Source organism: Paracoccus sulfuroxidans (assembly GCF_007830335.1).
In the GTDB taxonomy this organism is placed as follows: Bacteria; Pseudomonadota; Alphaproteobacteria; order Rhodobacterales; family Rhodobacteraceae; genus Paracoccus; species Paracoccus sulfuroxidans.
Genome location: NZ_VLKU01000008.1, coordinates 106,962 through 161,610, shown reverse-complemented (window position 1 = coordinate 161,610; position 54,649 = coordinate 106,962). Strand labels below are relative to the sequence as shown.

Genomic DNA, 54,649 nt, shown 5'->3' with positions numbered 1-54,649 from the left:
TGCATGTGGGCCATACCCGGGGCGCGGTCTTCGGCGACGCGCTTGCAGCGCTTCTGGATTTTGCGGGCCATGACGTCACGCGCGAATACTATATCAATGACGGCGGCGCGCAGGTCGATGTGCTGGCACGCTCGGCCTATGAACGCTACCGCGAGGCGAACGGACTTGAGCCCGAGATCCGCGAAGGCCTCTATCCCGGCGACTATCTGATCCCGGTGGGTGAGGCGCTGAAGGCCAAATATGGCGGCAGCCTGCTCGACAAGCCCGAGGCCGACTGGCTCGACGAGATCCGCGAATTCGCCACCGCCGCCATGATGGACATGATCCGCGAGGATCTGGCGCTCTTGAACGTGCGCATGGATGTCTTTTCCAGCGAGAAGGCGCTTTACGGCACCGGCCGCATCGAGGCCGCCATTGACCGGCTGCGTCAGGCGGGGCTGATCTATGAAGGCGTGCTGGAACCGCCGAAGGGCAAGACGCCCGAGGATTGGGAGCCGCGCGAACAGACCCTGTTCCGCTCGACCGCGCATGGGGATGATGTGGACCGTCCGGTGATGAAATCGGACGGAAGCTGGACCTATTTCGCCCCCGACATCGCCTATCACTGGGACAAGATCGACCGTGGCTTTGATGAGCTGATCGACGTCTTCGGCGCCGACCATGGCGGCTATGTCAAGCGGATGACGGCGGCGGTGAAGGCGCTCTCGAACGGGCGTGTGGCGCTCGACGTCAAGCTGATCCAGCTGGTCAAGCTTTTCAAGAACGGCGAGCCCTTCAAGATGTCGAAGCGGGCAGGGACCTTCGTCACCCTGCGTGATGTGGTCGAGCAGGCGGGGGCGGATGTGACCCGCTTCCACATGCTGACCCGCAAGAACGATGCCGCACTCGACTTCGACTTCGACAAGGTGCTGGAACAGTCGAAGGACAACCCCGTCTGGTACGTGCAATATGCCAGCGCCCGGGTGAACTCGGTTCTGGGCAAGGCGCGCGACATGGGCGTCGATGTCACGGACGCCGCACTCGCTCGCGCGGATTTGTCCCGTCTGAACCATCCGGCCGAACTTGACTTGGCCCGGAAAGTTGCAGAATGGCCACGCATCGTGGAAATCGCGGCGCGGGCGAATGAGCCGCATCGCATCGCATTCTTCCTTTATGACATCGCATCTGACCTGCATTCGCTGTGGAACCGCGGAAATGATGAACTCAGCCTGCGTTTCCTGCAGGAGGGCGACACTGATTCGACCGCTGCGAAAATTGCGCTTGTCCGGTCCGTTGGCGTTGTCATTTCGGCCGGTCTTGGTATCTTGGGCGTGACTCCGGCTAAAGAGATGCGCTGACCAAACAGTGCCCTGCCGGGGATCGAGCAGATAAACGGTTAACGTCGGATCAACCGGCAGGCAGGCACGAATGGCAGTTGTTGATTTCCGCTCGGGCGGATTCGAAGGTAAGCAGCCCCCGCGGTTGTCGCAGGAGTTTCCCTATGACCAGCAGGTTCAGGGGCAGCAGGGCGACAGCTGGCACGAGGAGCAGTGGGACGATGCCCGCTTCGCAACCGAGGCGATGCCCGGCACGCTGGACCAATCCAACAGCCTTTTGGGGCGCGTCTCGCGCCTGACCCATTATCTGGGCGCGCTGGTCTCGGTCGGGCTGATTGTGATTCTGGCGGTCTGGGGCTTCAAGCTTGTCGTGCGCGATGTCTCGGGCGTGCCGGTGATCCGCGCGATTCAGGGCGAGGCCCGGACCGCGCCCGAAAACCCCGGCGGAGAGCTGACCAACCACACCGGCCTTTCGGTCAACGCCGTGGCGGGGGGCAATGATGTTGCCGCCGTCGACCGCGTGGCGCTGGCCCCCTCGGCCACGGGTCTGGGCGAGTCAGATGTCGCCATGGGTGAGTTCGGCGCGACCGCGCAGGACCCGACGAATGCCAGCGACCTGCCGCTGCTGCCGGAAACCGCCCGCGTGATCCCGCTGCCCGATGGCGCGGTGGCCGACACTCCGGCCCCGACCGACACCGCCGCACCTGCGGGCGAGGCACCGGTCAATGAGGCCGTGACCGATCTGGATGGCCAGACCACTCAGGATGCCGCGATCAGCAGCGCGCTGGCGGAAGCCGCCGTGCCGACGCCTGCGGTTGCCAATTCCGCCCGCCCGGCCCCGCGTCCGCGCCGTGTGGCCGCCGCTTCGGTCGTCGCGACCGATGCCGCCCCGGCTGCTGCCGCTGAGGCCCCTGCCGCACGCCCGGCTGCCGCGACGCCTGCGCCTGAAGCCGCACCTGCCTCGGCCGGTGGTGGCAGCGCGCAGGTCCAGATCGGCGCCTTCGACAGCGACGCTCTGGCGCGCGGCGAATGGGGTCGGGTCTCGGGCAAATATGGCGCGCTCTTCTCGGGCAAGTCGATGATCGTGCAAGAGGCGAAAAGCAACGGCCGCATGTTCTGGCGTCTGCGGGTTGGCGGTTTCGACAACCGCGATGAGGCCCGTCGCTTCTGCGCGGCGCTGATCTCGGGCGGCACGGACTGCATTCCGGCCCCTGCCTCGAAGTAAGATGGCGATTGCGGCCTGCATCCTCGGCGGCATCGCCGGGCCCGATCTGGACCGTGCCGAGCGGGAGTTCTTTCGCTCGGCCAACCCCTGGGGCTTCATCCTTTTCGGACGCAACATCGACACGCCGGACCGCCTGCGCCGGCTGACTTCGGAGTTGCGCGAGACGGTGGGCCGCGACGTGCCGGTGCTGATCGATCAGGAAGGCGGGCGGGTGCAGCGCATGCGCAGCCCGCATTGGACCGACTGGCCCTCGCCGCTGGAGCAATCCGACCGGGGCGAGCGTGCCGTCTGGCTGCATCACCACCTGCTGGCGCAGGAACTGGCGGCCATGGGGATCGACGCGAATTGCACCCCGGTTCTGGACATCGCGCGCGACGACACACACCCGTTCCTGCAAAACCGCTGCCTTGGGCGCGACGCCGACACCGTGACCCGCATGGGCCGGATCGCGGCGCAGGCGACGCTGGCGGCGGGTGTCCTGCCCATCGTCAAGCATATGCCGGGCCATGGCCGTGCGCGCGTTGACAGCCATCACGACACGCCGGTTGTCGATGCCTCGCTTGACGAGTTGGACCGCACCGATTTCGCTCCGTTCCGCGCGCTGGCTGATCTGCCGCTGGCGATGACCGGGCATATCACCTTCACCGCGATTGACGATCAGCGTCCCGCCACCCTGTCGCCGCAGGTTGTGGCGATGATCCGCGACCGGATCGGCTATGACGGCCTGCTGATGACCGATGACATCGGCATGCAGGCCCTGAAAGGCACCTCGGCCGAGCGTGCCGCTGGCGCGATTGCGGCGGGCTGCGATCTTGTCCTCAGCTGCAACGAAACCCTGCCGCAGATGGAGCAGATCGTCGCCTCCTGCGGGACCATGCCCGCGAAGTCCATCGCGCGCGGCGACCTTGCGCTGGCCCTGCGCCGCAAGGCGGTGGAACTGGCCTCGAGCGAGGATCTGCGGGCCGAGTTGCGCGGCCTTGGCGGTCTCGCGTAAGCGGGTGCGGTTGACTTAACCCGGCTCAGGCCCGATTCTGTGGCGATGGCCGCAGCTGCGGCGACTCGCGGATATTCCATGACCAGGGTGCCCTATCTTACGCCCGTTCCCGATGCGCCCGAGGCGCAGGGGACGCCCCATCTGCCGGGACTTGAGCCCGCGCAGACCGTCTCTGAACGTCAGGCAGAAGAGGTGCTGGTCGTCGATGTCTCGGGTTTCGAGGGGCCGCTGGACCTGCTGCTGACGCTGTCGCGGACGCAGAAGGTCGATCTGATGCAGATCTCGGTTCTGGAACTGGCCGATCAATATCTGGCCTTTGTTGAACAGGCCCGCGCGCTGCGGATCGAACTGGCGGCCGATTATCTGGTGATGGCGGCCTGGCTGGCCTTTCTGAAATCGCGCCTGCTGCTGCCGCCCGACCCCGAGGCTGAAGGCCCCTCGGCCGAGGATATGGCCGCCTATCTGGCCTTCCAGCTTGAGCGCCTGTCGGCCATGCGCGAATCCGCCGCGCGGCTGATGACGCGCCACCGGCTGGGCCAGGACCGTTTCGTGCGCGGCGCGCCCGAAAAGATCACCCGCAACCGGCGCGTGGAATGGCAGGCGGGGCTTATCGACCTGATGCGGGCCTATGCCCGGCTGCGCACCCGCGATGAATTCCGGCCCTATGCCTTTGACCGCAAGAACGTCTTCACCATGGAGCAGGCGCTGGACCGCCTGCGCGCCTTGATCGGCTTTGCGGGCGATTGGGCCAGCCTCGCCTCATTCCTGCCCGAGGGGTGGGAGGGCGATCCGAAGCGCCGCCGCTCGGCCACGGCGGCGACCTTTGCCGCGACGCTCGAGCTGGCGCGGCAGGGGGCCATCGACATCCGCCAGGACGGATCCTTCGCCCCGATCACCATTCGCAGGCGACCCGAGTGACTGGAGAGAATTTGACCAACGACGCCCAAACCACCGACGCGCCCGAGGAACAGCCTGAGGCGGCTGCGGATCTCGACCTGCAACGCTTCCCCCCGCCGCCCCTGCACGAGCAGGAGCGCATGGTTGAGGCGGTGCTCTTCGCCTCGGCACGTCCGCTGTCGCTGCGCGAGGTCGCGGCGCGCCTGCCGGTGGGTTGCGATCCCGCCGAGGCGCTGCAGGGCCTGCGCGTGCGCTATGCCGGGCGCGGGGTCGAGCTTTGCCGGGTGGGCGACGCCTGGGCCTTTCGCACGGCGGGCGATCTGGGCTTCCTTCTCCAGGATGACGCCATCGAGACCCGCCGCCTGTCGCGCGCGGCGACCGAGACCTTGGCGATCATCGCCTATCACCAGCCCGTCACCCGCGCCGAGATCGAAGAGATCAGGGGCGTTGCGGTCAATCGCGGGACGCTGGATCAGCTGATCGAGATGGAATGGGTTCGCGTCGGACGGCGGCGGATGACGCCGGGCCGTCCGGTCACCTTCGTCGTGACCGAAAGCTTTCTGGATCATTTCGGATTGGAAAGCGCCCGCGATTTGCCAGGGCTTTCCGAACTTCGGGCGGCGGGACTGCTGGAATCGCGGCCTCCGGGCGAGGGTGCGCCCGAGGGCCTGTTCCCTGCACGCGACCCCGAGGAAGACGAGGGCAGCGATCTGCCCGCCGACGATCTGTTCGAGGACGAATAGTCATGCAGCAGTTTCTGAACCAGTTGACCCGAATGATCGCGAACCGGCTGATCAATCGCGGCATCAACACATCGATCGACACCGCGACCGGCGCGAACTCGGCGCAGAAGACCCCGCAAGAGCGTCGGCAGGCGCAGCAGAACGCCAAGCGCCTGCGCCAGAGCTTGGGCATTCTACGCCGCTTCATGCGCTAGCGCGCTGCCGCCTACAGAATGAAGCTGCTGGCGTTCAGCGCCACCGGATCGTCGATGAAGATGGCGAAATCCGCCACGCGGTCGCCGTTCACATCGCCGCTGATCAGCCGCCCTCCGGCCGAGATCTCGACATGGAGCTGTCCCGCGATGCCGGTGAATGCGGCCCCTCCGATAAACGAAAACGCCTGATTCCCGGCGGCCGAGGCGTTTGCATCGATCAGGGACAGGTCCACCCGGTCGCCCTGAGCCAATGTGAAGTCGGTGATCGTGTCGCGCCCGCCTGCACGCGAATCGGCCAGCCCGGTGAAGATGAAGCGATCCGCACCGAAACCTCCGGTCAGCGCATCCGCGCCAAGCCCGCCGGTCAGCGAGTCATTGCCGCTGCCGCCGCTCAGCCGGTCGTTTCCGGCCAGCCCCAGCAACTGGTTCGCGCCCGTGCTGCCGATGATCACATTCGCCAGCGTATTGCCGCGCCCAAGGACCGCCGCGCTCTGCGTCAGCGTCAGGTTTTCCTGATAGGCGCCCAGCGTCCAGTTGATCTCGCTGTAGACGGTGTCGATGCCGCTGTCGCGATAGTCCCACAGCAGAACGTCGCCCCAGCCGACGTAATAGCTGTCATTGCCCGCGTCGCAGTAAAGCGAATCGGCCCCCGCGCCGCCGATCAGGACATCATTGCCGACGCCTCCGCTGAGCTCATCCGCGCCGGTGCCGCCGCTGAGGAGGTCGTTGCCGCCATCCCCCATCAGCGTGTCATTGCCCGCGTCGCCGTAAAGCCGGTCGCCCAGATCCGCCGCCGTCGCGTAATAGCCGCCGCCGCTCAGACGGTCGTTGCCCTCGCCGCCGAAGATCGCGTCGGCCCCATCGCCACCCTCAAGCTTGTCATTGCCGCCCCGGCCTTCGAGGGTATCTAGGCCCGCTTCTCCGTAAAGCTCATCCGCACCCACGCCGCCATAAAGGCGGTCATTGCCTGTCCCGCCCCAGGCGCGGTTCAGCAGGGCAAAGGGCCAGGTTTCGTTCTGCAGATCGACCCAGAGGATATCGTCGCCCGCGCCCCCGCGCAGATTGTCCGCGCCCGATCCGCCGACCAGAAGGTCGTTGCCGTCTCCGCCCTCCAGAATGTCGCCGCCCGACTGGCCATAAAGGCTGTCATTGCCATTGCCGCCGTAAAGCTGGTCCGAGCCGCCATTGTCGCTGCGCCACCAGAAGGGCTCATCGGTGCCGCAATCGCCGTAAAGCGCGTCATTGCCGTCGCCACCGTAAAGCTGATCGCCCTCGGTGAAATCCGAGCCGTCATTGTAGATATCGCCGAACAGCGTGTCATTGCCGCCAAGGCCATAAAGCGTGTCGATGCCATTGTCATATTCGGCACCGACGACCCGGGCGCTGCCCCATAAAAGGTCAGCCCCCGCCGTTCCGATCAGATTGCCGTTCGGATTTCGCGCCATCCTGGTCTCTCCCAAGGGCTGAAACCGGGGGGCCGCGACCCTCCCGCGTCAGGCGTGCAGCCCTCGCGCCCGGTGGGGCGATGATCTCATGAGAGGGGCAGGACGCGAAGTGGGAATCTGCGCGTCAACCGGTGGCTGCAAAGCCGGTCAGTCGCGGAATTGCTTGGCGAGCTTCAGCCCCTGGCCCTGATAGTTCGAGGCGATGCCGGTGCCATAGAGCCGGTCGGGGCGGGCGGCCATACGCTCATAGATCAGGCGTCCGACGACCTGCCCATGCTCCAGCGCGAAGGGGGCCTCGTGACAGCGGACCTCAAGCACGCCGCGCGCGCCATTGCCGCTGCCATGGCCAAAACCGGGGTCGAAGAAACCGGCGTAATGGACGCGGAATTCGCCCACCATCGCCAGATAGGGGGCCATTTCGGCGGCGTAATCGGGCGGGATCGCCACGGCCTCGCGGCTGACGAGAATATAGAAGGCGCCGGGGTCCAGAATCAGCTGGCCGTCATCGGCGTGAAGCGGGTCCCAGAAATCGCGCGCGCGATAGGCACCGATGCGGTCCAGATCGATGACGCCGGAATGCGGCCGGGCGCGATAGCCGACCAGCGTGCCCTCGGCCGGGCGCAGATCGACCGAGAAGCCCAGGCCCTCATCGATCAGGGCCTCGCCCGAAACCAGCGGCTGGGCCGCGTGCAGGGCCTGCAGATCGCCGTCCGACAGCACCGCCTGTCCCTGACGCAGGCGCAGCTGGTTCAGCCGCATGCCGGGACGGACGAGGACGGAAAAGGAACGCGGGCAGATCTCGGCATAGATCGGGCCGTCATAGCCGTCGGGCAGGCGGTCGAATTCGGTCCCGTCATCGGTGACAAGCCGCGTCAGCAGGTCCAGCCGCCCGGTCGAGGATTTGGCATTGGCGACCGCATCAAGGCCCGCTGGCAGCGACAGGCGCTCCATCAGGGGGACCAGATAGACGCAGCCTTTCTCCAGCACGGCACCACCGGTCAGGTCCATGCGGTGCATCTCGAAATCGGCCAGGCGGTCGGTGACCTTGCGGCCCTTGCCGCAAAGGAACGAGGCGCGCAGCCGCCATGCGGTCGTGCCAAGGCGCAGGTCAAGGCTCGCGGGCTGAATCTGTTCGGGCAGGATGGGGTGGCTTGCGGAAATCGCGCCGCTCTCGATCAGCGCGCGCAGGCTTACGTCAGGCAGAACGCCGTTCATCGCAGATCCCTCCCCAAGCAAAAGGAAACGCCCACCCCCGGATGGGGATGGGCGTTTTCGGAATGGTCGGGCCGGCGAGATTCGAACTCGCGGCCTTCCGCCCCCCAGACGGACGCGCTAACCAGGCTGCGCCACGGCCCGACGCTGGCCATATAGATCGAAGCTCGCGGGCAGCACAAGGGGTAGAAGACGGAAAAATAGGCAGGAAAGCGACAAATGCACTCCCGCCCTGCAAAGCCGTCACTTCGCCGCGCGCAAGCCATCGCGCAGGGCCCGCGCACCGGCAGGCAGGGGCCGTTCGGAACGGGCCCGTTCGCGCAGGGCAGAGGCGGTTTCGACCAGACGCGCCAGCCATTCGCCGGGGGGAATCAACCCGAGCTCGGGGAAAAGCGGAAGCGAATCAGCGGCCTGCGGCGCGGCCGGTCGGCTGCGCTTGGCAGGAGCCGGGCGTTCGCGGGGGGCAGGGGCTGCCACCTCGGGTTCGATGACTGCGGTTTCGGCACCGGGAACGGCCAGACGGACGGCCGGAGCGGGGGCAGGGCGCGGGGCATCGGCGTCGCCGCCCAGAACCTCACCCAGACGCGCTGCGCCAATCTCGCGCAGCCCGGCGCCGCGATCGGCGGCGATCAGGCGCTTGGCGCCCCGGATGCTCAGCCCCTCTTCGCGCAGCACCTGACAGAGGCCAGCTGCAAGGCGGACATCGTCGGGCCGGTAATAGCGTCGGCCATCGGCGCGCTTGACCGGCGAAAGCTGGCTGAATTGCGCCTCCCAATAGCGAAGGACATGAGGTGCGACGCCTACAAGGCGTGACACCTCACCAATCGACCGAAAAGCATCTGGCGACTTTTGCATCAACCCTATCGCTTGTTACCGGCAGCGACACGATCTTTCATCAGATGCGACGGGCGGAAGGACAGCACGCGGCGGGGCGTGATCGGGACCTCTTCCCCGGTTTTCGGGTTGCGGCCGATCCGCTCATTCTTGCTGCGCACCGAAAACGTGCCGAAGGACGAAATCTTGACCTGCTCGCCCCGGACAAGCGCGTCCGAGATATGGCCAAGCACGCTTTCGACAAGTTGTGCCGATTCGTGGCGGGAAAGACCTACTTCGCGGAACACAGCTTCGGCCAGGTCCATGCGGGTCAGTGTTGTTTCACTCATCTCGGAACCTCTCCAATGGACATAAGGATGGTAATTTTGATTTGCCGAGTCAACAAGCCAGCCACGATTACGTTCCATGGAAGGCAATATTTTGCCAGAGATTTTCGCGCCTTACCGGGAAGGTCTGACCCGTGAAGGACTATGGGTATAGGCCCGGGCCGCAGGATTTGCAAAGGGCGCGCACCCTTCCTATGTTGATATGTCAACCGGTGAAGAGGCAATCATGGCTGGCGGATGGGCGCGCGACGACGCGGTAAACGATCAGATCGAGATCTCGACTCAGGAAGCGCTGCAGCGTGTGCGGCTGCGCAATGGCACGATGGCAGCGGTCGAAAGTGCCGAGTTCTGCGTGGAATGCGACGAGCCGATCCCTGCGGCGCGGCGCGAGGCGATTCCCGGCGTGCAGCTGTGCATCGATTGCCAGTCCGAGCGCGACAGCGCCTGGCGTCCGCAGGCGGGGTTCAACCGGCGCGGCTCGAAGGATTCGCAGCTGCGCTGATCACCAGCGCAGAACGACCGAACCCCAGGCCAGACCGCCGCCAATCGCTTCCAGCACAAGCACCTGACCGGGCGTGAACTGCGCGCGCCGGTCAGCGACCGAGAGCGCCAGCGGGATCGACGCGGCCGAGGTATTGCCATGGTCGGCGACGGTCAGCACGACCTTCTCCATCGGCAGGTGCATGCGCTTCGCGGTCGATTCGATGATGCGCAGATTGGCCTGATGCGGGACCAGCCAGTCGACGGCCTCGGCCGCAATCCCGGCCTTGTCCAGCGCGCGATGGGCGGTATTGGCCAGCTTCTCGACCGCGTGACGGAAAACCAGGTTCCCCTGCATCCGCAGATGCCCCGAGGTGCCAGTGCTGCCCACGCCGCCATCGACATAAAGCAGGTCGCGGAAATTGCCATCGCTGTTCAGATCGGTCGCAAGAATGCCGCGGTCACTGACCTCGCCCGCACCCTCTTCGACCTCAAGCAGCACCGCCCCGGCACCATCGCCAAACAGCACGCAGGTCGAGCGGTCGGTCCAGTCCATGATCCGGCTGAAGGTCTCAGCCCCCACGACCAGCACGCGGTCGGCCTGACCCGAGCGGATCAGCGCATCAGCGGTGGACATCGCGAAGACAAAGCCCGCACAGACCGCCTGCACGTCAAAGGCAAAGCCGCGCGTCATGCCGATACCGGCCTGGATCATCGTGGCAACGGAAGGGAAGGTCAGGTCGGGCGTCGAGGTGGCGACGATCAGCGCATCCACGCGATCAGCCGCGATCCCGGCCTTTTCCAGCGCCGCATTGCAGGCTGCGATGCCCAGATCGCTGGTCTTCTGACCTTCGGCCGCGAAATGGCGACGCTCGATCCCGCTGCGCGACCGGATCCATTCATCGGTCGTGTCGAGCTTGCCTTCGAAATAGGAATTCTCGACGACCCGCTCGGGAAGATAATGCCCGGTTCCCCGGACCACCGCACGACGCATCAGGTCGCTCCCTTCGTTTCCTTCTGACCGTTCGGGGCAACGGGCTGAGTGCCGTCTCCGCCCGGTCCACCCGCGCCGTCTGCTGCCGCCACGGATTGCGCCAGACGCGCGGCGAGTCGTTCCTGAAAGCCCGATTGGGCCAGCTGAAATGCCAGTTTGATGGCCGAGGACACCCCGGTCGCATCGGCCGAGCCATGCGACTTGATGACGGTGCCGTTCAGGCCCAGAAACACACCGCCATTGACGCGGCGGGGGTCGATGCGCTTCTGCAGCCGCTTCAGCGAGGTCATCGCCAGAAGGGCCGCGAATTTCGACATGACCGAATTCTCGAACGCCTGCTTGAGGAAATCGCCGACCAGCTTGGCCGTGCCTTCACCGGTCTTGATCGCGATATTGCCGGTGAAACCGTCGGTGACGATGACGTCGACCCGGTCCGAGGGCAGGTCGCTGCCCTCGACAAAGCCGATATAGTCATAGCCGCCACGCTCGGTATTCGCGGCGATCAGGTCATTGGCCTGCTTGAGTTCGGCGCGGCCCTTATGCTCTTCGGTGCCGACATTCATCAGCCCGATGCGCGGACGGCTGAGATCCAGACCGTTGCGGGCATAGGAGGCGCCCATCAGCGCATATTGCAGAAGGTCTTCGGCATCGGCCCGGATATCGGCGCCCACATCCAGCATGACGTTGAAGCCGCCGGGATTGCGCGAGGGCCAAAGAACGGCGATCGCGGGACGATTCACGCCCGGCAGCTTGCGCAGGCGCAGCATCGACAGCGCCATCAGCGCGCCGGTATTGCCGCAGGAAACTGCGGCCGTCGCCTCACCGATGCGGACCGATTCGAGGGTCGACCACATCGAGGTGCCTTCGCCCTTGCGGACGATCTGGCTGGGCTTGTCTTCCATGGTGACCACGCCCGCCGCGTCGCGAATGACGCAGCGGTTCGCCAACTCACGCCGGCGACCGATCAGACGCTTCAGCTCGGCCTCGGGGCCGTGGACGATGAAGCGGACATCGGGGTTCTTTGCAGCGCTTTCGGCCATGCCGGCAACCACCGCCCCGGGGCCGCGATCGCCGCCCATGGCGTCAACCGATATGACGACGCTGCCCTCGGTCCGGAGGGCGCGCGCCGTGTCTGTAGGTCCGGCCGGGGCCATGATCGCCACCGAGCTCGTTAAGCTGCGTCGTCGTCCAGATCGACTTCGTTCGCCTGAGCGACGACTTCGCGATCAGCGTAATGACCGCAGGACGGGCAAACGTGATGCGGGCGCTTCAGTTCGCCGCAGTTGGTGCATTCATTCGGGTTGCCTGCAACCAGGGCATCATGCGAACGACGCATGTTGCGGCGGGAGCGGGTAACTCGGTTCTGAGGGACGGCCATGTCTCAACCTCAAGTGGTTTGGGGGGCGGTCCAAAAGGGCGGCCCCGGATTGCTGAATTCGGGTCTGGGCGGGGCATAAGACAATGGAGCGTCAGCCGCAAGTCGCGAAGTTCGATCCGCGGGAACAGGGGCATCGGTCCGGGTCAGTCCCGCCGGTCAACTGAACGCGCGAAGATAGTGTTATTCGCGCTTGTTGCAAGGGAAATCTTTGCAGCCTTTTCAGTTCTTTCCAGCCGCCGGATCAGCGGCCAAGCTTGGCATGGACCTCGTCCAGATCAACCTCGCCCTTCGGCATCTTGTTGTCGGGGTTCTCGAAGTCATAGCGGAACAGCTGGAAGTCCTTCTTGTAGATCTCCCAGATCAGATGACGCGACAGATCGTCGAAGTATTCGCTGACCTTATGGGCGCGCTTGGGGCCGTGGCCCTCGGATTCGTTGAACTTCGGGACATCCTCGACGTTCAGGTTGACGGGCGTGGGGGCGGCGTCCAGCACCTTCTGCATGCCGTCGTTGAACTTCTCGGTGAAGAAGATCTGGTCGTAACGGCCGCCGTTCACGATGAAGGTGGCGATATGGCCCGACATGGCCGACCAGTGGATGTCCGGCTCCATCGGGCGGCGCCAGCGGATGGTGTCGCGCGCGAAGAGCAGAAAGCGGCGGAAGCTTGCGATCTGGTCGAAGTCGAAATTGTTCTCGGGCGAGCCCACGTCGATGCCGTAGCGCTGGATTAGCTGCGGCACCAGATTGCCGCGATAGCGGCGGCCGTTGCGCTGGATCCCGGCGATCTTGTCGAAGAAGGACGACAGGATGCGCGAATAGGGGTTGCGCACGCAGGTGAAGGTCAGAGCCTTGTGGTTGCGGACATTCTCTTCGATCAGCGGCTGGCTGCCGTCCTGCGACCACTTGTGCAGCCCGGCGGTCGAATCATGGATGTCCCCGTCGAAGTAGCGGCCATGGTCCGAATAGAACATGACCTGTCCGATCGACGAGCAGGCGCATTTCGGCACCACCCGATAGACCATGCTTTCGCTTTCGGTCATCCAAGTTCCGGGAAAACCCATTGCAACCTACCTTCTTGAAGCTGGGGCCGACTTGCCGATCCGGCCAAAATCGTTAAGGACAATGCGGACACAAAGCAAATCGCGGGCCGATGTTCAACGGGCCAAGCTGAAAACATTACTCGAATGAGCGGTTAATATCCGGCGGGCTTGCAGGCATCATGGCACGAATTGCCTTCATACTTCTTTGTCACAAGGATCCGAAAGGCGTGATTGCGCAGGCCCGGCGGCTGACGGCCTCGGGCGATTTCGTCTCGATCCACTTCGACGCGCGGGCCGACGCCAAGGATTATGAGGCGATGCGCAGCGCGCTGGCCGACAACCCCTCGGTCGCCTTCGTCGCCAGGCGCCGCAAATGCGGCTGGGGCGAATGGTCGCTGGTCGCCGCCACGCATGAGGCGGTGAAATGCGCCGTCCACAGCTTCCCCGCCGCGACGCATTTCTACATGCTCTCGGGCGATTGCATGCCGATCAAATCGGCCGAATACGCGCATGCCTTCCTGGACGCCGAGGATTGCGATTACATCGAGAACTTCGATTTCTTCGAATCCGACTGGATCAAGACCGGCTTCAAGGAAGAGCGGCTGATCTACCGCCACTGGTTCAACGAGCGCACGCAGAAGACGCTGTTCTATGCCAGCTACAATCTGCAAAAACGCCTGCGCCTGACGCGCAAGGTGCCCGCTGACATTCAGGTCAAGATCGGCTCGCAATGGTGGTGCCTGCGGCGCCAGACGGTCGAGAAGGTGCTGGAGTTCTGCGCCAGCCGTCCCGATGTGATGCGCTTCTTCGCGACCACCTGGATCCCGGACGAGACCTTCTTCCAGACCATCGTGCCGCATGTGGTGCCGCGCAAGGAGCTGCGCTCGCGCACGCTGACCTATCTGGTCTTCACCGATTACGGCATGCCGGTCACCTTCTATAACGACCATTACGACCTGCTCTTGGGGCAGAACTATCTGTTCGCCCGCAAGATCAGCCCCGAGGCGCTGGAGCTGCGCGAACGGCTGGGCGCGGTCTGGGCGGCGACGGATCTGCACTTCCCGCTTTCGAATGAGGCGACGCGGCTTTTCCGCTTCCTGACCGGCAGGGGTCGGATCGGGCGGCGCTTCGGCATGCGGTTCTGGGAAAACGAAAGCAGCCTGGGGCGCGCGAACACCATCCTGCTGATCGTGGCCAAGAAATGGCATGTGGCCAAGCGCCTGACCGAGGCGATCCGCAAGCTGACCGACATTCCCGCCGTCGACTATCTCTTCAACGAGACCGAGGCTTTCCTGCCCGACCTTGGCGGGGCCGAGACGACGCTGGAGAAACGCCACCGCCATCGGCGCGCGTTGATTCGCCTGCTGTTCGATCAGTTCGAATCGCAGCAACTGGTCCTGTGCTTCGATCCCTCTGCCATCGACCTCATTCAGGATCTGGCCGAGGACAAGGCGGAAACCCGCGTGCTGCAGATCGAATCGCGCTTCGATGACGATTACATCCGCGGCCATATCGACCGGGTGGGTCTGGCCGGGGCGCATACCTCGTCCGATGTCGTCGAACGGCTGCTGCCGACGGTCCGTGGCGACCTCGTGCATGAGGCCGAGCGCATCCGGGATATGGATTTCAGCGGCTACTCCTCGATTGCGCCCTGGCGCAGCGATGAGGAGAATGCGGCCCAGTTGGCGCGCTTTCTGGACATCCTGCCCGAAGTCGCGCTGACTCTGGCGAAAACCGAATACCTGTTCCAAGACTGAGACAAAAGAGATGCCAATGCCGACCTATGACGACAACAACATCTTTGCCCGGATCCTGCGCAAGGAAATCCCCAATGACACCGTGCTTGAGACCGAGCATACGCTGGTCTTCCGCGACATCGCCCCGCAGGCGCCGGTGCATGTGCTGGTGATCCCGAAGGGGCCCTATGTCAGCTATGACGATTTCGTCCTTAACGCCTCGGATGCCGAGATCCTCGACTTCAACCGCTCGGTCGCGCGGGTGACGCAGGATCTGAAGGTCTCGCTCGACAGCGGCGAGGGGTTCCGCGCGATCACCAATGCGGGCGCGCATGGCGTGCAGGAGGTTCCGCATTTCCACCTGCATATTCTGGGTGGCCGCCCGATGGGCCGCATGGTCGAGCGGGTCTGATCACCCCTCGCGATGCGAGGTCAGCCGCAGGAAGACATCTTCCAGATCGGGGGCCTCGACCGCGATATCGCGAATGGAAAGTCCCGCGCCGCGCACTGCGTCGATCAGCTGGTCGACCGTGTGGCGCGAGGGTGCATAACCCAGGGCCAGCCGCCCGTCCGCACGACGCTCGACCCGGATGCCCTCGGGAAGGCCGGGCAGGGCGCTGGCCTCGCCCGTGTCAATGACCAGCGTCTTGGAATCGGTGCGACCCAGCAGGGTGTGGGTGTCTTCGCAAAGCACCAGTTCGCCCCGGTCGATGATCGCGATGCGGTCGCACATTTCCTCGGCTTCCTCGAGGTAATGCGTCGTCAGGATGATGGTCATGCCCTGTTCGTTCAGCTTGCGCACGTTCTGCCACAGCATCTCGCGCAGGGTGATATCAACGCCCGCCGTCGGCTCGTCCAGTACCAGAATCTGCGGGCGGTGGACCAAGGCCTTCGCCAGCAGCAGCCGCCGCTTCATCCCGCCCGAAAGGTTGCGGGTATAGCTTTCGGCCTGATCGGTCAGCCCCACCAGCTCCAGCAGCTCATCCGTCCAGCGCTCGGCCTTGGGGACGCCGTAAAGCCCCGCCTGCACCTCAAGGCTGGCGCGGGGGGTGAAGAACGGGTCGATGTTCAGCTCTTGCGGCATGATGCCGATGGCGGCGCGCGACTGGCGCGGATTGACGTCCTGATCAAAGCCCCAGATCCGCACCTGACCGGCGGTCTTGCGCACCAGACCCGCCAGAATGTTGATCGTTGTCGATTTCCCCGCCCCGTTCGGGCCCAGCAACCCAAAGATCGAGCCCGTGGGGATCTGCAGATCCAGCCCCTTCAGCGCATGCTTTTCGGGCGCGCGCCCGGCGGCGGCATAGGTTTTCGTCAGGCCACTGATTTCAATGGCCGAGGCGGGAGAGAAGGCTGTGTCGTCGGGGGCTGGCATCGGGCTGCTGCAGTTTGTATGATCCGCAACGGTTTAACCCCTTTTCTCGCTAAAGCTCAAGGAAGCGCCATGACTCTGCCGGCACCGGAAACCCAGACTGTCACGACATGGAAAGTCGCCTGCAGCGGCGATGAGTTCATGGGCTCGGGCCACCCAAGGGTCTGGCTGATCATCCCGCCGGAAACCGGCTGGGTCGAATGCCCCTATTGCGACAAGCGGTTCCTGATCGACGCCGAACACGCGCACGACGACCACTAAGCCGACCGGCACCCGGTCGCGCATCGAAAGGCCCGCTTCCCGGCACGGAGGCGGGCCTTCTTCGTTTCCCCGCCGGAAGGGCGATGGCCCTTTGCCCCCTGCCGCGCTTTCTGGCACAACGGGACCCTGACGACGCGAAAGGAAAGCCGCATGAGTTTTGGCAAGGGACATCACCTGCATCTGATCGACGGCTCTGCCTTCATCTTTCGCGCCTATCACGCGCTGCCGCCACTGACGCGCAAATCGGACGGGCTGCCCATCGGGGCGGTCGCGGGCTTTTGCAACATGCTGTGGAAATACATTCAGGACGCAGGCGGGGCTGATGCGCCCACCCATGCGGCGGTGATTTTCGATCACTCATCGAAGACCTTCCGCAATGAGATCTATCCCGCCTACAAGGCCAACCGCCCCGACCTGCCCGAGGATCTGAAGCCGCAGTTTCCCCTGACGCGCGAGGCGACGCGGGCCTTCAACATCGCCTGTATCGAGACCGAGGGCTATGAGGCCGATGACATCATCGCGACGCTCGCCTGCAAGGCGCGCGAGGCGGGCGGGACGGCGACGATCATCAGCTCGGACAAGGATCTGATGCAGCTGATCGGCGACGGCGTCGACATGATGGACCCGATGAAGAACAAGCCCATCGGCCCCGATGAGGTCATGGAGAAGTTCGGCGTTGGCCCCGACCGCGTGGTCGATGTGCAGGCGCTGGCCGGGGACGCGGTCGACAACGTGCCGGGCGCGCCGGGCATCGGCATCAAGACCGCCGCGTTGCTTATTCAGGAATACGGCGATCTTGAGACGCTGCTGGAGCGCGCCGCCGAGATCAAGCAGCCCAAGCGCCGCCAGACCCTGATCGACAATGCCGAGCAGATCCGCATCTCGAAACAGCTGGTGCAGCTTGATTGCGAGACGCCGCTGGATTTCACGCTGGAAACGCTGGAGGTCAAGGACCCCGATGCGACGACGCTGCTGGATTTCCTCGCGCAGATGGAGTTCCGCACCCTGACCACCCGCGTGGCCGAGCGGTTCCGCGTCGATGCCCCGGTCATTCAGGACAAACCCGCCGCCGTCGCCGTTCCGGCCGCTGAAAAGCTGCCTGCCATCGATCATGGTCATTACGTCACCATCCGCGAGATGGCGCAGCTGGACGAATGGATCGCGCAGATCCGCAGCAAGGGTGCCGTCGCCATCGACACCGAAACCACGGGTCTGGATGAGATGGTGGCCGAGCTGGTCGGCATCTCGCTGTCGACCGGACCGGCGACCGGAGCTTATATCCCCGTCGGTCACGTCGAAGGCAGCGCGGATCTCTTCAGTTCGGGGGCGCTCGCCGCAGGGCAGCTGCCGCTGGCGCAGGTGCTGGCCGCGCTGAAGCCGGTGCTTGAGGACCCGGCGATCCTCAAGATCGGCCAGAACGTCAAATATGACTGGAAGATGCTGGCCCGGCACGGCATCCGCATGACGCCCTACGACGACACCATGCTGATGTCCTATGCGCTGAACGCAGGCGAGCATAACCACGGCATGGATGAGCTGGCGGGGCTGTATCTCGACGGGCACAAGACGCTGCCGATCAAGGATCTGATCGGCTCGGGCAAATCGCAGATCAGCTTTGCGCAGGTGCCGATCGACGCGGCCAGCGCCTATGCGGCCGAGGATGCCGAGGTGACCTGGCGGCTGTGGCATGCCTTCCGCCCGCTGCTGGCGGCAAATGCGGTGACCACCGCCTATGAGGTGCTGGAGCGCCCGATGGTCCCGGTGCTGGCGGATATGGAGATGGCGGGCATCAAGGTCGACACCGACCATCTGTCCCGCATGTCGAACGCCTTCGCGCAGAAGATGGCCGGGCTTGAGGACGAGATCCACACGCTGGCAGGCAGCCCCTTCAACATCGGCAGCCCCAAGCAGCTGGGGGAGATCCTGTTTGACCGCATGGGCCTGCAGGGCGGCAAGCAGGGCAAGACCGGGGCCTATTCGACTAGCGCCGATGTGCTGGAGGATCTGGCGGCCGAGGGGCATGACCTGCCCGCGCGCGTCTTGGACTGGCGCCAGATCTCGAAGCTGAAATCGACCTATACCGATGCGCTGCAGGGGCATGTGAACCCCGATACGGGCCGCGTCCACACCAGCTATTCGATCACCGGGGCGCAGACCGGGCGTCTGGCCTCGACCGAGCCGAACCTGCAAAACATCCCCGTCCGGACCGAGGAGGGCCGCCGCATTCGCGAGGCCTTCATCGCGACGCCCGGCCACAAGATCGTCAGCCTCGACTACAGCCAGATCGAGCTGCGCATCCTGGCCCATGTCGCCGACATCCCGGCGCTGAAACAGGCCTTCCGCGACGGCATCGACATTCACGCGATGACCGCAAGCCAGATGTTCGGCGTCCCGGTCGAGGGCATGGACCCGATGATCCGTCGCCGCGCCAAGGCGATCAACTTCGGCGTCATCTACGGCATCTCGGGCTTCGGACTGGCGCGCAACCTGCGCATCCCCCGGGCCGAGGCGCAGGCCTTCATCGACACCTATTTCCAGCGCTTCCCGGAGATCCGCGCCTATATGGACAAGACCGTCGCTGATGCGAAACAGCAGGGCTTCGTGCGCACGCTGTTCGGTCGGCGCATCATGACACCGGGCATCAACCAGAACGGCCCGGCTGCAGGCGGCGCACGGCGCGCGGCCATCAACGCACCCATTCAAGGGGCGGCGGCGGATATCATCCGGCGCGCGATGATCCGCATGCCCGACGCGATCCGCGACCTTCCCGCGCGCATGCTGCTGCAGGTCCATGATGAACTGGTCTTCGAGGTCGAGGACAAGGCCGTCGACGCCCTCATTCAGGCGGCGCGCGGCATCATGGAGGGCGCACCCGAGCCTGCGGTCAAGCTGGCCGTGCCGCTGGTCGTCGACGCGGGGCAGGGGACGAACTGGGCCGCCGCGCATTAACCTGCGCGACCGCGCCTAGATCGCCGAAGAATAGCCGGTGGTCGGCATGCTGTGCCGGTCCAGTGCCTGCGCGATCATCCGTGTCAGCGGGCGGCCATGCGGCAGGATCGACAGGCGCTGGTTGCGCCACTCGACCATGCCCTTGAAACGCTGGCCGATGGCGCGCAGCTCATCGGCCAGATCTTCGGGCTGCAGGCCGAACCTGTTGCGCATCTCCTCCAGATCAAGTTGGAAATCACACATCAGCGCCTCGATGGCGCGGGCGCGCCACTTGTCCTCCTGCGTCAGGCTGATGCCGCGGCTGGTGGCCAGATGCCCCTCACCGATGGCGCTGGCATAGAGCCGCGTCTGCGCCTCATTCTGGGCATAGCCATCGGGGAAGCGAGAGATCGATGAGGCCCCAAGCCCGATCAGCACCTCGGCCCGGTCGTCGGTATAGCCCTGAAAATTGCGCCGCAACCGGCCTTCGCGTTGGGCGACGGCCAGCCCATCCTCGGGCCGGGCGAAATGGTCGATGCCGATTTCCGCATATTTGTCGGCGACGAACAGCTTCCGCGCGGTCTCGAACAGATCAAGCCTTGCGTGGGGATCGGGCAGGCTGTCGTCGGGGATCATCACCTGGCGCTTGGCCATCCAGGGCACATGCGCATAGCCGTAAAGCGCGACGCGGTCGGGCGAGAGCGCCAGCAGCTGCTGCACCGTCTCGGCAATGCGGGCGGGTGTCTGATAGGGCAGGCCGTAAAGAATATCGGCATTCACGCTGGCGATGCCACGGTCGCGAATCATCTCGACCGCGTCGCGCGTGCATTCGAAGGACTGGATGCGTCCAATCGTCTCCTGAATCTTCGGATCGAAATCCTGCACCCCGATCGAGGCCCGCGTCATTCCGCCACGCGCCAGCGCATCCAGCCGCGCGCTGTCGATCTCATTCGGGTCGATCTCGACCGAGAATTCGGCACCCTCGGACAGTGGCAGAACCCGGGCCACGGCGTCGCAAAGCGTGGTGATCGCCTCGGGCGGCAGAAGCGTCGGCGTGCCCCCGCCCCAATGCATCCGCGACAGAGTAACGCCGCGCGGCAATTTCCGCGCCAGCAATTCAATTTCACGCAAAAGGACGCCGATATAATTGCGCACCGGCTCATCGCTTTGCGTGCCCTGCGTGCGGCAGGCGCAGAACCAGCACAGCCTGCGGCAAAAGGGCACATGAATATAAAGCGATATCTGCGCGCCTTCGGAAATATCGTTAATCCATTGCGCAACAACCTGTTGCGAAACGGAATTATTGAAGTGTGCCGCTGTGGGATAACTGGTATAACGCGGTACACGCGCGTCAAACAGTCCCAGTTGCTTTAATTGTGATGTCTGGTCCATGGCATTAGCTAGACAGACGGATGCACAGAAACATTGACTCAGGTCAAACTTGCCATGCTGAACCTAGTGGACAGAACCACGACAAAACCGGGATGCAATGATTGCCCGATCCGCGAACGCGCGGTTTGCGCGCATTGCGAAAGCGATGAGCTGGCGCGGCTGGAATCGACCAAGTTCTATCGCAAGTATTCGGCCGGGCAGACGATCATCTGGGCGGGCGAGCCCATGGAGTTCGTGGCCTCGGTCATCACCGGCATGGCCAGCCTGACCCAGCAGATGGAGGACGGCCGGACCCAGATGGTGGGCATGCTGCTGCCCAGCGATTTTCTGGGCCGTCCGGGAAGACAGACCGCGACCTATACGGTCACCGCGACCAGCGACCTGCATCTGTGCTGCTTCCACCGCAAGCCGTTCGAGACCCTGATGGTGCAGACCCCGCATCTGGCCATGCGTCTTCTGGAGATGACGCTGGACGAGCTTGACGCCGCGCGCGACTGGCTGCTGCTGCTGGGCCGCAAGACGGCGCGAGAAAAGATCGCCTCGTTTCTGGTGTTTCTGGCGCGGCGCGAGGCGGCGCTTGGCAAGCGTCAGCCGCAGGGGCAGATCACCATCGGCCTGCCGCTGACGCGCGAGGCGCTGGCCGATTATCTGGGCCTGACGCTGGAAACGGTCAGCCGCCAGCTGAACGGCATGAAGCGCGAAGGCATGCTGCAGCTGGAAGGCAAGCGGCGGGTGATCCTGTCGGATTTCGACATGATGCTGGCCGAAAGCGGGGATGACGGCGACGGCGGCCTGCCGATCTGAGGCCGCCGCCTTTAGGGCCAATCAGCGCGCCATGAAGACCGGCACGCTCGCCTTTTCCAGCATGTTCCGCGTGGCCCCGCCCAGAATCGCCTGACGGAAGCGGGAATGCCCGTAAGCCCCCATCACGATCATGTCGGCCCCGATCTCGGTTGCGCGGCGGTTGATCATGTCGCTGACCTGCGGCATGGTTTTCGCCAGCACCGCAACATCGGATTTAACCCCTTGCCGGGTCAGCATCTGACACAGCGCGACACCGGGGTCCGAGCGTTCGGGCCCGTGGGGAGAGGGGTCGATCACGGTGATCTCGACGCTTTCGGCGGCCTGCAGCAGCGGCATGGCGCGGCGCACGGCCACCATCGCCTCGCTGGACTGGTTCCAGGCGACAAGGATGCGCTTGCCGAAAGGCTCGGTCAGCTCGCCCGGGACGATCAGCACCGGGCAGGAGCCCTCGAAAAGCGCCGCCTCGGTCACCGTTTCCCCCTCACGCGTGGCGGTGTCGCCATAGGGACGGCCCAGCACCACCAGATCGGCATAGCGCGAGCGAATCCCGATCAGCGTCGTCAGCCCGCCCAGCTGCGTGACCGCCGATGAGACCGACCAGCGCACATGTTCCCGCGACATTCGGTCGCGCACGGCGTTTTCGACATCGGCGGCGCTGGCCATCGCCTTGTCGATCGATTCCTGAAACACATAGGCCGAGGCGCCGGGATAATAGTAACCGCTTTGCGTGTGATCGACGCCGACACAGAAGATATCCAGATGGGCGTCTTCGCGCAGCGCCATGGCAATGGCCGAATCCAGCTGCTGTCCCTGATCAAGTTCGCTGACGACTGTCAGGATCGTCTTGTAACCCATCATGTTTCCTTTCTTGAAAGGCGGACCAACGGCAAGAGGTCAACGCCTAAGGGGTATGCGCGGTTCCCGTGATGCGGGTGTCACCCGCACCGCGCGAGGTGCGACAATTGGACCGCATTTCAACTCGGGACGATTTGACCCAGATCAAGGTTCCGTCGCTCAGCCGCGACTAACTGGCTGTGCCGGCGGGCGGATTCCATTCCGACCTTGGCTGATCCGTCCGCTCCGGCACAGGACGAAGGGAAACGTAGAACATGTGGGATACCACCAAGCTGATCGTACTCGGTCTGATTGCCCTTTTGGCGGCAATCGGGGCGAATTACGCGCGCCCGGACGATCCGGCCTATCTGGCCAGCGCATTGATCGTCATGCTGACCTCGACCGTGATGTTCATCTGGACGCTGCGCCAGACCGGAAACGCGCAGCCTGCGCTGGATCCGCATCCCGAGACCGAATACATGGACGGCGTCGTCCGCGCCGGGGTGATCGCCACCTCGTTCTGGGGGGTCGTGGGCTTCCTGGTGGGCGTGGTGATCGCGTTCCAGCTTGCCTTTCCTTCGCTGAACTTCAGCGAATTGACGCAGGGCTACACGAACTTCGGCAAGCTGCGGCAGCTGCACACCTCGGCGGTGATCTTCGCCTTCGGGGGCAATGCGCTGATCGCGACCTCGTTCTATGTGGTTCAGCGGACCTCGGCGGCGCGGCTTTGGGGCGGCAATGCCGCCTGGTTCGTGTTCTGGGGCTATAACCTTTTCATCGTCCTAGCGGCGGTGGGCTATATCCTTGGCGCCACCCAGTCGAAAGAATATGCCGAGCCCGAATGGTATGCCGACTGGTGGCTGACCGTGGTCTGGGTCGTCTATCTGGGCGTGTTCCTGGGTACGATCCTGAAGCGGAAAGAGCCCCATATCTACGTCGCGAACTGGTTCTATCTGGCCTTCATCGTGACCATCGCGATGCTGCATATCGTCAACAACCTGTCGGTTCCGGTCAGCCTGCTCGGCTCGAAATCGGTGCAGCTGTTTGGCGGCGTGCAGGATGCGATGACGCAATGGTGGTACGGCCATAACGCCGTGGGCTTTTTCCTGACGGCGGGCTTCCTTGGGATGATGTATTACTTCATCCCCAAACAGGCCGAGCGTCCGGTCTACAGCTACAAACTGTCGATCATCCACTTCTGGGCCCTGATCTTCATGTATATCTGGGCGGGCCCGCACCACTTGCATTACACCGCGCTTCCCGAATGGGCGGCGACGCTGGGCATGGTCTTCTCGATCATGCTGTGGATGCCCTCCTGGGGTGGCATGATCAACGGTCTGATGACGCTTTCGGGCGCCTGGGACAAGCTGCGCACCGACCCCGTCCTGCGGATGATGGTGGTGGCCGTCGGCTTCTACGGCATGGCGACCTTCGAAGGCCCGATGATGTCGATCAAGGCGGTGAACTCGCTCTCGCATTACACCGACTGGACCATCGGTCACGTCCACTCCGGCGCGCTTGGCTGGAACGGCATGATCACCTTCGGCGCGCTTTACTATCTGACCCCGCGCCTCTGGGGCCGCGAGCGGCTCTACTCGCTCTCGCTGGTCAGCTGGCACTTCTGGCTCGCGACGATCGGGCTGGTTCTCTACGCCGCCTCGATGTGGATCACCGGCATCATGGAAGGGCTGATGTGGCGCGAAGTCGACAGCCAGGGCTTCCTGGTCAACGCCTTCGCCGACACCGTGCAGGCCAAGTTCGCGATGAACGTCACCCGCGCCTTCGGCGGCGTGCTGTACCTGCTGGGCGGCGTCATCATGGTCTGGAACCTCTGGGCGACCGTCCGGTACCAGCCGCGCACGCAATCCACCATCATCGCAGTTCCGGCAGAGTAAGGGCGACAGATCATGGCCATTCTTGAAAAGCACAAGATCCTTGAAAAGAACGCGACACTGCTGCTGGTCTTTTCCTTCCTTGTCGTCACCATCGGCGGCATCATCCAGATCGCACCGCTGTTCTATCTGGAAAACACCATCGAGAAGGTGGAAGGGGTTCGCCCCTACACCCCGCTCGAACTGAAGGGCCGCGACATCTATGTCCGCGAGGGCTGCTATGTCTGCCACAGCCAGATGATCCGCCCGATGCGGGACGAGGTTGCGCGCTACGGCCACTACAGCCTCGCGGCCGAGTCGATGTACGACCACCCTTTCCAATGGGGTTCGAAGCGGACCGGCCCGGATCTGGCCCGCGTGGGCGGACGCTATTCGGATGAATGGCACATCGACCACCTGGTCGACCCGCAATCGGTGGTGCCGGAATCGATCATGCCGAAATACGGCTTCCTGCTGAACCGCCAGATCGATCCCTCGAACATGAGCGACCGCCTTCTAGCCGACAGCCGCGTGGGCGTCCCCTACGACGAGGAGATGATCAAGAACGCGCGCGCCGATTTTGCCGCTCAGGCCAACCCCGACGCCGATGCCTCGGGTCTCGAGGCGCGCTATCCGGGGGCGCAGCAGCGCAACTTCGACCGTAGGCCCGGCATCTCGGAAATGGACGCGCTGATCGCCTATCTGCAGGTGATGGGCACGATGGTCGACTTCTCGACCTTCCAGCCTGATCCGACGCGCTAGGAAGGGGCAAGCCATGGAAACCTATACCTTCCTTCGCCAGCTTGCCGACAGCTGGGTCCTGCTGCTGCTGACGCTGTTCTTTCTGGGGGTGCTGCTGTTTGCCTGGCGTCCCGGATCGCGCGCCATGCATCAGGACGCCGCGGAAAGCATCTTCCGCAATGAAAAACACCCCGCATCCCAGCGGAAGATGGAGGCCGAGTGATGGCTGGCAAAGAAGACGAATTCGACAGTCCCCAGAACCCGGACAACCGGATCGAGCTTGAGCGTCAGGCCGCCGACGCGGAGCATAAGGCCGAGATTCTGGCCCATCCTCCGACCGGGCCGGATGGCCAGCCGCTGCCTCAGCCGCCCAAAGAGACGCGCGTCGTGCGCGACCGCAAGGGACGGCGCGAGGTGGTCGAGGTCCCCTCGACCGGGCACAGCTGGGACGGGATCATGGAGTATGACAACCCGTTGCCGCGCTGGTGGCTCTGGACCTTCTACGCGACCGTGGTCTTTGCCATCGGCTACGTGATCGCCTATCCCGCCATTCCGCTTTGGAACAGCGTGACGCAGGGCGTTCTGGGCTATTCGGCCCGGACCGAGGTCGCGGCCGAGATCGAGCGGGTCGACACCCAGAACACCGAGATCCGCGACCGCCTGCTGGCGACCCCGCTGGAGGAGGTGGCTGCCGACCCCGAGCTTGCCAGCTACGCAGCCAATGCGGGTGGCGCGATCTTCCGCACCTGGTGTGCGCAATGTCACGGGGCAGGGGCCGCAGGCACGCGCGGCTATCCGAACCTCTTGGACAACGACTGGCTGTGGGGGGGCTCGATCGAGGACATCCACCAGACCATCGCCCATGGCATCCGCGACCCGCAGGATGGTGAGACCCGCTATTCCGAAATGCCGCGCTTTGGCACCGACGAGATGCTGGACAAGACCCAGATCGATCAGGTCGTGCAGCAGGTGCTGGCTCTGGGCGGGCTGCCCCATGACGCAGGCCTCGCGGCCGAAGGGGCCACGGTCTTCGCCGACAACTGCGCCGCCTGCCACGCCGAAGACGGCAAGGGCGACCGCGAGCAAGGCGCGCCGGATCTGACCGACGCCGTCTGGCTTTACGGTAGCAGCGCCGCCGACATCCGCCGCATCGTCCATGACGGTCCGTTCGGCGTCATGCCTGCATGGGCGGGACGGTTGTCCGACGCCGATGTGCGCGCCGTCACCAGCTATGTCCACAGCCTCGGCGGTGGCGAGTAATCCGACACAAGGTTTCCGCGCCGAGCAACCGGCGCGGGAAGGCACCGGCCCCCTGTCCTGTATGCGCGTTTCCCAGGGGGCCGGTGTTCAGATCTCGTTTGACCGCCGCACGCGCGACCGGTTGTCGCAGCCGGTCGAAAACTGGCGAAATCGGCCCTCATGCGACATTCCGGCCCATGCCGCGCCCGGATTTGCCGACCTAGGGTATGGGCGCCCGTTGATGCAGATCAAAGCGGGCCAGACGGCCGGATGCTAGACCGGCCGCGCCAATCAGGAGCCACTCATGTCGAATTCCGACATCGACCCGCCGAGCCTGTACGCTGCACGCGAGCCGATCTTTCCCCGCCGGGTCCACGGCTGGTACCGAAACCTCAAATGGATCATCATGGCCGTCACCCTGGCCATCTATTACATCACGCCCTGGATCCGCTGGGACCGCGGGCCGAACCTGCCCGATCAGGCGGTGCTGGTCGATCTGGCGGGGCGTCGCTTCTTCTTCTTCTGGATCGAGATCTGGCCGCATGAATTCTATTTCGTCGCCGGTCTTCTGGTCATGGCGGGCCTGGGGCTTTTCCTTTTCACCTCGGCTCTGGGTCGGGTCTGGTGCGGCTATGCCTGCCCGCAGACCGTCTGGACCGATCTTTTCATCCTGACCGAGCGCTGGATCGAGGGTGACCGCAACGCCCGCGTCCGCCTGTGGAATGCGCCCTGGGATTTCCGCAAGCTGCGGCTGCGGCTGGCCAAATGGTCGGTCTGGCTGGTGATCGCCGTGATGACCGGCGGGGCCTGGGTCTTCTATTTCACCGATGCGCCGACCCTGATGCGAGACCTGCTGCAGGGGCACGCGCCCTTCATCGCCTACAGCACGATCCTGATCCTGACGGCCACGACCTTCATCTTCGGCGGTTTCGCGCGCGAGCAAATCTGTATCTACGCCTGCCCCTGGCCGCGCATTCAGGCGGCCATGATGGACGAGGACACGCTGACCGTCGCCTATCGCGACTGGCGCGGAGAGCCGCGCGGCAAAGCACAGAAGGATCAAAGCCACGGCGATTGCATCGACTGCATGGCCTGCGTGAACGTCTGCCCCATGGGCATCGACATCCGCGACGGCCAGCAACTGGCTTGCATCACCTGCGCGCTCTGCATCGATGCCTGCGATGACGTGATGGACAAGATCGGCAAGCCGCGCGGGCTGATCGATTACGTTGCCCTCAGCGATGAGCAGGCCGAGCGTGCGGGCGCTGCCCCGAAACCGGCCTATCGCCATATCCTGCGCCCCCGGACGCTGCTGTACTTCGTCCTCTGGGCGGGGATCGGCGTGGCGCTTGGGGTTGCGCTGTTCCTGCGCTCGCCTTTTGACCTGAACATCACGCCCGTGCGCAATCCGCTTTACGTCACCATGTCCGATGGCGCGATCCGCAACACCTATGAGCTGCGCCTGCGCAACAAGCAGGGGGCCGCGCAACAGTTCGCGGTCAGCGTCGAGGGCGCGGACGGCCAGCCGCTGCCTGATGCCCAGCTGGTGCTGGAAGGGGTCGAGGGCGATCTGATGCCCGTGCCCGCCGACACCACCCATACGCAGCGCTTCTATCTGACAGCCGCGCCGGGTTCGGCGCTGGCCAAGGGGGTGCGCAGCGACATCCGCGTGCTGATCAGGGACACGGATGCGGGCGTCGAAAGCACGGTCTCGACCGTCTTCAATGGGAAAAGCAACTGATGACCCGCCCGAACCTGCCCAATGCCTGCGAAACGACCACAGAAAGGCCGAAACCATGATGCCCTCGATTTACACGCTCTTTATCGTGGCCGCGATCTTCATGTCGCCTTTCCTGATGTTTGCGGGCGTGGGCCGGTTCACCGGACGCTCGATGCTGATCTTCAGCGTGGGCATGTTCGGGGTCATCATCATGGTGAACGTGATGATGGCCTATTCGGCGCTCAGCACCTTCCCGGGGCTGGAGGTAAAGAACAGCTATGTGGCCTCTCAGACCTTCGACCGCGACCGCTTGAAGCAGGAGGCGCTTGGCTGGACGGCGACCCCGGATTATGAGCGGGGGATGCTGAGCGTGGTGATCCGCGATGCCGAGGGGCGACCCGCGCCGGTGCAATCGCTGGAGGTGGTGATCGGCCGCCCAACCCATGTGCGTGAGGATCAGACCCCGCAGATGACCTATGAGGGCGGCGTCTTCCGCGCGCCTTTGCAGCTGGGGGCGGGGGCCTGGATCATCCATCTGACGGCGACCTCGGCCGATGGAACCGTCTTCCGCCAGCGGCTGGACCACTTCAACGGCGCGCTGGTGAAATGAGATGACCGACGTATCGCTACACCCGAACGGCCCTTCGTTCTCGGCCTGCCCGGCCTGTGACGCGGCCCCTCTGGCCACCCATCTGGCCGCCCGCGCAGATGACGGAGACGTCGTGCTGTCGCTGCCCTCGGTCCATTGCGCAAGCTGCATTGCCGATGTCGAGGGCGCGCTGATGGCCCATCCCCAGGTGCGTCAGGCCCGCGTCAACCTGACCCTGCGGCGCGTCACCGTGGACGCGCCCGGCCTGACCGCCGAAGAGCTGATCCCGCTGGTCGAAGGCGCAGGATATGAGGCGCTGGAACTCGACCCCTCGGCCTTGGGCACCTCCGCTGCCGACCGGCAGGGGCGCGACCTGCTGATGCGCATGGGCGTCGCGGGCTTCGCGATGATGAACGTGATGATCCTGTCGGTCGCGGTCTGGTCGGGGGCCGATGCCGCGACGCGCGACATGTTCCACTGGATCTCGGGGGCCATCGCGCTGCCGACCGTGGCCTTTGCCGGCAAGCCGTTCTTTGTCAGCGCCTGGCGCTCGCTGCGCGCGGGACGGCTGGGCATGGATGTGCCGATTGCGCTGGCCCTGATCCTCGCCAGCGCGATTTCGGTGTTCGAGACGATGTCCTCGGGCCAGCACGCCTATTTCGACGGCGTTGTCAGCCTGTGCTTCTTCCTGCTGATCGGCCGCTATCTGGATTATCGCAGCCGCGCCGTCGCGCGTTCGGCTGCGGCAGAGTTGACCGCGCTTGAGGTACCGCGCGCCTTTCGCGTGAACGCCGATGGCGATGAGGCCGTGGCCGTCGCTGATCTGTTGCCCGGCGATCTGATCCGCGTCCGCCCGGGCTCGCGCATCCCTGCCGATGGTGAGGTGGTCGAGGGGCAGAGCGACATCGACCGCTCGCTTCTGACCGGAGAGTCGCTGCCGGTGGCGGCCGCGCCGCACAGCCTGCTGTCGGCAGGCGAGGTGAACCTGACCGGGCCCCTGCTGATCCGGGTGACGGCAGCGGGGCGCGACAGCTCGCTCTCGCGTCTTTCAGCGCTGGTCGAGGCGGCGGAAAACGCGCGCGGGCGCTATACCTCGCTGGCCGAGCGCGCCTCGCGGCTTTATGCGCCGGTCGTGCATCTGCTGGCGCTTGTCAGTTTCATCGGCTGGTTCTGGGCCACGGGCGATGCGCGCCTCGCGATCAATATCGCGGCGGCGGTGCTGATCATCACCTGCCCCTGCGCGCTTGGTCTGGCCGTTCCGGCGGTGGTGACGACGGCCTCGGGGCGGCTGTTCCGGCGCGGGCTTCTGATCAAGGATGGCACCGCTTTGGAGCGCATGGCCGAGGTGCAGACGGTCGTCTTCGACAAGACCGGTACGCTGACGATGGGCACGCCACGATTGCAGCGCATCGAGACCATCCCGGAAGCGCATCGACCCGTCGCGCTGGCGCTGGCGCAGGGCTCGGCGCATCCCTTGTCGATGGCGCTGGCGAAGGCTTTGCAGGATGCGGGCACCCAGCCCGCCCGGTTGGAACAACAGGTCGAGGTGCCGGGCGCTGGCGTCATGGCGCTTTGGCAGGGGCAGGAGGTGCGGCTGGGCCGCGCCGATTGGGTTGGCGCGAATGCCGGGACCGGCGCTCTGTCCTCAAGCTGGCTGCGCGTCGGGCCCGCCGAACCGCTCCGGCTGGAGTTCGTCGATCAGCTGCGCCCCGGCGCGCGTGATTGCGTGGCGATGATCGAGGCCTCCGGACGCAAGGTCGTCCTGCTGTCCGGGGATACCTCCGCTGCCGTGCGCGATATTGCCGAGCGGTTGGGGATCAAGGACTGGCAGGCCGAGGTCGCCCCGGATCGGAAGGCCCAGATCGTTCAGGAACTGGGCACAGACGGGACGGCGGTGATGATGGTGGGCGATGGCCTGAACGACACCGCCGCGCTGGCTGCCGCCCATGTCTCGATTGCCCCTGCGACCGCGCTGGATGCGGCCCGCGTGGCCTCTGACATCGTGCTGCTGGGCCATGATCTGGCTCCGGTGGCCGATGCGCTTGAGACCGCGCGCAAGGCCCGCACCCGCATCAAAGAGAATTTCGCGATCTCGTTTGCGTATAATATCGTCGCGGTGCCGATCGCGCTGGCCGGGTTCGCGACGCCGCTGCTGGCAGCGCTTGCTATGTCGATCAGTTCGATCACCGTGACGCTGAACGCGCTGCGCCTGCGCTGAGAAAAAGGAAAGACGATGTCGATACTTGGTTTGTTGATCCCGGTCTCGCTCGCCATGGGCGGGCTGGGGCTGCTCGCGTTCCTCTGGTCGCTGCGCAACCGGCAATATGAGGATCCCAAGGGCGATGCCGAGCGGATCCTGACCAAGGAATGGGACGAGCGGCCAAGGCCTTGAAGCCTTGGAAAAGCAAAAGCCCCGGTCGGCTTCACAGCTGACCGGGGCTTTTGCATGTGCGAATGGCGGATGCCGGGTTACGGACCCATGATGACGCAGCTTTGCTGCCGTGCCGACAGGCGGTTGCAGGTCAGCTCGGCCGTTTCCTTGTTCATGCCGACGAAATTCGCCTGAAAGCCGCGCTTGGTATTGGCCACCTGACGGGCGGCCGTGCCCAGCGACGCGCTTTCCTGCAGGGCCGTCTGCAGCAGAAGCTGCTCGGCCTCGCCCTGTGAGCGGAAGAGGCCCAGCGAGACGCCATAGTTGCGACCGCCCGCATTGGTCGAGCGCGAGACGATCTCTTGCTCGCTGGGCTCATTCATATCCTCGGGCGTCATGGAGGCGAGGATGATGGTCTCGGTCCGGGGGGCCGGCGCGTTCGAGTTCAGCATCGCGAGCGACTCCGGCTGCGGCGCGTTGCTTTGGACAAAGAGCGACGCGGCGGCACCGGGCGCAGCAACGGCAGGCGCAAGGCTTGCCGACTGGTCCGAACGGGGCGACCGGACGGGACGCGCCGATGAGGAAAGGCCGGGGTTCGAGATCGCGCCGTCGTTCTGGTCACCCTCGGGGCGGGTGTCGGGGCGTGCGCCGCTGCGCGTATCCTGTTCGTCGACCGAGGCGGTCTCGATCTGGCGAGAGCCGGGCTTGCGGGTCGGCCGCGCGCTGGCGCTAAGGGTCTGGCCCTGCACCGGCGGTGCAGCAGCCGGGGCCGGAGCCCGCTGTGCACGCTCAACCGCAGCATTGATCGCAGCCGGGGTCACGACCGCAACCGAGGAGGCGCGCGCCGTCGGCCGGGACGAGGTCGACATCCGGATCGTCTGGCCCTGCTGGGGTGCTGCGGCAACCGGCTCATTGGCCGCAACCTGAACCGTGCGCCGGACGCGGCGTTCAACCACGACCTGCGGCGGGGCAGGGCGGGTTTCACGGACGCGGTTCGGCGCGCTGCCGAAACCGGCATCCAGCAGCTGCGCCATCATCGCATTGCGATGCGCGGTCGAGTTGCCGCCCAGAACGGTCGCGATGATCCGCTTGTTGCCGCGCTTCGCCGAGGCTGTCAGGTTGAATCCAGCCGCCCGGGTATAGCCCGTCTTGATGCCATCCGCGCCCTCATAGCTGTCAAGGAAGCGCCGGTTGGTGTTGGCGACATTGGCGATACCCGCATCGGCGGTGCGGCGCGAGAAGATCGAGTAATATTGCGGGAAGTCATAGAAGAGGTGACGCCCCAGCAGCGACATGTCGCGGGCCGACGAGTAATGGCCGGTCGCCGTCAGACCGTTCGCGTTCTGGAAATGCGTGTTGCGCATGCCAAGGGCGCGGGCCATCTGCGTCATCTGCTCGGCAAATTTGGATTCCGACCCCGCCAGACCTTCGCCGATGGTGGTCGCCGCGTCATTGGCGGATTTCACCGCCGCGGCGCGGATCAGATAGCGAAGCTCGATCCGTTGGCCGGGCTTCAGCCCCAGGCGCGAGGGCGCCTGGTTTGCGGCATGCGTCGACACGAGGAACTTGCTGTCCAGCCGGACCTGACCACGCTCAATGGCGGAAAACGCCAGGTAAAGCGTCATCATCTTCGTCAGCGATGCCGGATGCAGCCGCGTATCGGCGTTCTGGGCATAGATTTCCTGCCCGGTTCGGGCGTCCATGACATAGGCCGCATAAGGTGCGGAAATGGCTGCCATGGGTAGCGCCCATGCAACGAGGATCATAAATCCCGCGCGCGCGAAATGGGTGATTCTGCTCACTGTCCCGATCTCTTATGCCTCTGAGAACCCGTTCTTTGTGCAGGTCCTTCGTTAATATTCAGACAATATCACGCAAATCGTGATACGGAAACCTCAACTTTCACCTGATCGGAGTTGTTTTTTCCCGCGCCGCTTGCCGCTCTTCCGGGGGAAGGGCTTACATCAGCGCGCAAACGCTCTATATTTCAGCCTTACGACATTTCTCGGATTTCCTGCGCAAGAGTGACTTTACCGATCATGACCAATCGCCCCGACGACCGCGAGGATGTTGATCTGGCGGTCAAGACGCGTCCCAAAACGCAGCGGCCTCCGCTGTACAAGGTTTTGTTGTTGAACGATGATTTCACTCCGATGGAGTTCGTCGTCCATATTCTTGAGCGTCTGTTCAGCATGACGCATGCTCAGGCGATCGAGATCATGCTGACCGTTCACCGCAAGGGGATCGCCGTCGTCGGCGTCTATTCGCACGAGATTGCCGAGACCAAGGTCGCGCAGGTGATGGAACTTGCGCGGCGACAGCAGCACCCGCTGCAATGCACCATGGAAAAAGAGTAGACAGTGGCTGGATCACGGCTTGAATTGATCTTTGGCGAGGACTCGCCAAAGGGGAGGACCCTGTTTTCAGGCGCACGCGCCGACAGCGATCTTCAACATTTTGACGCGCAGAACCTGCAGATCGTGCAGCGCAACTTCGTGGATCACCGCAGCCTGCAGGCGCAGGGCTATCAGGTCGCGACGTCGGCGGACGGCACCTTCGATCAGGCCATCGTGACGGTGCCGCGCGCGCGGGCCGATGCACGGGCGCGCATCTTCGATGCGGCGTTGCGACTGCCAGCGGGCGCGTCCCTCTGGATCGACGGGCAGAAGACCGACGGGATCGACAGCCTGCTGCGCGAAATGCGCACGCTTGCGCCGGTGGATGAGGTTCATTCCCGCGCGCATGGCAAGATCTTCCGCATCACCATTCCGGCGCAGAACTGGCTTCCCGCCGACTGGCGTGAGGCTGAGACCGAGGCAGCCCCCGGAATGATCACCCGTCCTGGCGTTTTTTCCGCCGATGGTCCCGATCCGGCCTCGGAGGCGCTGGTCGCGCATCTGCCTGAAAAGCTGCCGACGCGGGTCGTCGATCTGGGGGCGGGCTGGGGCTGGCTCTCGGCGCAGATACTGGCGCGTCCGGGCGTCGATGTGCTGCATCTGGTCGAATCCGATGCGGTGGCGCTGGATTGCGCGCGTCGCAACATCACCGACCCCCGCGCCGTGTTCCACTGGGCCGATGCGCTGGATTTCCGCCTGCCCGAGCCGGTGAATGCGGTGATCATGAACCCACCCTTCCACGACGGCCGCGACGCGAAACCCGCCCTTGGGGCCGGGTTCATCCGCAGCGCGGCGCGTCTGCTGACCGGGGCCGGGCGGCTCTGGATGGTGGCGAACCGGCATCTGCCCTATGAGCCGGTGCTGCGCGAAACCTTCGCCGAGGTGACCGAACTGGGCGGCGACAGCCGCTTCAAGATCCTGACGGCCAGCGGTGCCGGGCGCGGAACGCAGGGCAGACCCACCTCGGGCAAGGCCGCAGGCCGGGCCCCGAAAGGCAGGAAAAGATGAACTTCTCGATCGAGGGCAAGACCGCCATCGTGACCGGCGCCGCGCGCGGCATAGGTCTGGCGATCGCGCGCCATTTCGAAATGCAGGGCGCGAATGTCGTCTTTGCCGACAATGATGAGGCGGCGCTGGACGCTGAACTTGGTCCGGACAACGGTCAGCAGGGTCGCGTTCTGGGATTTGGTGGCGATCTGGGGCAGAAGCTGACGCTGGCCAATCTGGTGTCGGCCACCATCGACGCTTTTGACCGGGTCGACATTCTGGTCAATGCGCATCGCACCGTGCAGGCTTGCGATCCGATGTCGACCGATGATGAGCTGATCGGCGACATGCTGCGCCAGAACATGACCTCGAGCCTGCGGCTGTCGCAGCTGGTCGCCAAGCGCATGGTCCAGCAGACCCGGGACGAGCCCGATCCGCTGCAGGCGGGCGCGATCATCAACATGACCTCGCTGGTCGCAGACCGTCCGCAGCCGAATATGCTGGCCTATTCCATCGCCAGCGCGGCGCAGGCGCAGGCCACGCGCTCACTGGCGATTGCGCTGGCGCCGAAACGCATCCGGGTGAATGGCGTGGCCTTCGGCAGCATCATGTCGAACCAGCTGCAACTGAACCTGAAGGAAGCGCCCGAGCTGCGTGAACGGCTGGTCTCGGCCACGCCGCTGGGCCGCATCGCGGGCGCGGATGAGCTGGGCGCGACGGTGCAATATCTGGCCAGCGAGGCCGCAAGCTTCGTGACCGGGCAGATCCTGCGCGTCGATGGCGGGCGCAGCATCGCCGATCCCAGCACGCCCGCGATCTTCTAGCGGCTTCAGGTTTTCGCTTCGGGATATTCCACCTTGCAGGCATCGACCGTCGCCCGGGCCGAGGGCGTCAGCGCCTTCTTCCGGGCGATCAGGTTGTCGCGCTTGCGCGTCTCGACCAGCGGGTCGATGGGCACGCGGTAACGCTCGGTATCGGCAACGTCGCGGAAGCAGCTGCGATAGACGATGGCGCGACCGCCGTCCTTGGTGCGCACCACGGTCGGACAATCGTCCAGTTCCGTGCGCATCACCGTCCGCTCCTCCCAGGCATAGCCGCGCGCGAGGTTGCCCTCGACCTCGGCCAGAAGGCGGTTGATGGTGCGATATTCGCTGGTGCCACGGCGGATGCATTGCTCTTGCTGGGTGCCGCAGCTTGCGACCAATGCGACGGCCACGAGTGAAAAGGCGATGTTGCGGGTCATGTCCGAGACCTCTATCTGACAGGTTGAAGCATAAGTCGGCCCGCTCGCGCAGGCAATTCAGGAAAGAATGAGGATCCCATGCAGATGACCGAAGAGCGGCAGGAGGCCGCGCGCTGGTTTCACACCCTTCGCGACAGGATCGTGGCCGCATTCGAGACGCTGGAGGATGACGGGCCGGGCAACGCGCGCGCCGGTCGGTTCGAGGTGACGCCGACCGAGCGCGAGAACGACGGCGGTGGCGGCATCATGTCGGTCATGCGTGGCGGTCGCGTGTTCGAGAAGGTCGGCGTCAACTGGTCCGAGGTGCATGGCACGCTTTCCCCAGCCGCGCAGCAGGCGATGGCGGCGCGTGGCGTTCCGGGCGTGGCAGAGGATCCGCGCTTCTGGGCCAGCGGCATCAGCCTTGTCGCGCATATGCAGAACCCGCAAGCGCCGGCGGTGCATATGAACACCCGCATGTTCTGGACCCCCGCCAGCTGGTGGTTCGGTGGCGGGGCGGACCTGAACCCCTGCCTCGAATATGCTGAAGATACGGCACATTTTCACGCGCAGATGCATCGCGCTTGCGACGCGCATGACGCGGGCTATTATCCGCGCTTCAAGGCCTGGGCGGATGAGTATTTCTTTGTCCCGCATCGCAACCGGGCGCGCGGCGTCGGTGGCATCTTCTATGATGACCTGAACACCGGCGACTGGGCAGCCGATTTCGCCTTCACCCGCGCCGTGGGCGAGGCGTTCCTGCCCGCCTTCGAGCCTTTGGTGCGCAAGCGCATGGACCAGCCCTGGGATGAGGCGGACAAGGATGCCCAGCTTCAGCATCGCGGCCTTTATGCCGAATATAACCTTGTCTACGACCGGGGCACCAAATTCGGTCTGGCCACCGGCCATGACGCGAATGCCGTGCTAATGAGCCTGCCGCCGCTGGCGAAATGGGTCTGAACGCGCGCGACTGACATGAAATTGGCCCAACCCGGATAAATCGGGCTGGGCCGGATACGGGGTCCTGCGCCTGCTTGCTGCCGATGAGGCGCAAGATCCCCTGCATGCTGAAATGTTCCAATCAAATGCTTTCGTCATGCCCCCATCGTCGTTCGCTGAAACAATTGAGCAGGGCGTATATTGCCCGAAGTCTGGGCTGAAGCGCCCAGTGATCGGGCCGTTTGACGCGCTGCGGTTCGTGAATGACCGCGTCATAAAAATCCACAGTGCATGAGGGGGCGAGGCCAAATGCCTCGGCCAGCTCGGCTTCAAAACTTTCGTCCATTCCGATCCGGGCACCTGCTTGCAGGGCGTTCCCGGCATCTGACGCAAACATGCTCCGTTTCATCGACCTCACCCCTTTCAGGCGTCAATACAGATGATTGCATGAAGAACTTAATTTTCCGTCTACATCCTGAGCCGTTGTTTCTCGGCATGGATCATCCTTGCACAGACCCCGTGAAACGGGCGTGAGAGGGACGCGAGATCCGCGTGAAAAGTGAAAACCGCTTGGTTCAGTCTGCGCAGAGAGGCGCGGGCTTGCCCTTGGTGGCGCTGAGCGCATCGCTTGGCGCCAGCGCGATCATCATGCCGCGCTTACCGCCGTTCACCACGATCTCGGCCGAGCCAAGCGCGGTTTCCTCGAATGCGATGGGGCAGGCGCGCTTCTGGCCCAGCGGGCTGATCCCGCCGGTATGATAGCCGGTCAGCCGCTCGGCCTTGTCCGGCGGCATCATCTGCGCCGACTTCCCGCCAAAGGCCTGCGCCACGCGCTTCATCGAGAGGCTGCGATCCGAGGGGATGACGGCGCAGGCGGGCTTGCCGTCGACCTCAAGCATCAGGGTCTTCAGCACCCGCCCCGGCTCGATGCCGATGGCCTCGGCGGCATGCAGCCCGATCCGGTCCTGACCCGAGACATAGTCATATTCGATCACCCGAAAGGGCAGCCGGGCCTGTGTCAGGGCGCGTGTCGCGGGGGTGGCAGTGCTCATCTGTGACTCGTCCGTCGGATCAGGCGCAGCCTAGCGCCTTGCGGGCAAGGGCTGCAAGGCCGCTGCCCGCCGCCGGGCGCGCCCTCAGGCGGCACCCATGCCCGACATGTCCATCCAGACGAATTCCAGCACATGGCCGTCCGGGTCCTGGATCTGGCGGTTGTACATCCAGCCCATGTCGATTGGCGGGCGCCCGTTCTGCCTGCCGCCTGCGGCCTCACCCACCTTGACGGCGGCGTCGACCGCCTCGCGCGTCTCGAAGCTCAGCGCATACATCGCGCCGCAGGCCGCATTTGCGTCGGCCAGCGGCATCGTGGTGACGGTCTGGAAATAGTCGCGGGTCAGCAACTGGAAGACGATCGCATCGGACCAGACCATGCTGGCGGCATTCTCATCGCTGAACTGGTCGTTCCGCTCGCAGCCGAGCGCCTGATAGAAGCGGGTCGAGGCAGCAAGGTCGGTGACCGGCAGGTTCACGAAAATCATCTTGGTCATGGGTGGGGTCCTTTCGGGTTTCCATAGGGCAAGGACGAAGCAGGCCCCGCCGTTCCGACATCGGTCCCGAAATTATTTGGTGCGCGGGCTACAGCTGATCGAGCTGCCGCCGGATATGCGCGGCCTCTGCGGGAGTATTGGCCAGCGCAATGGCGCGGTTGAAGGCCTCTCGCGCCTCGGCCTGACGGCCCAGATCGCGCAGGAAGGTGCCGCGCGCGCCGTGGAAATAGAAATAGCCGTCAAGCGCCTTGGCAAGCGGTGCCATCACCTCCAGCGCGGCCTCCGGCCCCCGCAGTTTCGAGACCGCCACCGCGCGATTGAGCGTGATGACGGGCGAGGGCAGATGCCGCTCCAGCGCCAGGTACAGGTGTTCGATGCCGCGCCAGTCCGTATCCTCGGGGCGTGCGGCGCGGGCGTGCTGGGCGGCGATGGCGGCCTGGATCTGATAGGGGCCGGGCTGCAGAAGCAGCATGGCCCGTTCCAGCAGCGACAGCGCCTCATCGATCATCGGGCGGGTCCAGAGGCTGCGGTCCTGATCCTCCAGCAAGATGACCTCACCCTGCGCGTCAAAGCGCGCGGCCTGCCGGGAATGCTGAAGCAGCATCAGCGCCAGCAGGCCCATCAACTCGGGCTCGGCCGGAAACATCTCCAGCAGCAGCCGCACCAGCCGGATCGCCTCGTCGCTCAGCGCCGCGCGCTCGCTGGCCGGGTTGGCGTCGGTATAGCCTTCGTTGAAGACCAGATAGAGCATCGCCGCGACCGCCTGCAGCCGCTCTGCGCGCTCCTGCGGGCCGGGGGGCTCGAAGGGAATGTCGGCGTCACTGATGCGGGCCTTGGCGCGGGTGATGCGCTGCTCCATGGCCTTTTCCTTGACCAGAAACGCTGCGGCGATGCGCGCCACCGGCAGGCCCGAGACGATGCGCAGCGCCAGCGCGATCTGCTGGGTCGCCGGCAGTTCAGGATGGCAGCAGACGAACATCAGCCGCAGCAGATCGTCGCGGTACTCGGCGGCGTCAAGGCGTTCGACCATGTCCGGCTCATCGCTTGCGCCGTCAAAGGCGGGGCTGTCGGGCGGCAGGGGCGTCACGCGCTTCTGGCGGCGCAGCTGATCCAGCGCCGCGTTGCGCCCGACCATGATCAGCCATGCGGTGGCATCGCGGGGCGGGCCCTTCTCGGGCCAGTGCCGCAGCGCGCGCAGGCAGGCGTCCTGAAACGCCTCCTCGGCGAGATCGAAATCGCGGAAATAGCGCAGCAGAGCCGCGAAGACCTGCGGCCGCGCGCCCATCAGTCGCGCCTCGATCCAGGTGAGGTCAGGGGGCTGCGTCATCCTTGGCTGCGGCTCCGTCCGGGTAATAGCTCATGATCGGGCGCAGCTCATAGGCCCCGCCCGGATTGGCTTCGGTCAGCTCGCGCGCGATCTGCAGGCCCTGCGCAAGGTCGGTGACATCGACGATATAGAGACCCAGAAGCTGCTCTTTCGTCTCGGCATAGGGGCCGTCCAGAACCATGCCATCGGTTTTGCGCAGCGTCGTCGCCTGTGACGAGGGCATCAGGCGCGCGATGGGCCCGAATTCCTGCGCCCAACGCTCATGCACCTGCTTGAGGCGGGTGATGACCTCGTCGTCATGGGCCTTCGACCAGTTCGAGGTGACGGTTTCGTCGTGATAGCAAAGGATCGCGTAAAGCATCTGGGTTCTCCATTCCAGCCGCGCCTCGAAAGGCGCCGCTGGAATGCGATCATGCACGATCAGCCCTGATCCGCCAGTTTGTCGCGCGTGCTGTTGTGGATCGCTTCAACCTCGGGCGTCATGGCGTCGGCGAAATCGGCCATTTCGTAGAAGGGGCGGATCTCCAGCTCGCTGGGGCCGGGCATCGGGTTCGGGCAGCGCTTCGCCCAGGCGATGGCGTCGTCCATGTCCTTGACCTCCCAGACCCAGTAGCCCGCGACCAGCTCCTTGGTTTCGGCGAAGGGGCCGTCGATGACCGTGCGCGAGGGCCCGTCAAAGGCGATGCGCTTGCCCTGGGATGAGGGTTTCAGCCCGTCGCCGGTGATCATCACCCCGGCATCGGCCAGTTCCTGATTGAATTTGCCCATGGCCTCCAGCAGTTCGGTCGAGGGCATCAGCCCCTGTTCGCTGTCCCTGGTGGCCTTCACGAATACGATGACACGCATGTTCTTTCCTTCGGTTTCTGTCGGTTGCACGGGCCCGCCGCGTCACTGGTTGATTTCGGGCTCGACGAGTTTTTGCAGCTTCTGCAGGCATTCCTGCCATCCCAGATAGCAGGCCTCGGCCGGGATGAGGTCGGGGATGCCCGCCTGCTCGATCTTCATCTCGGTTCCGACCGAGACCGCCTTCAGGGTGACGGTGACCACCATCTCTCCGGGCAGGTTCGGGTCGTCGAAGCGGTCCGAATAGACCAGCCGCTTACCGGGGATCAGCTCTTTATAGGTGCCGCCGAAGCTGTGGCTTTGGCCGGTGGTGAAGTTGCGAAACGACATCCGATGCTTGCCCCCGACCCGGGCGTCGAGTTCGTGCACGGTGCAGAGGAAGCCATAGGGCGGCAGCCAGCTGGCGATGGCGTCAGGTTCGGTGAAGGCGCGATAGACCTTGTCGGGGCGGGTCGCGAGGACGCGGTGCAGATGGATCGTATTGGGCATGTCTTCTTCCCCTTCTTCGGCGTGGTCCCACCTTGTCAGAGGTGCGGGACGAAGCAGTTCATCGCCTGCTCTGACATGAAGACGCGGGGCCGGAACAAGATCCTACATCCGGCGAAGATTTTTTTCTGAGAATATTCGCAAGGGGCATGCGAAGGACGCCGACAGCCGCAGGATGAACGGCAGAAGCCCGACGGGTCAGTTTCCAAAGAAACCAGAAATATCAGTGGCTAGGGGGAGGATTTTAAAAATCGCAAGAAGCGATTTGGTGGAGCCAAGGGGCGCACAACCAGTCCGAAGTTGCTAGTTAAGGCTATGATTTTTTGGAGTAATATCAGGATTCCGCCTCGAGGGTGAGGTCGAAATGTTGCGGGAATTGTTGCGGGATTTTTTGCCTTTGCACGCCGTAGTTGTCTAAGAGCCCTTGCGTGCGATCGCGTTCGAAGGGAACGTGGCGAAAGGAAGCTGACAGGTGACGGACGAGAGATATGCCAGCTATAGCGGAGCATCGGTTAAAGATTACTTATACCGGGGGGCTGGCGGATCAGAACTCGCTCCCGGCCTACGACGGTGCAACGTCAATTGACGGAATGACCCGCGCAATTCACATCATCATGCACGCTTACATGACGGGAGAAGTCGTGACCCGCGCCACGGCTTTGAAGGGGGCGTCTATCCTACTAAAACCGGCGCGGCAGGGCAGCTTCATATATGATCTTGTGATCCTCATGGAGGCAAATCCTGCGACGACTGGGGTCGCCGCGGCGCTGGGTGGGCCAGTAGTGTATGATTTCATCAAGACAGCGATCAAAAGAGCAACCGGCTCCATCGATTCCGAGCCGGAAACAGCGACGCTCCGTAATCTCTATGCGCGGCGAGAGCCGCCCAAGCTTAAACGCCCACCTCCGGATTTGGATGAGCTTGCGGAGACTTTGGAAGGGAGCCTTCAAGATGCTCATCGGCCAATAGGAGAGGAGGGAACGATTCGTCGAATAGCTATTGGCACCCCGCGTCAGGAATTGGTCACACTAGACGACCAAACCAAAGACTGGGTGAATACAAGGGAGGAGGCCATCGGATTGGAGGTCTTTCAAGGCAACGTGACCAGATACAATTCGATTTCTAGAAATGCTCGTGCGTTTGTGGATCAACTCGGTCGCGTGGTGCCGATAAGGCCAGACGGCGACTTCCCGATTGGAGGTCTCCCCTTTTTGACATGGTCTCTTCATGGGGCCACGATTGGTGCATCAAACAAACTGGAGATGCGCGCTCGGCGAGTCAGTTCTGCAAGCGGGCGGATCAAACGCCTCCTGCTTTCAGATTGTCGCCGCGCGCCGGGGAACTAGTGGCAGGGATGCGGGATTCGTTGCGGGATTTTCAGCGTGTTGCGGGAAATTTTCCCTAACGCATTGATAATAAATAGATAAATATGAAGTTTGGTGGAGCCAAGGGGAGTCGAACCCCTGACCTCTTGAATGCCATTCAAGCGCTCTACCAACTGAGCTATGGCCCCACCGGAGGTCCGGATCGGCTAGTGCCGTCCGCGTGAGGGGTCGTATAAGGATGGTCTCGGGGGGGTGCAAGCGGAAAAACTCGCCTCGGTCGAATTAAATGAAAAGGGCCCCCGAAGGGGCCCTCATCTCATTGCCGGAGGTCCGGTTATTCGTCGTCGGAACCGGGGACATCGGCGATGTCGTCCAGCGAAACATCGCCGTCATCGTCGTCATCATCCAGCAGATCATCGTCCAGATCGCCGGCATCAGCGTCATCGTCCAGATCCTCGTCATCCACCAGATCGTTCCGATCGGCTTCACGCGTCGAGGCCTTCTCGGAGATCAGCGACCGCGAGCGGCCCTGAACCAGGCTGTCGGCGGTGAAGGTGTTGCCGCAGGCCGGGCAGGTCATCGGGTCATTCGTCAGGTCGTAGAAACGCGTTCCACAATGCGGGCACAGACGCTTCGTACCCCATTCCTCTTTGGGCATGGTATTCTCTTTCAGCCGCAGTTAGGTAAATCCGCTGACCCCTGCCACAGGCGGCAAAGGGTGTCAAAGGCTTTTCCATGCAAATGGCGCAGCCGGGGGGTGAGGTCAAGTGGTCTGCGGGAAAATGCGCAGAAGGGGCAGAGCATGCTGATAGACGGAGACATCCCGGTGACGGTGCGCCGCTCGGCCCGGGCGCGGCGCATGACCCTGCGTGTCGCACGCGCGAACGGAGAGGTGGTGCTGACCCTGCCGCTGCGCGTCCCCGAGGCCGAGGGCAAGGCCTTCGCCGAGTCGCGCGCCGAATGGCTGAGAAAGACCCGCGCCCGCATGCCCAGCCAGCGGCTGGTCCGTCCCGGCGCGCTGATCCCGGTCGAGGGGCGGGCGCTGGCGATCACACCTGCTGGGGTCCGAGTCGTCCGGCCCGAAGGCGACCAGCTTCTGGTGCCGGAAAACCGTCCTGCGCATGTCACCGTCGCCGCCTGGCTCAAGCATCTGGCGCAGCAGCGCCTGCTGGCGGCCTCGACCCGGCATGCGACGGCCATCGGGCGACCCTTCACCAGCATCGCGCTGCGTGACACGCGCTCCCGCTGGGGCAGTTGCACGACCGACGGGCGGCTGATGTTCTCGTGGCGGCTGGCCATGGCGCCGCCACAGGTGCTGGATTACGTCGCGGCCCATGAGGTCGCGCATCTGCGGCACATGGACCATTCGGCCGCCTTCTGGGCGGCGACCGCGCGGCTGATGCCGGGCTATCAGACGCATCGCGACTGGCTGCGGGTGAACGGCCATGACCTGCTCAGCTGGCAGTTCCGCGACGAGACGGATTGACGCCACCGTATTTGTGATCACATATCGAAACATGATCAACGCCCGTACCTCGGAAAGCTCGGCGCATGAGCGCCTTTATCGCGCGCTGCGTGGGCGCATCATGCTGGGCGAGCTGCCGCCCGGCCATGCGCTGACCCTGCGGGGCCTTGCGGCCGAGCATCGCGTCTCGATGACGCCGGTGCGTGAGGCCGTGCGGCGGCTGGTGGCCGAGGGGGCGCTGACGCTGTCCTCATCGGGGCGCATTGCCACGCCCGAGCCCACCATCGAGCGGATCGAGGAGCTGGCGGCGCTGCGCGCGCTGATCGAGCCGGAACTGGCCACGCGCGCGCTGCCCCGGGCGCATCCGGCGCTGATCGACCGTCTGGCGCTGATCAACGCCGCCATCGGCGAGGCGGCCGAGCGGCATGATGCCCTGGGCTATATCCGCACCAATCTGGAATTTCACCGCACGCTTTATCTGCGCGCGCAGGCCCCTGCGATGCTGGCCATCGTGGAAACGGTCTGGCTGCAGCTGGGGCCGACGATGCGGGCGCTTTACGGGCGGGTGCGGCGCAATGAGCCGCCACGGCATCATCGGATGATCCTGGCCTCACTGCGGGCGGGGGATGAGCCGGGGCTGCGTCTGGCGATCCGTGCCGATGTCACGCATGGGCTGCGCCATCTGGCGACGGGCTAAGGCTGCGGCACCCGCCTGAGGGGGATGCCGCAGACAGGATCAGACTTCTTCGATGCGCAACTCGACTGGCTCGCCGGTGATGACGCCGGTTTTCGGCAGCACCGAAATGGCGTGGTCGATGGCATCGGGCGTCGTCTTATGGGTCACGATCAGCACCGGAGCCTCGCCCGAGGAATGGCCGTATTGGCGCATCCGGTCGATCGAGATGCCCGCATCGCCCAGCACGCTCGCGACCTTCGCCAGCGCGCCCGGCTTGTCGGCCAGCGTCAGGCGCAGGTAATAGGCGGCGGGGACGGCAGTGCGCGCGGCCTGCGGCTGGATCAGCTCCGTTGCGGGCTGCCCGAATGAGGGCATGCGGACGCCGCGCGCGATCTCGATCACGTCGGACATGACGGCGCTGGCGGTCGGACCTTCGCCCGCACCTGCGCCGCGCAGGACGATCTGGCCCACGCTGTCGCCCTCGATCACCACCATATTGGTGCCGCCCTGAAGCTGGCCCAGCGGGCTGTCGGCGGGCACGAGGCAGGGCGACATGCGCTGCTCGAGCCCACGCCCGGTCATCTGCGCGACACCCAGCAGCTTGATGCGATAGCCCATGTCGGCGGCGCGGCGGATGTCGTCGATCGAGACGCGCTCGATCCCCTCGATCTCGACGTCGCTGAAGGCGGGGCGGGTGCCAAAGGCGATGGCCGCCAGTATCGCCAGCTTGTGGCTGGCGTCGATGCCGCCCACGTCCAGCGTCGGATCGGCTTCGAGATAGCCCAGCTGCCGGGCCTCTTCAAACACGGTCTCATAGGGCAGGCCCGCGTTCTCCATCCGGGTCAGGATGTAGTTGCAGGTGCCGTTCATCACGCCCATGACGCGGCGGATCTGGTTGCCCGCCAGCGATTCCGTCATCGCCTTGATGACCGGGATGCCACCGGCGACGGCAGCCTCGAAGCGGATCACGCGGCCTTGGGCTTCGGCCAGCTCGGCCAGTTCCTGACCATGGATGGCCAGCAGCGCCTTGTTGGCCGTCACGACGTCCTTGCCGGCTTTCAGCGCGGCGGTGACCGCGTCGCGGGCGATGCCTTCATCGCCGCCGATCAATTCGACGAAAACGTCGATATCGTCACGCTGCGCCAGCGCCACGGCCTCGTCTTCCCAGGCATAGGTCGACAGGTCCGCATCGCGGTTCTTGCGTTTGTCGCGCGCGCTGACAGCCGAGATGGTGACAGGACGTCCCGCGCGGGCGGCCAGCATGGCCGCATGTTTCTGGATGATCTTGACGGTGCCGATGCCGACGGTCCCGAGACCGGCGATGCCAAGGCGCAGAGGGGCGGCTTGCCCGGAGAGTGGCGCGGACATGTAATTCTCGTTGCTGAATACCTTGCGGGTGTTAGCCCAAGGCGAGGAGTGTTGCAACGCGGCGCTTTATGGCACCGTCGATTGAGCGCCTCAGGCGTCGTCGCCCGCCCATTCGCCGTGAATGCCGGTCGCCCGCATCACCTCCAGCACGCGCACGCCCACATCCTTGGCCCGCTGCGCGATCTCCAGCAGTTCGGCGGCGCTGAAATCCTCGCGATAGACGGTGCCGCGCGTGCTGACAAAGCTGGGATGCCAGCGGGTTTTGTCCTCGGTCGGTCGCCATGAGGCGTGGCAGAGCAGATTGCGCAGGAACTTGATCTCGTTCAGGCGGTCGGTCAGGCGGTTGCGATCACGGATGCCGGGAAAGCGGCGCATGGCGGCATCGAGTTGCTCGATCAGCGTGCCCATCGAGTCGTCGGCCAGCGTCCCCATGCGGTCCATCCAGGTGGCCAGTTCCGCATCGGTCAGATCCTCGGCCAGACGCTTGCGGTCCAGCGAATAGATCGTGCGCTTGATGACCTCTTCCAGCCAGCCGAAATTGGCGACGGCCTGACCGAGGGCCGCGGCATGGTCATGGGGCAGGGTGTAATGCGCCTCGGGCGGGGGGGTCACTCGCGCCATAGTTTTTCCACCCATGAAACGGGGCGCAGATAGTGGCGTAGGTGCTTGATCGCGCTTTCGCGGCGGCGGCCGTCAAACGCGGCGCGGATGTGGTCCATGGGCGCACGGTGGACGTCGACCTCATCCCAGCGTCCGGCGATGGCGTCGGGCGGGTTGAGGCTGCCCGGAAAGATCACGATGCGCGTGCCCTTGGGGATGCGCGCCTCGGTGAAATAGTTCAGCGGAAAGATCGGCACGCATTGCAGGCGAAAATGCGCCAGCCAGCGGCGCGGCCAGAATTTGACGCCACCGGGCGCGTTGCGGGTGACGAAGCGCTGCTCGTATTTGTACTTGTCGGCCGCGCCCTGCGGATCGGCGCGAAAGATGTCCTGCAGCGGCTTCAGCTTGCCCACCCGCATCCGATAGACCGAGGTCTGGCCCATCTTCTCTAGCGGGGTGTTCAGGTTCAGCCCCAGAATGGTGTCGTCGGGGTCGCCATAGCTGAAAAATTCGTCAAGATTTCCGGTGATGATGACGTCAAGGTCCAGAAACAGCACCACGCCCGTCACATCGCCCAGATCGCCCCAAAGCCGCGACTTCGGCCATTTGCCCTTGGTGTTGACGGGGGCGGTATAGGCAAACTCGGGCAGGGGGCGGACGGCCACATCGGGATGCAGCCCGGTGCCGTCATCGGTGAAACAGTAAAGCTTGAACGGCGGCGTGATGTTGCGCCCGATCATCGCATGCAGGCGGTTCACGAATTCGGGGCCGAACTTGTCACCCCATTTGATGCAGATGATCTGCTTGACCGTGCCGTTGCGTCCGTCATTCATTCCGGTTTCATCCTGCATTGGGGATTCGCCGGTCCGACAATCCCAGAACGTCCGATCTTATGCGATCAAAGGATCTTCTGCACCAGGCAGAGGTCGATCCAGCGGCCGAACTTGTAGCCCGCCTGCCGGACGGTGCCCGCATCGGTATAGCCCACGGCCTTGTGGAAGCTGAGGCCTGCGCGATTCTCGGCCGAGATGCCGCCCACCATGATATGCACCCCGTGTGAGCGCGCGTGTTCCTCGATCGCGGTCATCAGCATGCGCCCGGCCCCACGGCCCTGCGCCTGCGGGGACAGGATGATCGTGTGCTCCATCGCATGCGCATAGCCATTGCCGCCGCGGAACTGGTCATAGGTGACAAAGCCCAGCACTTGACCGTCCTCTTCGGCGATCAGGAATTCGCGACCCTCGGCGCGCCGCCGGGCGATCATCCGGGCCAGATCCTCGGGCGTCTTTTCCTCGCTCGAGAAGGTCACGACCGTGTCGCGGATATACGGGTTCCAGAAGGCAAGAATGGCGTCGATATCAGACGGGTTAGCGGGTCGGATCATCTGGACCTCTGGCTGCTTTGCACCAGAAATTCCACGATTTTGCGACGAAGGCAACCGCTGTGCCGCCCGCCGCAGATCGCGGCAGGCGGCGATGGTGCATCAGGCCGCGCGGGCGGCGCGGATCAGGTTCAGGATGTCCTTCGCAGCCGAGGGGATATGCGTCCCCGGCCCGAAGATCGCCTTCACCCCGGCCTTCTTCAGATAGTCGTAATCCTGCTGCGGAATGACGCCGCCGCAGATCACCAGAATCTCTCCCGCGCCATTGTCCTTCAGAGCCTGGATCAGCTTCGGGGCCAGCGTCTTGTGACCCGCCGCCTGCGACGAGATGCCGATGACATGGACGTCGTTGTCGATGGCGTCCTGCGCGGCTTCCTCGGGCGTCTGGAAGAGCGGCCCCACGTCGACGTCAAAGCCGATATCGGCGAAGGCCGTGGCGATCACCTTGGCACCCCGGTCATGACCGTCCTGACCCATCTTGACCACCAGCATGCGCGGGCGGCGGCCCTCTTCCTCGGCGAATTTCTCGACATCGGCCTGAATGGCGGCGAAGTCGTCGTCGCCTTCATAGGCGGCGCCATAGACCCCGGCCAGCGTCTTGACCTCGGCGCGGTGACGGCCGAATTCCTTTTCCATCGCCATGCTGATTTCTCCTACCGATGCGCGGGCGCGGGCGGCCTCGACCGCTGCGGCCAGCAGGTTTCCGCCCTCACGGGCGCGACGGGACAGCTCGTCCAGGGCGGCCTGACAGGCGGCCTCGTCACGGCTGGCGCGGATCTTGTTCAGGCGCGCGATCTGGCTGTCGCGCACCGCCATATTGTCGATGTCGAGGATGTCGAGCTCATCCTCTTGTTTCAGGCGGTATTTGTTGACGCCGACGATGACCTCATCGCCACGGTCGATCATCGCCTGACGCCGCGCGGCTGATTCCTCGATGCGCAGCTTCGGCATGCCCGAGGCGACGGCCTTGGTCATGCCGCCCATTTCCTCGACTTCCTCGATCAGCTTCCACGCGGCATCGATCATGTCGGCGGTCAGCTTCTCGACGTAATACGAGCCTGCCAGCGGGTCGATGACATTGGTGATGCCGGTTTCTTCCTGCAGGATCAGCTGGGTGTTGCGCGCGATCCGGGCCGAGAAATCGGTGGGCAGCGCGATGGCCTCATCCAGCGCGTTGGTGTGCAGCGATTGCGTGCCGCCAAGTGCCGCCGCCAGCGCTTCATAGGCGGTGCGGATGACGTTGTTATAGGGGTCCTGTTCCTGCAGCGACACGCCCGAGGTCTGGCAATGCGTGCGCAGCATCAGGCTCGATTCCTTCTTCGGCTCGAATTCCTGCATGACCTTGTGCCACAGGAAGCGGGCGGCGCGGAGCTTCGCGGCCTCCATGAAGAAGTTCATGCCGATGGCGAAGAAGAACGAAAGACGCCCGGCGAAATCGTCGACGCTCATCCCGGTCTTCAGCGCGGCGCGGACATATTCGCGCCCGTCCGCGATGGTGAAGGCGAGTTCCTGCACCAGGTTCGCGCCCGCTTCCTGCATGTGATAGCCGGAAATCGAGATCGAGTTGAAACGCGGCATCTCTTTCGAGGTGTATTCGATGATATCCGCAATGATCCGCATCGAGGGTTCGGGCGGATAGATGTAGGTGTTGCGGACCATGAACTCCTTGAGGATGTCGTTCTGGATCGTGCCCGACAGTTCGGCGCGCGAGACGCCCTGTTCCTCACCGGCGACGATGAAGCTCGCGAGGATCGGAATGACCGCGCCGTTCATCGTCATCGAGACCGAGACCTTGTCCAGCGGAATGCCGTCGAACAGGATCTTCATATCCTCGACAGAATCGATGGCGACGCCCGCCTTGCCGACGTCACCTTCGACGCGCGGATGGTCGCTGTCATAGCCGCGGTGCGTCGCCAGGTCGAAGGCGACCGAGACGCCCTGCTGACCGGCAGCGAGGTTGCGGCGATAGAAGGCGTTCGATTCCTCGGCGGTCGAGAAGCCCGCATATTGCCGGATGGTCCACGGACGGCCCGCATACATCGTCGCGCGCGGGCCACGGGTGAAGGGGGCGATGCCGGGCAGGCTGCCCATATGCGGCAGGCCAACCGTGTCCTCGGCCGTGTAGAGCGGCTTGACGTCGATTTCCTCAAGCGTGTGCCAGGTCAGGCTGTCGGGATCTGCGCCTTTCAGCTCTTTGGCAGCCAGCTTGCGCCATGCCTCCATCGCGGGTTTGGGGCTGTCTGTCATCTTGAATCCTTTCCCATGGCCCCATCGCTCCTATATGAAGAGGAAAGCGAGGGGATAATGAAGTTCAAACCATTGATTTTGTTTCTGACGGTGCCATTCCTGGCGGCGATGGGCTCGACCCCGCGCGAGGATGGGGCGGTGCCATATGTGCGCCCGACCGTTCCTGCGGCAAATGAGCGCGCGGCAGAACCCGGCGCGCCGGTCGAGACGGAGACCCTGCATATTCTGGCCGCCGATGAGGCCGAGCCGTCCGAATTCCTGTGGCAGGCGCGACCGCTGGTGATCTTTGCCGATACCGCCGCCGATCCGGCCTTTGTCGAGCAGCTGGCGGCGGTCAACCGCGATCCGCGCGCGCTGCTGGCCCGCGACGTCGTGGTCATCACCGACACCGATCCGCAGGCGGGCAGCGTCTGGCGGCGGCAGCTGCGCCCCGAGGGGTTCTCGCTGGTGCTGCTGGACAAGGATGGCCAGGTCAAGCAGCGCAAGCCCGCGCCCTGGTCGGTGCGCGAGATCACCCGCGCCATCGACAAATTCCCCCTGCGCATGCAAGAGATCGGTCGCGCCGGGGTGATGCCCTGACGCGCCTGCGCCGAAGGGCCAAAGGGCAACGAGTCATTGCGTGACAGGCCCGGGATCACTACCTTATAGCCAGAGGCCATTGGCCCGGTGACCGGAAAGGAGCCGTTCATGAGGAAGTCGAGCACGCTGCGCAAGCCCGACCCGCAGGTCGCGGAAAAGCGCCCCGAAGCGGCGGCGACCGGTGACAGCTTCGTCGCGAAGCTGGCGAAGGCCCGCACCGCCAATGAAATGACCAGCCTGATCGGATTGAAGCCCATCAAAGGTCGCTCCGGTCCGAAAGTGGCTTACTAAGACGCTCGCGCATCTGCGCGAGTTCGCCGGGAAGGCTTGCACCGATCCGCTGCACGCGCTCCCGCTCATCGTTTTCATAAAGCTCCAGAATCGTCGCATCGCCGCCATGCAGGCTGGCCAGCAGGATGCGCATGGCCTCATATCCGGTGTCGCGGGCGACCTCGCCCAGTTCCAGATAATCGATGAACATCTCGGCCGCCCGCGCGCGGTTGCGTGCGGCAAGGTCGGGCAGCTCTTCCTCGAAGGAACGCAGCACCGCGACCTGACGGTAATAGGTGACCACCGGATCAATCACGAGGGCGGGCAGGATATGCACCTCCTCCAGAATGGCCGAGAAAATCCGGTCGTTCGAATTGTCGGGCAGCATCTGGATGAAGCCCTCATCCAGAATGCGGCGCACCGCGCGATCCGTCTCTCGCGCGTCAAGGCGCTGATCCTCAAGCGCCACGACATGGGCGCGGATCTCGGCCAGCAGGGCGCGCTGGATATCGGTCACCCGCTCTTGCCGCAGCTTGGCATCGCGGCGGTGGTTCTGCGACGCCACGACCCACCAGCCCGCCGCGATGAAGAGGCCCGCAATCAAGGCCTGCTGCGCCGGTGGGCTCAGGTAAGGGTCAAGCGGCGCAGTCACGACCAGAACCTCCACCACGGTTTGCGGGCGGGGGCGGTGGCGACAGGCAGATCACGCAGCAGCGCCTGAAACTTCAGATCCGTCACGGCATCGGGGCGGATGCCACCAAGTGCCTCGAACAGCAGGATCGGGGCGTCGTGAAGTTCGGGGGCATCCGCTGCCCGGTCGATCTGCAGGCAGGCCTCGATGATCGGCTGTGCCTCGGGCGGAAGATCGCCCGCAACGTCCAGCCCGCCGAAATCCGAGCCCGTTTCCTGCGCCCCGTCATGGGCCAGAACCCAGACCTGCTTGCCGTCCTGCCAGAACCGGCAGACCGACATCACAGCACTTTCGGCAACATCCAGATTGATGAACGGCACCGCTTCCGAGAAACGGGCAAACTCCCTCTCGGACGGCATGTCGTCATGCCAGTTCATCCAGATCAGACTATTCCCGCCGAACCGCGCCATCGAAAATGGCGCTTCATTCTCAGGGTCCTCATATCCGCCATCGCGCAGGCCAGCGGCGCGCAGGAAGGCCTGCGCATCGCCGTCTTTCAGCAGGAAAAGCGAGACATGAAAGCCCATGGCGCCTTATTCGAACTCCATGATGATGTCGTCGACCTTCAGGCTTTCGCCCGGGGCGGCGTTCACGGATTTCACCACGGATTTCTTTTCGGCGCGCAGGATGTTTTCCATCTTCATCGCCTCGACCGTGGCCAGCGCCTGACCTTCCTGCACCTCGTCACCGGCGGCGACGTTGATCTTCACCACCAGACCCGGCATCGGGCAGAGCAGGAATTTCGAGGTGTCGGGCGGCAGCTTCTCGGGCATCAGGCGCGCGAGTTCAGCGGCGCGCGGACGGCGCACATAGGTCTTCAGATCGGCGCCGCGCACCCGCAGGCGGAAGCCCGAGGGCAGGCGGTCGACCTTCATCACCAGCGGTGCGCCGTCGACGGTCAGCCGGGCAAGCGACTGGCCGGGCAGCCATTCGCTTTCGACGCGCAGCTTGCGGCCCTCCAGCTCGACGGTCGAGCCCGCCTTGTCGGCGGTGATGCGCACCGGGATCTCACGACCCGAGACGGTGACCACCCAATGCTCGCCCACGTGGCGTTCGTGGTTGTTCAGCCGACCGGTGATGCGGGTGCGGCGAATTTCGGCGACGCGGTGCATGGCGGCGGCCGCTGCGGCCACGCGTTCGATTTCGGCCGGGGGCAGGGTCGCGCCCAGGAAGCCTTCCGGATATTCCTCGGCGATGAAGGCCGTCGAGATGTCGCCCGAGGTGAATTTCGGGTGGTCCATCACCGCCGACAGGAAGGGCAGGTTGTGCCCGATGCCTTCGACCTGGAATTCGTCCAGCGCAATCCGCATCGCCTCGATCGTCTCGGCCCGGGTCGGGGCCCAGGTGCAAAGCTTGGCGATCATCGGGTCGTAATACATGCTGATCTCGCCGCCTTCATAGACGCCGGTATCATTGCGCACCGCGACCGGGCTTTCGCCGCCTTCGCTGGCATTGACCCAGTTGCCGGCATCCTTCAGCGGACCTGCGGCCACTTCGGAGGGCGGGCTATAGCGGGTCAGACGACCAATCGAGGGCAGGAAGTTGCGATAGGGATCCTCGGCATAAAGGCGGCTTTCCATGGCCCAGCCGTTGATCTTCAGATCCGACTGCTGGAAGGGCAGCTTCTCACCATCGGCGACGCGGATCATCTGTTCGACCAGATCGACGCCAGTGATCAGCTCGGTGACCGGATGTTCCACCTGCAGACGGGTGTTCATCTCGAGGAAGTAGAAGTTGCGGTTGCCATCGACGATGAATTCGACGGTGCCCGCGCTGGCGTAACCCACGGCCTTCGCCAAGGCGACCGACTGCTCGCCCATGGCCTTGCGGGTGGCTTCATCCAGGAAGGGCGAGGGCGCTTCCTCGATCACCTTCTGGTTCCGGCGCTGGATCGAGCATTCACGCTCGTGCAGATAGACGCAGTTGCCGTGCTTGTCGGCCAGCACCTGAATTTCGATGTGGCGCGGCTGCGTGACGAATTTCTCGATGAAGATGCGGTCGTCGCCGAAGCTGTTCGCGGCCTCGTTCTTCGACGACTCGAAGCCTTCACGCGCTTCCTGATCATTCCAGGCGATGCGCATGCCCTTGCCGCCGCCGCCAGCCGAAGCCTTGATCATCACCGGATAGCCGATCTCGTTCGAGATCTTCACGGCTTCCTCGGCATCCGCGATCAGGCCCATATAGCCCGGCACGGTCGAGACGCCCGCTTCCTGCGCGATCTTCTTCGAGGTGATCTTGTCGCCCATGGCCTCGATGGCGGGCGAGGGCGGGCCGATGAAAGCGACACCCATTTCCTCAAGAGCTTGCGCGAACTTCATGTTTTCCGACAGAAAACCATAGCCCGGATGAACGGCCTCGGCGCCGGTCTGGCGGATGGCGTCAAGGATCTTGTCGATGACGATATAGGACTGGTTCGCGGGCGAGGGACCGATATGGACGGCCTCATCCGCCATGCGCACATGCAGCGCGTTGCGGTCGGCGTCGGAATAGACGGCCACCGTCTTGATCCCCATCTTGCGAGCGGTCTTGATGACGCGGCAGGCGATTTCGCCCCGGTTGGCGATCAGGATTTTCTTGAACATTATGCATTCCTCAGCGACAGGGGCCTCAGGGGCAGGGGGCGGACATAGGAAAGCCGCCCGGGCACAAGGCCGGGGCGGCGGAATTCGTTCGGTGACAGCGCGTTCAGACGCGCGGTCGGTGCAATACGAAAATCGTTACTGGCAGAGACGGACGTCGTCGCACAGCGCACCGGCTGCGCCGCCGAGGGCCGCGCCTTTGAGCACGTTGTGTCCGCCCAGATGGGCAGCAGTCGCACCGACGCCTGCGCCGATGATGGCGCGGTCCGTGTCAGTCGGGTTGATGCCCTGGGTACAGCCGGCAAGACCGGTAAGGCCGAGGCCGAGAATGAGGACGAGTTTCTTGGACATTTCCAGTTCTCCGAATTCCGGCGCGCGACCGCGCCAAGGGCACGGCCACGAACCGGGGATGTCTTATCAGTAGCGGCGCTGGCAGACGCCGGCGTCGTCGCAAAGTGCGCCACCGGCTGCGCCGATGAGGGCGCCGGTGCCGACGTTGCCGTCGATCGCTTTGGCGACAACTGCGCCAGCAAGGGCACCACCGGCTGCACGCTGCGCGTCGGGCGACAGGGTCGAGCCGCCGTAGCCGTTGCTTTCACAAGCCGCGAGGCCAGCGACCAAGAGAAGGGCGCCGGAGACGCGAAGAAGGGTTGATTTCTGCATTTCGTATTGCCTGTATTCTGGACCCGGTTATGGGCCGGTTGTGACTTAGGTGAACGCACTATGGCACGTGGGGTTCCGGGAAAAAACTGAAATGCCCGTGAAAAATTAACCATGAGAAGAGGC

Annotated in this window: 60 protein-coding genes and 2 tRNA genes (1 of these 62 running past the window's edge); 29 read left to right on the top strand and 33 right to left on the bottom strand. The window is 64.4% G+C overall.

What is annotated here, in order from left to right:
• The 6 genes from argS to IQ24_RS13875 all read left to right on the top strand — a co-directional run.
• Nucleotides 1-1,337, top strand: partial view of an arginine--tRNA ligase gene (gene argS / locus IQ24_RS13900; RefSeq protein ID WP_145398820.1) — the 3' portion only. 409 nt of this gene lie to the left of the window's left edge; the window shows 1,337 of its 1,746 coding nt (coding positions 410-1,746); its start codon lies beyond the left edge, outside the window; it ends in the stop codon at nt 1,335-1,337.
• A 70-nt stretch (nt 1,338-1,407) separates the two neighbouring features.
• Nucleotides 1,408-2,541 carry an SPOR domain-containing protein gene (locus tag IQ24_RS13895; RefSeq protein ID WP_145398817.1) on the top strand — a complete coding sequence of 378 codons (1,134 nt, stop codon included), beginning with the start codon at nt 1,408-1,410 and terminating at the stop codon, nt 2,539-2,541.
• Between the two features lies 1 nt (nt 2,542).
• The gene (locus IQ24_RS13890; protein WP_145398814.1) at nt 2,543-3,535 is read left to right on the top strand and encodes a glycoside hydrolase family 3 N-terminal domain-containing protein; all 993 of its coding nucleotides are present in this window, start codon (nt 2,543-2,545) and stop codon (nt 3,533-3,535) included.
• Nucleotides 3,536-3,613: 78 nt separating this feature from the next.
• Nucleotides 3,614-4,453 carry a segregation and condensation protein A gene (locus IQ24_RS13885; protein ID WP_145398811.1) on the top strand — a complete coding sequence of 280 codons (840 nt, stop codon included), beginning with the start codon at nt 3,614-3,616 and terminating at the stop codon, nt 4,451-4,453.
• Between the two features lie 119 nt (nt 4,454-4,572).
• Nucleotides 4,573-5,175, top strand: a complete 603-nt coding sequence (gene scpB, locus IQ24_RS13880; RefSeq protein ID WP_145398955.1) for an SMC-Scp complex subunit ScpB — start codon at nt 4,573-4,575, stop codon at nt 5,173-5,175.
• A gap of 2 nt (nt 5,176-5,177) precedes the next feature.
• Nucleotides 5,178-5,369, top strand: coding sequence for a hypothetical protein (locus IQ24_RS13875; protein ID WP_145398809.1), 192 nt, complete (start codon nt 5,178-5,180; stop codon nt 5,367-5,369).
• Nucleotides 5,370-5,380: 11 nt separating this feature from the next.
• On the opposite strand, the gene IQ24_RS13870 is transcribed toward IQ24_RS13875, so the two are convergent.
• The 5 genes from IQ24_RS13870 to ihfA all read right to left on the bottom strand — a co-directional run bounded on the left by IQ24_RS13870 (nt 5,381) and on the right by ihfA (nt 9,189).
• Nucleotides 5,381-6,814 (bottom strand): calcium-binding protein, encoded by a 1,434-nt coding sequence (locus IQ24_RS13870; protein WP_145398806.1) that lies wholly within the window; start codon nt 6,812-6,814, stop codon nt 5,381-5,383.
• A 147-nt stretch (nt 6,815-6,961) separates the two neighbouring features.
• Entirely contained in the window at nt 6,962-8,029 is a 1,068-nt protein-coding gene (locus IQ24_RS13865) for a 2'-deoxycytidine 5'-triphosphate deaminase (RefSeq protein ID WP_145398803.1), read from the bottom strand.
• 63 nt (nt 8,030-8,092) lie between these two features.
• Nucleotides 8,093-8,170: transfer RNA gene (locus IQ24_RS13860), tRNA-Pro, on the bottom strand.
• Between the two features lie 99 nt (nt 8,171-8,269).
• Entirely contained in the window at nt 8,270-8,842 is a 573-nt protein-coding gene (locus tag IQ24_RS13855; protein WP_242008170.1) for a MerR family transcriptional regulator, read from the bottom strand.
• A gap of 44 nt (nt 8,843-8,886) precedes the next feature.
• Nucleotides 8,887-9,189: an integration host factor subunit alpha gene (gene ihfA / locus IQ24_RS13850; protein ID WP_145398798.1), complete on the bottom strand. Its 303-nt coding sequence runs from the start codon at nt 9,187-9,189 to the stop codon at nt 8,887-8,889.
• A gap of 223 nt (nt 9,190-9,412) precedes the next feature.
• Here ihfA and IQ24_RS13845 point away from each other — a divergent pair, with 223 nt between their 5' ends.
• Nucleotides 9,413-9,688, top strand: a complete 276-nt coding sequence (locus tag IQ24_RS13845; RefSeq protein ID WP_145398796.1) for a DksA/TraR family C4-type zinc finger protein — start codon at nt 9,413-9,415, stop codon at nt 9,686-9,688.
• Here IQ24_RS13845 and IQ24_RS13840 read toward each other — a convergent pair whose 3' ends face one another.
• From IQ24_RS13840 to IQ24_RS13825, 4 genes are all read right to left on the bottom strand, one after another.
• Complete coding sequence (locus IQ24_RS13840; protein WP_145398794.1) at nt 9,689-10,660, bottom strand: beta-ketoacyl-ACP synthase III; 972 nt, start codon at nt 10,658-10,660, stop codon at nt 9,689-9,691.
• Entirely contained in the window at nt 10,660-11,814 is a 1,155-nt protein-coding gene (gene plsX / locus IQ24_RS13835) for a phosphate acyltransferase PlsX (RefSeq protein WP_145398790.1), read from the bottom strand. The genes IQ24_RS13840 and plsX overlap by 1 nt, the downstream gene beginning before the upstream one ends.
• Nucleotides 11,815-11,831: 17 nt before the next feature.
• Complete coding sequence (gene rpmF, locus IQ24_RS13830; RefSeq protein ID WP_145398788.1) at nt 11,832-12,038, bottom strand: 50S ribosomal protein L32; 207 nt, start codon at nt 12,036-12,038, stop codon at nt 11,832-11,834.
• A 241-nt stretch (nt 12,039-12,279) separates the two neighbouring features.
• On the bottom strand, nt 12,280-13,098 hold the full coding sequence (locus IQ24_RS13825; protein ID WP_145398785.1) for a sulfotransferase family protein: 819 nt from the start codon (nt 13,096-13,098) through the stop codon (nt 12,280-12,282).
• Between the two features lie 158 nt (nt 13,099-13,256).
• Between IQ24_RS13825 and IQ24_RS13820 the strand changes: the two genes are divergently transcribed.
• Entirely contained in the window at nt 13,257-14,834 is a 1,578-nt protein-coding gene (locus IQ24_RS13820; protein ID WP_145398782.1) for a DUF5928 domain-containing protein, read from the top strand.
• A 16-nt stretch (nt 14,835-14,850) separates the two neighbouring features.
• Nucleotides 14,851-15,225, top strand: coding sequence for an HIT domain-containing protein (locus tag IQ24_RS13815; RefSeq protein ID WP_145398779.1), 375 nt, complete (start codon nt 14,851-14,853; stop codon nt 15,223-15,225).
• On the opposite strand, the gene IQ24_RS13810 is transcribed toward IQ24_RS13815, so the two are convergent.
• Nucleotides 15,226-16,188 carry an ABC transporter ATP-binding protein gene (locus IQ24_RS13810; RefSeq protein ID WP_145398777.1) on the bottom strand — a complete coding sequence of 321 codons (963 nt, stop codon included), beginning with the start codon at nt 16,186-16,188 and terminating at the stop codon, nt 15,226-15,228.
• Nucleotides 16,189-16,257: 69 nt separating this feature from the next.
• Between IQ24_RS13810 and IQ24_RS13805 the strand changes: the two genes are divergently transcribed.
• Both IQ24_RS13805 and polA read left to right on the top strand, forming a co-directional pair.
• Nucleotides 16,258-16,446, top strand: coding sequence for a zinc-finger domain-containing protein (locus IQ24_RS13805; protein ID WP_145398776.1), 189 nt, complete (start codon nt 16,258-16,260; stop codon nt 16,444-16,446).
• A gap of 150 nt (nt 16,447-16,596) precedes the next feature.
• The gene (gene polA / locus IQ24_RS13800) at nt 16,597-19,395 is read left to right on the top strand and encodes a DNA polymerase I (RefSeq protein WP_145398774.1); all 2,799 of its coding nucleotides are present in this window, start codon (nt 16,597-16,599) and stop codon (nt 19,393-19,395) included.
• Nucleotides 19,396-19,410: 15 nt separating this feature from the next.
• On the opposite strand, the gene hemN is transcribed toward polA, so the two are convergent.
• Entirely contained in the window at nt 19,411-20,766 is a 1,356-nt protein-coding gene (gene hemN, locus IQ24_RS13795) for an oxygen-independent coproporphyrinogen III oxidase (RefSeq protein ID WP_145398773.1), read from the bottom strand.
• Between the two features lie 54 nt (nt 20,767-20,820).
• Here hemN and fnrL point away from each other — a divergent pair, with 54 nt between their 5' ends.
• Complete coding sequence (gene fnrL, locus IQ24_RS13790; protein WP_145398771.1) at nt 20,821-21,570, top strand: transcriptional regulator FnrL; 750 nt, start codon at nt 20,821-20,823, stop codon at nt 21,568-21,570.
• Nucleotides 21,571-21,591: 21 nt separating this feature from the next.
• Here fnrL and IQ24_RS13785 read toward each other — a convergent pair whose 3' ends face one another.
• Nucleotides 21,592-22,425 (bottom strand): universal stress protein, encoded by an 834-nt coding sequence (locus IQ24_RS13785; protein ID WP_145398769.1) that lies wholly within the window; start codon nt 22,423-22,425, stop codon nt 21,592-21,594.
• Nucleotides 22,426-22,679: 254 nt separating this feature from the next.
• Between IQ24_RS13785 and ccoN the strand changes: the two genes are divergently transcribed.
• The 8 genes from ccoN (at nt 22,680) to ccoS (ending at nt 30,956) form a co-directional block, all read left to right on the top strand.
• Complete coding sequence (gene ccoN, locus IQ24_RS13780) at nt 22,680-24,299, top strand: cytochrome-c oxidase, cbb3-type subunit I (protein WP_145398768.1); 1,620 nt, start codon at nt 22,680-22,682, stop codon at nt 24,297-24,299.
• Between the two features lie 12 nt (nt 24,300-24,311).
• Nucleotides 24,312-25,037, top strand: coding sequence for a cytochrome-c oxidase, cbb3-type subunit II (ccoO, locus tag IQ24_RS13775; protein WP_145398766.1), 726 nt, complete (start codon nt 24,312-24,314; stop codon nt 25,035-25,037).
• Nucleotides 25,038-25,050: 13 nt separating this feature from the next.
• On the top strand, nt 25,051-25,239 hold the full coding sequence (locus IQ24_RS13770) for a CcoQ/FixQ family Cbb3-type cytochrome c oxidase assembly chaperone (protein ID WP_145398764.1): 189 nt from the start codon (nt 25,051-25,053) through the stop codon (nt 25,237-25,239).
• Nucleotides 25,239-26,276 carry a cytochrome-c oxidase, cbb3-type subunit III gene (gene ccoP, locus IQ24_RS13765; RefSeq protein WP_145398762.1) on the top strand — a complete coding sequence of 346 codons (1,038 nt, stop codon included), beginning with the start codon at nt 25,239-25,241 and terminating at the stop codon, nt 26,274-26,276. The genes IQ24_RS13770 and ccoP overlap by 1 nt, the downstream gene beginning before the upstream one ends.
• Before the next feature lie 283 nt (nt 26,277-26,559).
• The gene (gene ccoG / locus IQ24_RS13760; protein WP_145398760.1) at nt 26,560-27,996 is read left to right on the top strand and encodes a cytochrome c oxidase accessory protein CcoG; all 1,437 of its coding nucleotides are present in this window, start codon (nt 26,560-26,562) and stop codon (nt 27,994-27,996) included.
• 55 nt (nt 27,997-28,051) lie between these two features.
• Entirely contained in the window at nt 28,052-28,585 is a 534-nt protein-coding gene (locus IQ24_RS13755; RefSeq protein WP_422386278.1) for a FixH family protein, read from the top strand.
• Nucleotide 28,586: 1 nt separating this feature from the next.
• Entirely contained in the window at nt 28,587-30,782 is a 2,196-nt protein-coding gene (locus tag IQ24_RS13750; protein ID WP_145398758.1) for a heavy metal translocating P-type ATPase, read from the top strand.
• Between the two features lie 15 nt (nt 30,783-30,797).
• The gene (gene ccoS / locus IQ24_RS13745; RefSeq protein ID WP_145398756.1) at nt 30,798-30,956 is read left to right on the top strand and encodes a cbb3-type cytochrome oxidase assembly protein CcoS; all 159 of its coding nucleotides are present in this window, start codon (nt 30,798-30,800) and stop codon (nt 30,954-30,956) included.
• Between the two features lie 77 nt (nt 30,957-31,033).
• Here ccoS and IQ24_RS13740 read toward each other — a convergent pair whose 3' ends face one another.
• Nucleotides 31,034-32,674, bottom strand: a complete 1,641-nt coding sequence (locus IQ24_RS13740) for a D-alanyl-D-alanine carboxypeptidase family protein (protein WP_199756580.1) — start codon at nt 32,672-32,674, stop codon at nt 31,034-31,036.
• A gap of 300 nt (nt 32,675-32,974) precedes the next feature.
• On the opposite strand from IQ24_RS13740, the gene clpS reads away from it, so the two are divergent.
• The 3 genes from clpS to IQ24_RS13725 are packed head-to-tail and all read left to right on the top strand — an operon-like array spanning nt 32,975 to nt 35,142.
• A complete protein-coding gene (gene clpS / locus IQ24_RS13735) occupies nt 32,975-33,292 on the top strand; it encodes an ATP-dependent Clp protease adapter ClpS (RefSeq protein WP_145398754.1) in 318 nt (105 codons plus the stop codon).
• A gap of 3 nt (nt 33,293-33,295) precedes the next feature.
• Nucleotides 33,296-34,339: a class I SAM-dependent methyltransferase gene (locus IQ24_RS13730; protein ID WP_145398752.1), complete on the top strand. Its 1,044-nt coding sequence runs from the start codon at nt 33,296-33,298 to the stop codon at nt 34,337-34,339.
• Nucleotides 34,336-35,142, top strand: coding sequence for an SDR family NAD(P)-dependent oxidoreductase (locus IQ24_RS13725; protein WP_145398751.1), 807 nt, complete (start codon nt 34,336-34,338; stop codon nt 35,140-35,142). Before IQ24_RS13730 ends, IQ24_RS13725 begins: the two co-directional genes overlap by 4 nt.
• A gap of 5 nt (nt 35,143-35,147) precedes the next feature.
• On the opposite strand, the gene IQ24_RS13720 is transcribed toward IQ24_RS13725, so the two are convergent.
• The gene (locus tag IQ24_RS13720) at nt 35,148-35,561 is read right to left on the bottom strand and encodes a hypothetical protein (protein ID WP_145398749.1); all 414 of its coding nucleotides are present in this window, start codon (nt 35,559-35,561) and stop codon (nt 35,148-35,150) included.
• Between the two features lie 78 nt (nt 35,562-35,639).
• Here IQ24_RS13720 and hemF point away from each other — a divergent pair, with 78 nt between their 5' ends.
• Complete coding sequence (hemF, locus tag IQ24_RS13715) at nt 35,640-36,500, top strand: oxygen-dependent coproporphyrinogen oxidase (RefSeq protein ID WP_145398747.1); 861 nt, start codon at nt 35,640-35,642, stop codon at nt 36,498-36,500.
• A gap of 121 nt (nt 36,501-36,621) precedes the next feature.
• Here the strand turns inward: hemF and IQ24_RS13710 are convergent, their stop codons facing one another.
• The 7 genes from IQ24_RS13710 to IQ24_RS13680 all read right to left on the bottom strand — a co-directional run bounded on the left by IQ24_RS13710 (nt 36,622) and on the right by IQ24_RS13680 (nt 40,685).
• Nucleotides 36,622-36,888 (bottom strand): hypothetical protein, encoded by a 267-nt coding sequence (locus tag IQ24_RS13710; RefSeq protein ID WP_145398745.1) that lies wholly within the window; start codon nt 36,886-36,888, stop codon nt 36,622-36,624.
• A 166-nt stretch (nt 36,889-37,054) separates the two neighbouring features.
• Nucleotides 37,055-37,531, bottom strand: coding sequence for a Cys-tRNA(Pro) deacylase (gene ybaK, locus IQ24_RS13705; protein ID WP_145398744.1), 477 nt, complete (start codon nt 37,529-37,531; stop codon nt 37,055-37,057).
• Nucleotides 37,532-37,615: 84 nt separating this feature from the next.
• Entirely contained in the window at nt 37,616-38,026 is a 411-nt protein-coding gene (locus IQ24_RS13700; RefSeq protein ID WP_145398742.1) for a VOC family protein, read from the bottom strand.
• An 88-nt stretch (nt 38,027-38,114) separates the two neighbouring features.
• Nucleotides 38,115-39,353: an RNA polymerase sigma factor gene (locus IQ24_RS13695; protein WP_145398740.1), complete on the bottom strand. Its 1,239-nt coding sequence runs from the start codon at nt 39,351-39,353 to the stop codon at nt 38,115-38,117.
• The gene (locus IQ24_RS13690; protein ID WP_145398738.1) at nt 39,337-39,714 is read right to left on the bottom strand and encodes a YciI family protein; all 378 of its coding nucleotides are present in this window, start codon (nt 39,712-39,714) and stop codon (nt 39,337-39,339) included. The genes IQ24_RS13695 and IQ24_RS13690 overlap by 17 nt, the downstream gene beginning before the upstream one ends.
• Nucleotides 39,715-39,773: 59 nt before the next feature.
• Nucleotides 39,774-40,199: a YciI family protein gene (locus IQ24_RS13685; RefSeq protein ID WP_145398736.1), complete on the bottom strand. Its 426-nt coding sequence runs from the start codon at nt 40,197-40,199 to the stop codon at nt 39,774-39,776.
• Between the two features lie 42 nt (nt 40,200-40,241).
• Nucleotides 40,242-40,685, bottom strand: coding sequence for an SRPBCC family protein (locus tag IQ24_RS13680; protein ID WP_145398735.1), 444 nt, complete (start codon nt 40,683-40,685; stop codon nt 40,242-40,244).
• Between the two features lie 485 nt (nt 40,686-41,170).
• Between IQ24_RS13680 and IQ24_RS13675 the strand changes: the two genes are divergently transcribed.
• The gene (locus tag IQ24_RS13675; protein WP_145398733.1) at nt 41,171-42,028 is read left to right on the top strand and encodes a DUF7946 domain-containing protein; all 858 of its coding nucleotides are present in this window, start codon (nt 41,171-41,173) and stop codon (nt 42,026-42,028) included.
• A 91-nt stretch (nt 42,029-42,119) separates the two neighbouring features.
• On the opposite strand, the gene IQ24_RS13670 is transcribed toward IQ24_RS13675, so the two are convergent.
• Both IQ24_RS13670 and IQ24_RS13665 read right to left on the bottom strand, forming a co-directional pair.
• A tRNA-Ala gene (locus tag IQ24_RS13670) sits at nt 42,120-42,195 on the bottom strand.
• Between the two features lie 146 nt (nt 42,196-42,341).
• Entirely contained in the window at nt 42,342-42,665 is a 324-nt protein-coding gene (locus tag IQ24_RS13665) for an FYDLN acid domain-containing protein (RefSeq protein WP_145398731.1), read from the bottom strand.
• Nucleotides 42,666-42,809: 144 nt separating this feature from the next.
• Between IQ24_RS13665 and IQ24_RS13660 the strand changes: the two genes are divergently transcribed.
• Entirely contained in the window at nt 42,810-43,493 is a 684-nt protein-coding gene (locus IQ24_RS13660; protein ID WP_145398729.1) for a M48 family metallopeptidase, read from the top strand.
• A gap of 31 nt (nt 43,494-43,524) precedes the next feature.
• A complete protein-coding gene (locus IQ24_RS13655) occupies nt 43,525-44,169 on the top strand; it encodes a GntR family transcriptional regulator (protein WP_145398727.1) in 645 nt (214 codons plus the stop codon).
• Between the two features lie 39 nt (nt 44,170-44,208).
• Here the strand turns inward: IQ24_RS13655 and IQ24_RS13650 are convergent, their stop codons facing one another.
• The 5 genes from IQ24_RS13650 to scpA form a co-directional block, all read right to left on the bottom strand.
• Nucleotides 44,209-45,516, bottom strand: a complete 1,308-nt coding sequence (locus IQ24_RS13650; RefSeq protein WP_145398725.1) for a homoserine dehydrogenase — start codon at nt 45,514-45,516, stop codon at nt 44,209-44,211.
• Between the two features lie 90 nt (nt 45,517-45,606).
• Entirely contained in the window at nt 45,607-46,137 is a 531-nt protein-coding gene (locus tag IQ24_RS13645; RefSeq protein ID WP_145398723.1) for a hypothetical protein, read from the bottom strand.
• Nucleotides 46,125-46,949 carry a glycosyl transferase gene (locus IQ24_RS13640; protein WP_145398721.1) on the bottom strand — a complete coding sequence of 275 codons (825 nt, stop codon included), beginning with the start codon at nt 46,947-46,949 and terminating at the stop codon, nt 46,125-46,127. The genes IQ24_RS13645 and IQ24_RS13640 overlap by 13 nt, the downstream gene beginning before the upstream one ends.
• Before the next feature lie 65 nt (nt 46,950-47,014).
• Nucleotides 47,015-47,500: a GNAT family N-acetyltransferase gene (locus tag IQ24_RS13635; protein ID WP_145398719.1), complete on the bottom strand. Its 486-nt coding sequence runs from the start codon at nt 47,498-47,500 to the stop codon at nt 47,015-47,017.
• A 99-nt stretch (nt 47,501-47,599) separates the two neighbouring features.
• Entirely contained in the window at nt 47,600-49,744 is a 2,145-nt protein-coding gene (scpA, locus tag IQ24_RS13630; protein ID WP_145398717.1) for a methylmalonyl-CoA mutase, read from the bottom strand.
• Between the two features lie 57 nt (nt 49,745-49,801).
• Between scpA and IQ24_RS13625 the strand changes: the two genes are divergently transcribed.
• The gene (locus tag IQ24_RS13625) at nt 49,802-50,323 is read left to right on the top strand and encodes a DUF4174 domain-containing protein (RefSeq protein WP_145398715.1); all 522 of its coding nucleotides are present in this window, start codon (nt 49,802-49,804) and stop codon (nt 50,321-50,323) included.
• A 108-nt stretch (nt 50,324-50,431) separates the two neighbouring features.
• Nucleotides 50,432-50,614 carry a hypothetical protein gene (locus IQ24_RS13620; RefSeq protein WP_145398713.1) on the top strand — a complete coding sequence of 61 codons (183 nt, stop codon included), beginning with the start codon at nt 50,432-50,434 and terminating at the stop codon, nt 50,612-50,614.
• Here the strand turns inward: IQ24_RS13620 and IQ24_RS13615 are convergent.
• From IQ24_RS13615 to IQ24_RS13595, 5 genes are all read right to left on the bottom strand, one after another.
• A complete protein-coding gene (locus IQ24_RS13615; protein ID WP_145398711.1) occupies nt 50,580-51,245 on the bottom strand; it encodes a hypothetical protein in 666 nt (221 codons plus the stop codon). The two genes, IQ24_RS13620 and IQ24_RS13615, sit on opposite strands and share 35 nt — an antisense overlap.
• On the bottom strand, nt 51,242-51,811 hold the full coding sequence (locus IQ24_RS13610) for a hypothetical protein (RefSeq protein WP_145398709.1): 570 nt from the start codon (nt 51,809-51,811) through the stop codon (nt 51,242-51,244). Before IQ24_RS13610 ends, IQ24_RS13615 begins: the two co-directional genes overlap by 4 nt.
• 6 nt (nt 51,812-51,817) lie before the next feature.
• Nucleotides 51,818-53,866, bottom strand: a complete 2,049-nt coding sequence (locus IQ24_RS13605) for an acetyl-CoA carboxylase biotin carboxylase subunit (protein WP_145398707.1) — start codon at nt 53,864-53,866, stop codon at nt 51,818-51,820.
• 135 nt (nt 53,867-54,001) lie between these two features.
• Nucleotides 54,002-54,214 (bottom strand): hypothetical protein, encoded by a 213-nt coding sequence (locus IQ24_RS13600; protein WP_145398705.1) that lies wholly within the window; start codon nt 54,212-54,214, stop codon nt 54,002-54,004.
• A gap of 66 nt (nt 54,215-54,280) precedes the next feature.
• A complete protein-coding gene (locus IQ24_RS13595) occupies nt 54,281-54,526 on the bottom strand; it encodes a hypothetical protein (RefSeq protein ID WP_145398703.1) in 246 nt (81 codons plus the stop codon).
• Nucleotides 54,527-54,649: the final 123 nt, after the last annotated feature.

Coding starts and splice junctions, on each gene's coding strand:
- ccoN (WP_145398768.1), top strand. CDS start 22,680: ATGTGGGATACCACCAAGCTGATCGTACTCGGTCTGATTGCCCTTTTG.
- IQ24_RS13640 (WP_145398721.1), bottom strand. CDS start 46,949: ATGAATGACGGACGCAACGGCACGGTCAAGCAGATCATCTGCATCAAA.
- IQ24_RS13695 (WP_145398740.1), bottom strand. CDS start 39,353: ATGACGCAGCCCCCTGACCTCACCTGGATCGAGGCGCGACTGATGGGC.
- IQ24_RS13840 (WP_145398794.1), bottom strand. CDS start 10,660: ATGCGTCGTGCGGTGGTCCGGGGAACCGGGCATTATCTTCCCGAGCGG.
- plsX (WP_145398790.1), bottom strand. CDS start 11,814: ATGGCCCCGGCCGGACCTACAGACACGGCGCGCGCCCTCCGGACCGAG.
- IQ24_RS13865 (WP_145398803.1), bottom strand. CDS start 8,029: ATGAACGGCGTTCTGCCTGACGTAAGCCTGCGCGCGCTGATCGAGAGC.
- IQ24_RS13895 (WP_145398817.1), top strand. CDS start 1,408: ATGGCAGTTGTTGATTTCCGCTCGGGCGGATTCGAAGGTAAGCAGCCC.
- IQ24_RS13625 (WP_145398715.1), top strand. CDS start 49,802: ATGAAGTTCAAACCATTGATTTTGTTTCTGACGGTGCCATTCCTGGCG.
- IQ24_RS13720 (WP_145398749.1), bottom strand. CDS start 35,561: ATGACCCGCAACATCGCCTTTTCACTCGTGGCCGTCGCATTGGTCGCA.
- IQ24_RS13820 (WP_145398782.1), top strand. CDS start 13,257: ATGGCACGAATTGCCTTCATACTTCTTTGTCACAAGGATCCGAAAGGC.
- fnrL (WP_145398771.1), top strand. CDS start 20,821: ATGCTGAACCTAGTGGACAGAACCACGACAAAACCGGGATGCAATGAT.
- IQ24_RS13755 (WP_422386278.1), top strand. CDS start 28,052: ATGATGCCCTCGATTTACACGCTCTTTATCGTGGCCGCGATCTTCATG.
- IQ24_RS13600 (WP_145398705.1), bottom strand. CDS start 54,214: ATGTCCAAGAAACTCGTCCTCATTCTCGGCCTCGGCCTTACCGGTCTT.
- IQ24_RS13610 (WP_145398709.1), bottom strand. CDS start 51,811: ATGGGCTTTCATGTCTCGCTTTTCCTGCTGAAAGACGGCGATGCGCAG.
- IQ24_RS13725 (WP_145398751.1), top strand. CDS start 34,336: ATGAACTTCTCGATCGAGGGCAAGACCGCCATCGTGACCGGCGCCGCG.
- IQ24_RS13870 (WP_145398806.1), bottom strand. CDS start 6,814: ATGGCGCGAAATCCGAACGGCAATCTGATCGGAACGGCGGGGGCTGAC.
- IQ24_RS13710 (WP_145398745.1), bottom strand. CDS start 36,888: ATGAAACGGAGCATGTTTGCGTCAGATGCCGGGAACGCCCTGCAAGCA.
- IQ24_RS13645 (WP_145398723.1), bottom strand. CDS start 46,137: ATGGCGCGAGTGACCCCCCCGCCCGAGGCGCATTACACCCTGCCCCAT.
- ccoG (WP_145398760.1), top strand. CDS start 26,560: ATGTCGAATTCCGACATCGACCCGCCGAGCCTGTACGCTGCACGCGAG.
- IQ24_RS13660 (WP_145398729.1), top strand. CDS start 42,810: ATGCTGATAGACGGAGACATCCCGGTGACGGTGCGCCGCTCGGCCCGG.
- IQ24_RS13845 (WP_145398796.1), top strand. CDS start 9,413: ATGGCTGGCGGATGGGCGCGCGACGACGCGGTAAACGATCAGATCGAG.
- IQ24_RS13700 (WP_145398742.1), bottom strand. CDS start 38,026: ATGACCAAGATGATTTTCGTGAACCTGCCGGTCACCGACCTTGCTGCC.
- IQ24_RS13875 (WP_145398809.1), top strand. CDS start 5,178: ATGCAGCAGTTTCTGAACCAGTTGACCCGAATGATCGCGAACCGGCTG.
- IQ24_RS13825 (WP_145398785.1), bottom strand. CDS start 13,098: ATGGGTTTTCCCGGAACTTGGATGACCGAAAGCGAAAGCATGGTCTAT.
- IQ24_RS13750 (WP_145398758.1), top strand. CDS start 28,587: ATGACCGACGTATCGCTACACCCGAACGGCCCTTCGTTCTCGGCCTGC.
- hemF (WP_145398747.1), top strand. CDS start 35,640: ATGCAGATGACCGAAGAGCGGCAGGAGGCCGCGCGCTGGTTTCACACC.
- IQ24_RS13680 (WP_145398735.1), bottom strand. CDS start 40,685: ATGCCCAATACGATCCATCTGCACCGCGTCCTCGCGACCCGCCCCGAC.
- IQ24_RS13805 (WP_145398776.1), top strand. CDS start 16,258: ATGACTCTGCCGGCACCGGAAACCCAGACTGTCACGACATGGAAAGTC.
- IQ24_RS13675 (WP_145398733.1), top strand. CDS start 41,171: ATGCCAGCTATAGCGGAGCATCGGTTAAAGATTACTTATACCGGGGGG.
- rpmF (WP_145398788.1), bottom strand. CDS start 12,038: ATGGCCGTCCCTCAGAACCGAGTTACCCGCTCCCGCCGCAACATGCGT.
- ihfA (WP_145398798.1), bottom strand. CDS start 9,189: ATGAGTGAAACAACACTGACCCGCATGGACCTGGCCGAAGCTGTGTTC.
- IQ24_RS13815 (WP_145398779.1), top strand. CDS start 14,851: ATGCCGACCTATGACGACAACAACATCTTTGCCCGGATCCTGCGCAAG.
- IQ24_RS13810 (WP_145398777.1), bottom strand. CDS start 16,188: ATGCCAGCCCCCGACGACACAGCCTTCTCTCCCGCCTCGGCCATTGAA.
- IQ24_RS13885 (WP_145398811.1), top strand. CDS start 3,614: ATGACCAGGGTGCCCTATCTTACGCCCGTTCCCGATGCGCCCGAGGCG.
- ybaK (WP_145398744.1), bottom strand. CDS start 37,531: ATGAGCACTGCCACCCCCGCGACACGCGCCCTGACACAGGCCCGGCTG.
- IQ24_RS13770 (WP_145398764.1), top strand. CDS start 25,051: ATGGAAACCTATACCTTCCTTCGCCAGCTTGCCGACAGCTGGGTCCTG.
- ccoP (WP_145398762.1), top strand. CDS start 25,239: ATGGCTGGCAAAGAAGACGAATTCGACAGTCCCCAGAACCCGGACAAC.
- IQ24_RS13650 (WP_145398725.1), bottom strand. CDS start 45,516: ATGTCCGCGCCACTCTCCGGGCAAGCCGCCCCTCTGCGCCTTGGCATC.
- polA (WP_145398774.1), top strand. CDS start 16,597: ATGAGTTTTGGCAAGGGACATCACCTGCATCTGATCGACGGCTCTGCC.
- IQ24_RS13665 (WP_145398731.1), bottom strand. CDS start 42,665: ATGCCCAAAGAGGAATGGGGTACGAAGCGTCTGTGCCCGCATTGTGGA.
- scpA (WP_145398717.1), bottom strand. CDS start 49,744: ATGACAGACAGCCCCAAACCCGCGATGGAGGCATGGCGCAAGCTGGCT.
- IQ24_RS13655 (WP_145398727.1), top strand. CDS start 43,525: ATGATCAACGCCCGTACCTCGGAAAGCTCGGCGCATGAGCGCCTTTAT.
- IQ24_RS13620 (WP_145398713.1), top strand. CDS start 50,432: ATGAGGAAGTCGAGCACGCTGCGCAAGCCCGACCCGCAGGTCGCGGAA.
- IQ24_RS13685 (WP_145398736.1), bottom strand. CDS start 40,199: ATGCGTGTCATCGTATTCGTGAAGGCCACCAGGGACAGCGAACAGGGG.
- IQ24_RS13740 (WP_199756580.1), bottom strand. CDS start 32,674: ATGGCAGCCATTTCCGCACCTTATGCGGCCTATGTCATGGACGCCCGA.
- IQ24_RS13595 (WP_145398703.1), bottom strand. CDS start 54,526: ATGCAGAAATCAACCCTTCTTCGCGTCTCCGGCGCCCTTCTCTTGGTC.
- IQ24_RS13690 (WP_145398738.1), bottom strand. CDS start 39,714: ATGCTTTACGCGATCCTTTGCTATCACGACGAAACCGTCACCTCGAAC.
- hemN (WP_145398773.1), bottom strand. CDS start 20,766: ATGGACCAGACATCACAATTAAAGCAACTGGGACTGTTTGACGCGCGT.
- IQ24_RS13890 (WP_145398814.1), top strand. CDS start 2,543: ATGGCGATTGCGGCCTGCATCCTCGGCGGCATCGCCGGGCCCGATCTG.
- ccoS (WP_145398756.1), top strand. CDS start 30,798: ATGTCGATACTTGGTTTGTTGATCCCGGTCTCGCTCGCCATGGGCGGG.
- ccoO (WP_145398766.1), top strand. CDS start 24,312: ATGGCCATTCTTGAAAAGCACAAGATCCTTGAAAAGAACGCGACACTG.
- clpS (WP_145398754.1), top strand. CDS start 32,975: ATGACCAATCGCCCCGACGACCGCGAGGATGTTGATCTGGCGGTCAAG.
- IQ24_RS13785 (WP_145398769.1), bottom strand. CDS start 22,425: ATGGGTTACAAGACGATCCTGACAGTCGTCAGCGAACTTGATCAGGGA.
- scpB (WP_145398955.1), top strand. CDS start 4,573: ATGGTTGAGGCGGTGCTCTTCGCCTCGGCACGTCCGCTGTCGCTGCGC.
- IQ24_RS13605 (WP_145398707.1), bottom strand. CDS start 53,866: ATGTTCAAGAAAATCCTGATCGCCAACCGGGGCGAAATCGCCTGCCGC.
- IQ24_RS13635 (WP_145398719.1), bottom strand. CDS start 47,500: ATGATCCGACCCGCTAACCCGTCTGATATCGACGCCATTCTTGCCTTC.